This is a genomic window from Ruegeria sp. (assembly GCF_965243365.1).
Classification (GTDB): domain Bacteria; phylum Pseudomonadota; class Alphaproteobacteria; order Rhodobacterales; family Rhodobacteraceae; genus Ruegeria.
In genome coordinates this window covers 1011114-1068314 of the sequence record NZ_CBDEUW010000002.1, presented here as the reverse complement: position 1 = coordinate 1068314, position 57201 = coordinate 1011114, and the positions used below count along the sequence as shown (strand labels likewise).

Here is a 57201-nt window from a genome sequence, read left to right as displayed (position 1 = left end):
CCGGACCCACGGCGGCATTCACCAGAACCGGAGCGTTGGTGTAGCGGCTGAGGTAATCCAGATCGATCTTGCCCGCTTTCATCAGCACATGGATCAGCGACAGGATGAACAGACCGTCAGTGCCCGGCGTGATCCCGACCCAATCATCGGCAACAGCGTTGTAACCCGAGCGGATCGGGTTCACCCCGATCACTCGCGCACCGCGCGCCTTGATCTTGCCTATGCCCATCTTGATCGGGTTGCTGTCGTGATCTTCGGCCACGCCGAACAGCATGAACAGCTTGGTGTGGTCCCAGTCGGGCTGGCCGAACTCCCAAAACGCGCCGCCCATCGTATAGATACCGCCTGCGGCCATGTTGACCGAGCAGAACCCGCCATGGGCTGCATAGTTGGGCGTCCCAAAGTTCTGCGCCCAGAAGGAGGTGAAGCTCTGGCTCTGATCGCGCCCGGTGAAAAAGGCCAGTTTCTGCGGTGCGGTTTCGTGCAGCTCGTTCAGCCAGCCAACGGCAGTGCTGATCGCCTCATCCCATTCGATCTCACGGAACTCGCCAGAGCCGCGCGGCCCGACCCGGCGCAAAGGTTTGCGCAGCCGCGAGGGTGCGTTGACTTGCATGATCCCGGCGCTGCCCTTGGCGCATAGGACCCCCTTGTTGACCGGGTGGTCGCGGTTGCCTTCGATATAGGCAACCTTGCCGTCTTTCATGTGAACATTGATGCCGCAGCGACAGGCGCACATGTAGCAGGTGGTGCGCCGAACCTCGTCTGAAACCTTGGGCGACAGGTCGACCCTGGGCTGATGCGTCACGTTAGCTCTCTCCCTGTTGCCCCCTCGGGTCTTGGTAATCGAACGTTCTGATTATTCCTAGGTTTTTTTGCCGCGCGCTGGCGGACCCTGCAGTACGGACGCTGTATCGGGAGCCCGGTGCCACGCCCCCTTACAGGCCGGCCCGTGTTGGGCCGACCCGAAGTCTGGACCTACTGAGGCCGCATGTCGTCGGCGGAAATGCCGGCAACTTCGACTGGGTTCTTCATGGCGTCACGGCGGAAGGGTTCGCCCAATTCCTGATTGATCATGGCTTCGATCAGGGTGGTGATGCCGTTCTTCTGATCCTCAATGGCCTGGCCCAGCGCGGCTGTCAGCTCGTCCTGAGTGCGCGCGACAACGCCTTTCAGGCCGCATGCTTGTGCAATACCGGCATAAGAGACTTTGGTATCCAACTCGGTACCGACGAAGTTGTCGTCGTACCAAAGGGTCGAATTACGCTTTTCCGCCCCCCATTGGTAGTTGCGAAACACGATCTGAGTGATCGCGGGCCATTCCTCGCGCCCAATGGCCGTCAGTTCGTTCACCGCGATGCCAAAGGCGCCGTCACCGGCAAAACCGACAACCGGCACGTCCGGGTTGCCGATCTTGGCCCCCATGATCGATGGCAGGCCATAGCCGCAAGGACCGAACAGGCCGGGGGCAAGATATTTGCGACCTTCTTCGAAAGATGGGTAGGCGTTTCCAATGGCGCAGTTATTGCCGATATCGGAGGAGATGATCGCCTTTTTCGGCAAGGCAGCCTGAATGGCGCGCCACGCCATGCGCGGGCTCATCCAATCCGGCTTGGCGGCGCGGGCGCGCTGGTTCCAGGTGGTGCCGGGGTCGTCATCTTCGTGATCCATGCTGGACAGCTGCTGCGCCCAGGCCGATTTCTTCTGAGCGATTTTGGCCTTGCGCGCTTCGCGGCCTTCGTCCCCCGCGGTTCCTGACAATTGTGACAGAATACCTTTTGCCACTTTGGCAGCGTCCCCCACGATACCGACACTGACTGTCTTGGTCAGGCCGATACGATCGGGGTTGATGTCGACCTGTATGATTTTGGCGTCTGCAGGCCAGTAGTCCATGCCATAGCCCGGAAGGGTCGAGAACGGGTTCAAGCGGGTGCCGAGGCACAGCACAACATCGGCCTCCGAAATCAACTCCATACCCGCTTTCGAACCGTTATAGCCCAGCGGACCGGCAAACAGCGGGTGCGAGCCCGGGAAGGCGTCATTGTGCTGGTAGCCGACGCAGACCGGCGCATCCAGACGCTCGGCCAGGGCCTTGGAGGCGTCGATACCGCCTTCGGCCAGAACCACACCGGCACCGTTCAGGATGACCGGGTTTTTGGCATTCGACAGCAGTTCCGCAGCTTGTGATACAGCGGTTTCGCCACCCGAAGGGCGTTCGAATTCGACAACCGCGGGCAGTTCAACATCTATAACCTGGGTCCACATGTCACGCGGGATATTCAGCTGGGCCGGAGCGCTGGCGCGCTTGGCCTGCACAATGACGCGATTCAGGACTTCGCAGACACGGGTCGGGTCACGGACCTCTTCCTGATAGGCAACCATGTCTTCGAACAGTTTCATCTGTTCGACTTCCTGAAAACCGCCCTGACCGATGGTCTTGTTCGCCGCCTGAGGGGTCACCAGCAGCAGCGGAGTGTGGTTCCAATATGCGGTTTTGACGGCGGTGACAAAATTGGTGATGCCGGGGCCGTTCTGCGCGATCATCATCGACATTTTGCCGGTGGTGCGCGTGTAGCCATCTGCCATCATCCCGGCGCTGCCCTCATGGGCGCAATCCCAAAAAGTGATCCCCGCCTTGGGAAACAGGTCCGAGATCGGCATCATGGCTGAGCCGATGATCCCGAACGCGTGTTCGATCCCATGCATTTGCAGAACCTTAACAAAGGCTTCTTCAGTGGTCATTTTCATCGGCGTATCTCCGGGGCTGTATGGTCGTGACGGGCAACGCGCCACGGCAGTTCTTTGCGGTTTTGGCGCAACGGCGCAGGCGGCGTTAGGGCCAGAAGGCAACGCGGATTAAGTCCAGTCACCTAAAGCGCCCGGATCGCTTCGGCAATCTGTTCAATTCCCGGTGCAATTCGTTCGGGCTGGATCGAGGAATAGCCCAGACGGTAGTAGTTGCGGGGTCGATCTGGTCCGGAAAAGAACTGTTCCCCGGGTTCGATGTGAACGCTGCGATCCTGAAGATCACTCGCCAATCGGGTTGTATCCACACTTTGTGGCGCCTGCATCCACATGGATGAACCACCCAGCACACCACGCCCGGCGACAGTCAGGCCGTATGCATCAATCGCTGTCTCAATCGCTTCGCGGCGCAACTGCAGCGCCTTCGACATGCGCCTGATTTGCGCATCGTAATGTCCAAGGGACAGGAAATAGGCCGCCGTGCGCTGAATATGTCCGGGTGGGTGGCGCAGAACCAAAGCGCGCAAGGCGCGTGCCTCGCGAATGAAGGGTTCCGATCCGACCATGTATCCCAGACGAAGGCCGGGAAACAACGATTTTGAGAAGCTGCCGACATAGACAACCCGCCCATCCCGGTCGAGGGATTTTAACGCAGGCGAAGGCGCGCCCAGAAACGCCATCTCAAACTCGTAGTCATCTTCGACGATGACCGCATCCAGCTCGCGTGCGCGGTCCAAAAGGGCGTTGCGCCGTTCCAAAGGCATTGTGGCGGTTGTTGGGCTTTGATGGCTGGGCGTTGTGAAGATCACATCGGTTTGGTCCGGTATGCTTTCCGGGGGCAGACCATCCTGATCAACGGGCAGGGGCGCTACCGTGCATTCGGAATGCAGAAGAAGATTCCGAAGCGCATAGTAACAAGGATCTTCGATTGCCGCCGTCCGGTGACGGTTCAAAAGAACCCGGGACGCCAGCCAAAGTGCATTCTGCGCGCCCAAAGTGATCAGAATCTCTTCGGGCCGTGCCGAGATGCCTCGGCGGGGCAGTGTGTGACGGGCGATGAACTCAACCAGCAGCGAGTCGTCCTGATCCACATAGTCACCGGTCAGAGAATCGAAATCCTTGTGGCCTAAAGCCCGGACTGCGCAAAGTCGCCAGTTGGCATGATCAAACAACGACCTGTCTGCCTGCCCGTAGATGAAAGGGTAGCGATAGTCGCGCCAATCGCTGGGCTTTTGCAGGAAATCCCCATCAGAATAGAAACGCGCGAGGGCGGCATCCCAATCGACCGATTCATCGCCCTTTTGCAACGGTGTATACTTCGGTGGCACCGGTGCGTTTTGGGACACGAAATACCCCGATCGCCCTTTGGCTGTCAGATAGTCGCTGGCCAACAACTCGGTATAGGCCAGTGTGACCGTGATCCGACTGACCCCAAGATGGGCGGCCAGTTTTCGGGACGAGGGCAGTTTTTCTCCGACATGAAATCGGCCAGACAGGATACCCTCGGCGATCATTTGTTGAATGCGCGCCTGCAAGGTGCCTTGCCCGTTTGGGTCCATAAAGAACGTGTCCACCGAAATCGCCATATCCGCTTATAGGCTGGACCTAAGGGTCAGGCAATCTGGACTTAAAGAGGTTTCGTAATTACCGATCACAATTCGGTTGACGTGCACTCCTCATTAAACTAAATAACTAGAAATCTAGTTTAATGGAGAAAGCAAATGTGGGAAACCGCAGCAGCAGGATTTTCAGCCATGGGATCCGAAGCCCGGCTTCAAGTCCTCAAGACGCTGGTCCGTGCGGGCGAGGCAGGGTTGACCGTTGGGGAAATCCAGAACCGGACCGGAATCGCCCCGTCCACGTTGGCGCATCACCTGCGGTTTCTGGCCGCTGGCGGTGTTGTCGAGCAAGAGAAGGTCGGCCGCACGACGATCAACCGGGCCTGTTTCGACGAATTGCAAAATCTGGCGCAGTTCATTCTCAGCGAATGTTGTGCCGATGAAATAGGAAAGGCCGCAAATGATGGCTGAGTTGACACAAAGCCCAAAGGTTGCTGGCAAAACCTTGCTGGAGTTGATCAAGACCCCGTGGGCTTTGATCATAGTAATCCTTGCGCTGGTTGCTGTGCTCGATCCGGGCAACTGGACAGAAATTGTCATATTCGCAGGAAAGGCACTTGCCCATACCGGGCAGTACATCCTGTTCGCGGTCCTTTTGCTGTCCTACCTCAAGGCAACCGGGGCCGAAGTCATGGTCGCGCGGGCCTTTGAAGGGCGCGAGACCCGGATGATCTTTCTGGCGGCCCTGTTTGGAGGGCTTGCCCCGTTTTGTTCCTGCGAAGTCATTCCGTTTATCGCCGGTCTGCTGGCATTGGGCGCGCCGCTTTCGGCGGTCATGGCGTTCTGGCTCAGCTCTCCTCTGATTGACCCGCCGACCCTGTTGATTACCGCTGGTGCGCTGGGGTGGCCGTTTGCCATCGGCAAAGCAGTTGCCGCCGTAGCCTTGGGTCTGTTTGGCGGCTTTGCTGTGCGGGCGTTGACGCGTGGTGGTGCCTTTGCTGAACCTCTGCGCGAATACAAACCTGCGGGATGCTGCGGTTGTGGCCCCAAACAGGACGATAAACCGGTCTGGACCTTCTGGCAGGAACCAGAGCGTCGCGTGCGGTTCCGGGCAGAGTTCGTCCAGAACGGGTTGTTCCTGCTGAAATGGCTTGCACTGGCCTATGTGCTTGAGGCGCTGTTGGTCAGCTATGTGCCTGCCGACCTGATTGCGCGGGCCGTTGGTGGGGAAGGCGTGCTGCCCATCATTGTTGCAGCCCTCGTCGGAATGCCAGCCTACCTGAACTCCTATGTCGCGCCACCGCTGCTGGCTGGTCTAATGGAGCAGGGCATGACCGCAGGTGCCGCAATGGCCTTCATGGTGGCCGGTGCAGTCAGCTCGATCCCGGCGATGGCGGCGGTTTGGTCCCTGGTCAAACCGCGCGTTTTCGCCACTTATCTGGGGCTGGGCGTTGGCGGAGCTATCGTCACCGGTATCCTGTTTCAGATGGTCTGAAAAAGGCGCCGCCCGGCACACAGGCTGGGCGGCATTTCCGGCCTAACTTGCTTCGCAAAACCGGGGCAGCTTGAACCTGTAGCGGGCTTCGCCGCTGTCGACATAAACCCGTTTTTCGACGCACGCACTGGTGCCAACTGTCTGTGAGACGGGCGCTTCGGTAGAAGTGATGGACTCCGCCGACCCATCCGGCAACCGGACAGACGCAATGACTCCGTTTTTCAGATCACCGTTGATCGGTGTTGCCGACAGTACAGGGACAGTCATGAACGAGTGGTGTTCGTGTTCGCCTTCATCGCCCAATAGGAACAGCGTGGTCACAATCACGATCATAACCAACCCGCCAGCAAGACCCAGACCCCAGGTCTTGAGAAAGGCGTAGATGCTAACCGCTCGGTGCGGGCCAAATATGGCAGACAATACGTTCAGCATGGTTTTCCTGTAAAAAAGCTCCGGTCCGGACAGACCGGAGCTATTGACAGATCAGGGACGCAGATCGTCCTCGTCTTCGTCCGCGCCGCCTTTGGGCAGGTTGAAGAAGCTGTCTGCGTCGATGACTTCTTCCTCATCTTTCTCTTCGACCGGCTCATCCGACAGCGAGAAGGTCTCCAGACCTTCGATTGCGGTCGGAATCTTCGGTGCGGCGTCCATCTCAAGCGATTGCTCGGTCGAAACCAGCTTGCGGCGTTCATCGTCACTCATGACACCACCTTCAGCTACTTTCTTCGCTGCGGCTTTCTGAACCACAGCGTCCAGCTCGGACTGTTTGCACAGGCCCAGCGCAACCGGATCAATGGGCTGCATGTTGGCAATGTTCCAGTGCGTGCGCTCGCGGATCGACTGGATGGTCGGCTTGGTGGTGCCAACCAGCTTGGCAATCTGACCGTCGCTGAGTTCCGGGTGGAACTTGACCAGCCACAGGATTGAGTTCGGACGGTCCTGACGCTTGGACAGCGGGGTATACCGGGGGCCACGGCGCTTTTCTTCGCCGGCAGCGGACGGGTTGAACTTCAGCTTCAGCTTGTGCAGCGGATTGTTCTGCGCCGCGTCGATTTCTTCCTGCGTCAGCTGGTTGTTGGCAATCGGGTCGAACCCTTTGACGCCGGCAGCCACGTCACCATCGGCAATGCCCTGCACCTCAAGCTCGTGCATGCCTACGAAATCCGCGATCTGCTTGAAGCTGATCGTGGTATTGTCCACCAGCCATACGGCGGTTGCCTTGGCCATAAGCGGTTTTGCCATCAGCCCGTCTCCTATAAATACATCTGTCCCGTCGCCGGAATTCGGCGGCCCCGTGGTCTTGGGGCAGGTTTCCGTTGTCGGGGAACTTGGGGCCTATATAGTCGCGCAAAGGCAAGAAGGGAAGAGGCGAATGCGGCAGCGAATTTTAGGTTTGGTTCTGTGGTTGGCAGGCGCAATTCCGGCGGTGGCAGACGGCGAACAGGCGGGTGAGTTCGACTATTACGTCCTGTCGCTCAGCTGGTCGCCAAACTGGTGCACGCGTGAGGGCGATGCGCGTGGATCGGACCAGTGTGACGCGCGGCATGACCACGGATGGATCCTGCACGGGCTCTGGCCACAATACCATCAGGGTTGGCCAGCCTTCTGCCGCACGCCCGAGGCCCCGCCATCACGCCGCATGACCCGGGAAATGGAAGACATTCAGGGCAGTTCAGGGCTGGCCTGGCATCAGTGGAAAAAGCACGGCACTTGCACGGGCCTGTCGGCGCCCGACTATTTTGCCCTTTCCCGGCAAGCCTACGAAAGCGTTCAGCGTCCGGCGGTGTTCCGCAAGCTTGACACGACCGTCAAACTGCCTGCTTCGGTGGTTGAGGAGGCGTTTCTGAAAGCCAATCCGGGTTTCGAACGCGACATGATCACTGTGACCTGCAAGCAGGGTTACATCGAAGAGGTTCGCTTGTGCCTGTCTGGGGATCTGAACCCCGTACCCTGCGGTCGGGACGTGATCAGGGATTGCACCGCCAAGGATGCCTTGTTCGATCCGATTCGTTAAAGCTCACCGCTCTGACATTCCCGCGCGTATTCCAGCGCTTTGGCTGTGCCGGTCAGATCGATGGCCATGACGGTTTCACCTGCCGGGTTGAAGACGGTCATTGTCTTGTTCTGCGCAATCGCGGTGACGAAATTCCGGTCGGTGAAGAACACCGTCGCACCGGGCACGTCGCGTTCATTGAAGCCAATGGCGGTGGCGTCATAGCTCTTGCCGTCCAGATCAAAGCGGATCGGGTAGCTTTCACCCTGTTTGATGTCGCCCCAGGCCTTGTTGTAGACGGCGAAATACCCCCGATTGTCCAGCGCGTCATAGCCGATGCGCACGACCGAGAGGTCCTGATACACCGTCTGAATCAGGCATCCGTTGCCAAGCGCGGGGTCCATCATGATGTTCCAGCCCTCGACGAAGCCTTTGTCGACGAGTTCTTGCGATAGGGCAGCGGTTGCGGTGAAGGCGGCTAGGGTGAGGGCGAGAAGGTGGGTTTTCAGCATATTACAACCATATAAATCAATGTTTGCCTATCTTTGCAGAGAATGGTCTCAGGTCAAGATCGTCTCGGTTTCGTTCGACAGGTGAAACACACATCCTTGGGTTCGTGAAAGCTTCAGCAAATCATTTAAATCCAACCCTAGCCAGAGTCCGCGCAGGACCATGGATGTCACTCCATGGGTCACTACAAGCGTGGGCGTTTTCAAGTTGGCCAAGAAGGATTGGGCCCTTTGGGCAATCATCTCAAAGCTCTCGCCGCCAGGGCTTTGGAAGAACCATTGATAGCTGTCATATGGGCAGGTAATCTGCGACCGGATATAGTCTTTTGTCGCCCCCTCCCACTGCCCAAATGCGATTTCCATGAGCCGGTCATCGGTCTGCTTGGATACATGTTGTGGCAGTGCGATCTGCGCCGTGTGCATGGCGCGTTCTTGCGGACTGACAAAGGCATCGGGCGGGCAATTGGGGAGGCGGTCGAGAATTTTATTCTGCATACGTGCTTGCGCCTTGCCAGTTTCGGTCAGCGGAGAATTCTTGTGCCCCTGGAACTTGCCCAAAGTGTTCCATTTGGTTTCCCCATGCCTGAGGATGTAGAGATCGGGATATTGGCCCAAAGTAACTTCCTGTTTCGAAATGCCTGCAACTACAAATTCTTGGATAGATCAAAGCTCCTTCCGCGCCCGCAGCGCTGCCGTAATCGTCCCGTCATCAAGGTAGTCCAGTTCGCCCCCAATCGGCACGCCCTGGGCCAGTGAGGTCAGGCGGACCTGCCCCTCCAACTGATCGGCAATGTAGTGAGCGGTGGTCTGGCCGTCGACGGTGGCGTTCAGGGCCAGAATGACCTCGGTGACCTCCTCGGCCATAACCCGATCTTTCAACCTTGGAATGCGCAGCTCGTCCGGGCCGATGCCGTCCAACGCCGACAAAGTGCCCCCCAGAACATGATAACGGCCTTTGAATACGCCTGCGCGCTCCATTGCCCAGAGGTCGGCGACGTCTTCGACCACGCACAGCTCTCCGGTCGCACGGGCCTCATTGTCACAGATGTCGCAGATATCAGAGGTGCCAACATTGCCGCAGTTCAGGCATTCACGGGCGGTGACCGCCACTTGCTGCATGACGTCCGACAGGGGCGTCAGCAGCAAGGCGCGTTTGCGGATCAGGTGCAGCACCGCGCGGCGGGCCGAGCGGGGGCCGAGGCCCGGCAGCTTGGCCATCAGGTCGATCAGATTGTCGATATCGCTGTTCGAGCTCACGGCCTGTCCTGTGACGCGCCGGAGGACGCCTCCGGCGGGAGTATTTGGGAAAAGATGAAGATCAGAACGGCAGCTTAATGTCTGCGGGCAGACCCATGCTTTCGGTCAGCTTTGCCATCTCGGCCTGCGAACGTTCCTGCGCCTTGGTCTGGGCGTCTTTGATGGCGGCCAGAATCAGGTCCTCGACCACTTCCTTGTCGTCGCCATTGAAGATCGACGGGTCGATGTCCAAGCCTTTCAGTTCGCCCTTGGCGGTGGCGGTCGCCTTGACCAGCCCTGCGCCGGATTCGCCGACAACCATCAGGTTGTTCAGCTCTTCCTGCATGTCTGTCATCTTGGTCTGCAAATCCTGCGCGGATTTCATCATCTTGGCCATATCGCCCAGACCGCCTAGTCCTTTGAGCATCCGGTATCTCCTGTTATCTGGTTTGCCGCCTAAATACGGACGGCGTTCGCGTGACACAAGAGGGCCCCGCGTAATGGGTTGAAGATCAGTCTTCCTCGAACGGGTCCCATTCATCGTCGACCTCTGGAAGGGCTTCGGTTTCGACTTGCGCGGCGCGCTGTTCGGGGGTTTCGATCCTTGTGATGCGGGCCTTGGGGAACTGGGCCAACACGGCCTGGACCAGCGGGTGTTCGGAGGCCTCGGCTTTCAGGGCCTCCTCTGCAGCGTTTTCAACCTCGTAGATTGTCTTGCCGCCGCCTTCGTTGACGACCGTTACGGCCCATCGGTTGCCTGTCCAGCGTTGCAGGGCGCTGCCAAGGCGTTGTGCCAGATGTGGCGAGGCGCGTTCGGTCGGTTGGAATTCGATCCTTCCCGGTTGATAGGCCGCGAGCCGAAGATAGCTTTTGACCTCTTCCAGCAGGACACCGTCGCGGTTTGCGCGGATCAGTTCGACCACATGGTCGAAGGTCGGATATCGGGCCAGCGCGGTCTGTGCGTCCTGCGCCAGAGCCGCTGTTGGGCCGCCGGAAGCTCCTGCCGGTGCGGCAGAATATACTGGGGATGCTGATGCCTGTGGTGCAGTCGCCGCGTGTTCCGGGATAGAGATACCACCGCCAGGACCACCGTTCGGCGGCGGCGGAGGTGTATCCTGTAGTCGCTTGATCAGCTCTTCCGGGCTGGGCAGATCAGCCACATGGGTCAGGCGGATCACGGCCATTTCGGCGGCCATCATGGCGTTCGGGGCTGCCGCGACCTCGTCCAGCGCTTTCAGCAGCATCTGCCACATCCGGGTGAGGACCCGCATGGGCAGGGCCTCGGCCATCTGCTGACCCCGTGCCCGCTCGTCCGGTGAGACGGTTGGGTCTTCGGCTGCATCCGGAGTGATTTTGACGACCGAAACCCAGTGTGTAATTTCCGCCAGATCGCGCAGCACGGCCAGCGGGTCGGCCCCTTCGGCATATTGCGCGCTAAGCTCGGTCAGCGCGCCAGCGGCGTCACCGCGCAGGATCATGTCCATCAGGTCCAGAACCCGGCCACGGTCGGCAAGCCCCAGCATGGCGCGGACCTGATCTGCGCTGGTTTCGCCCGCGCCATGGGATATGGCCTGATCCAGCAACGAGGTCGCATCGCGGGCGGACCCTTCGGCAGCGCGGGTGATCAGGGCCAGCGCATCATCGGCGATCTCGGCCCCTTCGGCACCAGCGATCTTGCGCAGCAGGCCGATCATGTCTTCCGGTTCGATCCGGCGCAGGTCAAAACGCTGGCAGCGCGACAGGACTGTGACAGGGACCTTACGTATCTCGGTGGTGGCGAAGATGAACTTCACATGCTCGGGCGGTTCTTCCAGTGTCTTGAGCAGCGCGTTGAAGGCGCTGGTCGACAGCATGTGAACCTCGTCAATGATATAGATTTTGTAACGGGCCGAAGCGGCGCGATAACGAACGCTGTCGATAATCTCGCGGATGTCATTCACGCCGGTCCGGCTGGCGGCGTCCATTTCCATCACGTCGACATGACGACCCTCCATGATAGCCACGCAGTGTTCGCATTGGCCGCAAGGTTCGGTTGTCGGGCCACCATTTCCGTCCGGGCCGATACAGTTCATGCCTTTGGCGATGATGCGTGCGGTGGTGGTTTTACCCGTTCCGCGAATGCCGGTCATGATGAACGCCTGCGCGATCCGGTCCGCCTCGAACGCGTTCTTCAGGGTGCGCACCATGGCATCCTGGCCAACCAGATCGGCGAAGGTTTCCGGGCGATATTTTCGGGCGAGAACCTGATAGGCGGGGCTGGGCGTGTCGGTCATGTCTGCTTTCGCGGATTCGAGTTCCGACGCAGCCTAGAGCGCGCTGTCCGCCACGTCCACCGCAGGCTGAGACGATTTTTGTTTTGACCAACATTGGGGCCGGATAGAACCGTCGGGCACAAGCAGGAGAAAAGCGGATGCCGCATTTGGAGATCTTTGCCCTTGCTGCAGGCGGTGGCACGCTGGCGTTGTCCCCTTTGCCCGGTCGGGGCGGGGGCTACGCCGCTGATCTAAAGATGGTCAGGAACTGGAAGCCGGATATCGTCCTGTCAATGACCACCGAAGCGGAGTTTGCGCAAGAAGGCGCGGGGAGTTTCGGGAAAGACCTTGCTGCGCTAGGTGTCGATTGGGTCCATCTGCCGATCCAGGATTTTGGCACACCACCGGCTGACATCAGAAGGCGTTGGTCCGAGGTTAGTGAAACTGTTCGGAAAACCCTGTCCCGGGGAGGTCGCGCGTTGGTGCATTGCCGGGGCGGGTGCGGCCGGTCAGGGATGATTGTTCTGCGGCTGATGATCGAGTGCGGTGAAGATTCTGAGGCCGCCTTGGCCCGATTGCGCGCAATACGTCCCTGTGCCGTCGAGACTGACGGACAAATGCGATGGGCCAATGAAGTTGGTCAACTGCGTTGGGATAACTAGATCAAGCTGTTACGGCGGCCTCGGCGAGGGCTGGCTGCTGCTGCGCAAGCCGCTCAGCCTGAAGCATTGCGCAAGGCGGGTTTTCCATTGTGTCCGCAGGCAGGGTTGAAAACGCAGCGCCGAACATAAGCTCAGCGTAGTTATCCAGCCTGCCCGATTGGGTGTCCGGATCAGTGCCGCAATAAATCCGCACACGGTCTGGCCGGGCATGAAAGCGTGCGGTGCAGCCTTGCGGGCAATGGGTCAGCTCGGCGTTTCCTTCAACTTCGAATGCCTCGGTCGTAACCGGGCTTGCCGTTGCCACGGCCTGTACCATCGCCCGAGCGGCTTGCGCGAGCGCCGGGCAGGTTTTGCCAGTGCGCTGGCACACGGTGGCGGTGAATTGATGAGTATTGGTCTTCCAGATCATGATGCGCCCTCCGCGCGCTAGGCGATGGGGCGATCAGGATAGGCCTTGCATGGCCAAACCCTGCCCGGACACCCCGCCCGAGTTTGGTTACAGTCTTCGATGGCAGGTCTCCTGACTTGCGGGTCATCGCTCTGCCGACCTTCCCAGCCCTGTGGCCAGTGGTGTTTCGGCGTCGCTCTCCGCTTACAGTTGCGGGGGCAGTCGCGGCATTGGTCCGTTCCGGATCAACCGGGTTGGACCGCACCGTGTTCCCTTTTCATCCCGGCCTTCCGACGAAGGCGCGAGAACCATCACCCAATCGCTAGCCGGTGCCACGCGTTCGAGTCAAGCCAATAGCAAGAGGCAGGGCACTGATGCTTTGGCAAGTGGACGTTTGGTCATGCACGCGGAGGCTTGACGCGGAGCGGTGGTTGAGGCGATTGATAATCTGAACCAATTAGTTCAGTTTTGTTTTGGGGCATAGGATGCTGGATACTCAAAGCCCGGTTCTGGTCGAGGAAATACGGTTTCCGTCCGGACCGACGTCACTGTCGGGAAGATTGTATTTGCCCGCGTCCGCGCCGGATACGGTTGTTGTCCTTAACAGCGCCACTGGCGTGCCACAGACCTACTACCAACATTTCGCACGGTGGCTGGCGGCAGAACATGGCATGCCTTGCCTGACTTATGATTATCGCGACTTTGGTGAATCCCTGACCGGCCGCCTGAAGAATTCGACGGTCACAATGGCCGATTGGGCATTGATCGACATTCCTGCGGCGCGGGCCGAGATGCGGCGCCGGTTTCCCAGGGCGCGCCTGTGGACGATTGGGCATTCCCTTGGCGGAATGTTTGGTCCGTTGCAGGGGGATGTAGAGCTGATCGACCGGACGATCTGCGTGTGTTCGGGACTGGTGACGCTGTCTGATCATCCATGGCCCTATCGCGGGCTGGCCGGGGTGTTCTGGTACGGGCACGCGCCTTTGGCTGTTCGGATGCTGGGGTATCTGCCGGGTAAGGCAATTGGTTTTGGTTCGGATTTACCGCCACAGGTCTACTGGCAGTGGCGCAAGTGGTGCACTTCTCCGCGCAGCTATCTGCCCGAGATCGGGACTAGTTTGCCAAAGGCGGATTGGTCGCGTGCGAATGGGTCAGTAGACCTGTTCGCCTTTTCCGATGATCAGATGGTCCCACCGGCGGCTGTCTGGCGGCTGGCCGATCTATATGGCTCCGAGGCACGACGGCATCTGATCGACCCGCAGGAACTTGGCCTGAAATCCATCGGTCACATCGGGGCTTTTGCCCGCAGAAACGCGGCTGTCTGGCCTCGATTGATCGAAGGATAGACGCAGGTTTTGATCACCCGGTTTCGGATCGGATGACAGTGTGGTTCAATACATTTGTAGAGAAGTGAGAGGTTGGACATCGACCCAAGCGGGGCTCGTTGTGGCTGCTTCCTTCCGGACCTGACCAGGTTGGCGAGGCGCTCGCCCGCGCCAACCTCTCGCTGATTCATATAGGTGTCTCGGCGGGAAATGACAACCCGTCAGAGTGTCAGTTCAATCCGCAAAAAACCGGCGGCATCCCGGCCCAGAATGCGTGGCGCATAGCTTGTCAACTCATCCAGAAAGGCCTCGGCCCCGGCGCCGGTTTCAAGCACGGCACGTGCGCCATTCATTGGCGCAAGGTTGAATGGGGGCGCAGAATCCTCCAGTGGATCGCGCGCCAGTTTTCCGGTCAGATAATCCCGCAACACGTCCTGAATGCGCAGGGGTGGTAAACTGATTTTCCGGGCCTGTTCAAGCCCGGGGAAATTCCCCCCTCCATTCGCACGGTAATTGTTCACGGCCACCACGAAAACCTGATCATCTGGAACAGAGCGGCCATTATGGGTCAGTTTTCGGATGCGCGTGCCTGCGTCTTCGGCCACAGCGCCATTGGCGTCAAAGCGCTGCGGCTGTGACAGGTCGATCTGATAGCTGAGGCCGTGCAGGACATCGAAATTATACCCGGCGACGCGCGGATTGGTCAGAGGTTTGTCATGTTCCGGCGTGATTTGATTATAAAGGCCAGCCGCCATTTCAAGCCAATCCCGAACCTGTGCGCCAGTCACCAGAATGGCGCGCAGTTCATTTGGAAAAAGATGGATATCGGCCACATGCCGCATCGATATTTCTCCAGCCGCAACATGGGTGTAAAAGGCTGGCCCCGCCCGGCCACCTGACTTGGGCGGGGCGGCGGCGGACAGGATTGGCAGCGTTGCCCACTCGGTTCCCGCCAGGAACGGCCGAATTCCGGCGGCCTGTGCAGCAGCCAGTAACGCGAGCCCGCGATCAGGCGCGCAAAAGCTGAAATAGCTGTGAATGGAGCGAGACAACCAGCCAACGGGCCGGGCAGCGCAGGTGCGAGTCGCAGCATGTCCTTGGGAAAACAGCTTTAGCAACTCAGGGTCTTCGGCCACAGGGCCGGGCCGGTCACTGGGGAAAACGGGGCGCAGTCCTGTGCGTGACCGCGCGACGGACCACTGGCCGATCTCGTCGCGCTCTAACATCAGATCGATGACGGCAAGATGAGAACCTGCGAAACCGGGCATGGCGGTTGGCGTGTCATGGACCAGCCCAAGGGTGCTGTCGACGTGATCGATATCCGTATGTACTTTGCCGGGCAGGGTCAAATGTGTGTGGCCCGCTATGATTGCGTCAATTTCGTTTATGGCGGCCAACGGAATCACCGCGTTTTCCAGCCCCGGCTGCGCCTGTGGCTCAGCCAGCCCGGAATGCGCCAGCGCAACCACGATGTCGCAACCATATTGCCGCAATCGGGCGGCTGTGTCCTGCGCAGTTTCAAGTATGTCATGGAAATCCGCCATACCGTTCAGGCAATGCGCTTCCCATTTTGCGGTCTGCGGCGGCAACACCGACAGCACACCCACTTGTATCGGGACGGATGTACCGTTCCACTGAATGTCGCGTTGCAGAATGGCGAAAGGCTTTGGGTTTCTCTTACCATCCTTGCGACTCAGGTTGCTGGATAGAAGAGGGCATGTGAGCTGTTCGGCAAAGTGGTCAATCAGATCCAGACCAAAGTTGAAATCATGGTTACCCAGTCCAACCGCGTCATATTCCAACGCGTTGAACGCCCTTGCCAAAGGGTGATCCTGTACAGAGTTTTCCGCAGCCCAATCGCCAAACGGGGTCCCCTGCAGGGAATCTCCATTGTCGAATAACAGGCTTAACGCACCGGATTGCCGAGCCTCGCGGCGGGCCGTTCGGATGAGGGTGGCTATGCGTGCAAGTCCGACATGCGGGTCAGGCTGATCCGAGTAGTAGTCATAGCCGGTCAGGTTCATATGCAAATCGCTGGTGGCCAAAATCTGGATCTGTGCGAATGATGGTTGCGGGCGGTCCGGCGGGGGAATTGTGGTCAAACTTCTGCTTCTGAGTGTTGTGGGCTAAGTTATTTCAACAAATAGCAGAATAAGTGCAAATTCCGCGACATTCCTGCGATCTTTCAGCGGCAGCGCTGTTTTGCCGCGCGCGCAAAACCCGTTGCACTGAGCGCAAAGACATGTCAGCCCTTGCCTCGAACGGCGGGGAAAGCAGACATGAAACGCGCAGAGCAAGTGACATTTGGCGGATCCGGTCTGGATCGCGCCGGTCTGCGTCGGGGTGACGAAGCCCACCTGTTGCAGGCTCGGCAAGACCCTTCGGCCCGCTGCCTGCTATTGTGGCGTGGCAAGTTACTGGTCGAAGGTGATCAGTTGGATCGGCTGGCATTTCTGCCAATGGCTCATAAGATTTTATGCGATGGTCCCGGCGGGGTGATTGCTTCGCCGATTTTTCTGGGCCTTTCTGATGACCGCGCTCCCCTGTTTGCCATGGATGTTTCTGGGTGGGAGGCGGAAGGCCTCGATCTGTCCGGTGTTGGCGCGTTCGTTGACAAGACAGAACAGCAACATCCGGATTTGCAGCCCGGCCAGGTGTTTGCCGAACTGCGCCGCATCATGACCCGCCTGTCCGCGCGCGATGCCGAATTGGCGGCAACCGCCAAAGCTGTAATCGGATGGCACGAAACTCATAAATTCTGTGCCCGTTGCGGTGCGCCCAGCGATATCGCGCAAGGCGGATGGCAGCGCAGTTGCCCGGCTTGCGGCGGGCAGCACTTTCCGCGCACCGATCCGGTGGTGATCATGTTGATCACACATGGAAACTCTGTCCTGTTGGGGCGATCTCCGGGCTGGCCCCAGGGGATGTTCTCGCTTTTGGCGGGGTTTGTCGAACCCGGTGAGACTCTGGAAGCCGCCGTCAGGCGCGAGGTGATGGAAGAGGCGGGCGTGCCGGTTGGCGAAGTTCGCTATCTGTCCAGCCAGCCCTGGCCCTTTCCGGCATCCCTGATGTTCGGCTGTTGGGGGCAGGCGCTGTCGCGGGATATCCAGATCGACCCGGTTGAGATCGAAGAGGCGATGTGGGTCAGCAAGGCCGAGGTGATGCAGGCTTTTGCCGGTGATCACCCGACGCTGTTGCCCGCGCGTAAAGGTGCCATTGCGCATTTTCTTCTGCAACATTGGCTTGCGGATACTTTGGACTAACGAAACACTGAAAAAACGGCCCAAACCCAAGATGCAGTTTTCAGCACAGGAAGATATTACAGCACCCATCGACACGGTGTTCGACATGGTCGCCGATTTCGAACGGTTCGAGCGTATGGCGATGCGGCGTGGCGTGGACGTGCGCCGTGTAGACGGCCCCGTGCCGCCTGCGGCAGGCACAACGTGGGAGACCGTGCTTAAAATCCGAGGCAAGCCCCGGCAGATCACGGTTGAGATGACGGATTGCCGCCGACCCTCGATCCTACGGTTTCATTCCGCCAGCAAAGGCATGAACGGCGCGACGGTAGTCGAGCTTTTGGCCCTTTCCCAACGTCGGACACGTCTGAGCATCGACATGTCTCTGGCCGCAAAATCCCTGCCGGCCCGGCTGCTGCTGCAGTCTCTTAAACTGGGGCAGTCCCGCTTCCGCCGTCAGTTCCAGACCCGCCTGAGCGATTTTGCACGTGAACTGGAAGAACGTTACATGCACGGTGCTTAGGTCGGTCCGATGGCCACACCAGTCGCTACGGGAAGGAACGGATGGCCCAGATAATATTTTTACATGGCGCTTCGAGCAGCGGCAAAACGACACTAGCAAAGGCGTTGCAGCAGCGGGCTGATTTTCCATTTTGGCATGTCAGTATAGATAACCTGAGAGATTCTGGTGTCCTGCCAATGGAGCGATTTCGGGTTGGCGAATTTGACTGGGTTGCATCTAGGGATGAAATCTTTGACGGATTCCACCAATCAATCAAAGCATATGCTGATGCGGGCAATAATCTAATTCTGGAACATATTCTGGATACAAACGGTTGGTTAGAAACTCTGAGGAACCTACTGAGTGACCACGATGTTTTGTTTGTTGGTCTATATTGCCAAATACCCGAACTGAATAATCGTGAGTTCCGCCGTGGAGACCGTAGATTTGGCAGCGCCGAACAAGATCAACTCCAAATCCACGATGGGTTGATTTACGATCTGGAAATCCAGTCCGAAGACGGAGTCGACGCGAACGTTGCAGCGATCCTGGAGGCTTTTAGAAACCGACGGCGGGTGTCCGACTTCCAAAAAGCCTGACGTTAGATTCTGCTACCCACGCGAACGCGCTGCCGGGTAGACGCCCAGAATTTCCACATTGGTCGTGAAATGCTCTAACTCTTCCATCGCCAATTGGACATTGCGATCCTCCGGGTGCCCAACAATGTCTGCATAAAACTGCGTGGCGGTGAAGGACCCGTCCACCATATAGCTTTCCAGCTTGACCATGTTGATCCCGTTGGTCGCAAAACCACCCATCGCTTTATAAAGTGCGGCAGGAATGTTGCGCACCTGAAAGACAAAGCTGGTGATCATCTCGTGTTCGCCCCGACGCGATTCGTCAGCATCCCGCGACATCACAAGAAAGCGCGTGGTGTTGTCGCCCTGATCCTCGATATGACGTGCCAGAACGTTCAAGCCATAAATTTCACCGGCCAGTTCGCTGGCCAGTGCGGCTGAACCTGGGTCGCCGGCCTCGGCCACCTCGCGCGCCGCGCGGGCGTTGTCGGGGCTCACGCGCCCACGAATGTTGTGCTCTTTCAGAAACTGCGCGCATTGCGGCAGCAAAACCAGATGCGAATGTGCCTCGGTAATATCGTCCAAGGTTGCTCCGGGTACGGCCAGCAGGTTGATGTGCACACGGACAAAGGCTTCGTCGATGATATGCAACCCGCTATGGGGCAGCAGGCGGTGGATATCGGCCACACGCCCATAGGTCGTATTCTCGACCGGCAGCATCGCCAGATCCGCTTCGCCCGAGCGGACCGATTCGATCACATCTTCGAAAGTGCGGCAGGGCAGAGCGTCCATATCCGGGCGCGCATTGCGGCAAGCCTCGTGGCTGTAGGCGCCGGGTTCTCCCTGAAATGCGATACGTTTGGTCATTTGGTCGATTCCGTGCAACAAGTTGTTGAATTGGGCGTTTAGTCGCGGTGTCTATACCTTGCCTCTTCTCAGGGGAAGCCTTAGACACCCCAAAGACAGCTGAAATGGACACGCGATCAAAATGTTCGACACGATGACAGTAACCAAGGCCGCAGCCGGCCTGTTTGGCACCTTCCTGGTGCTGCTTTTGGCGAAATGGGGGGCGGATGTCCTCTATAGCTCTGATAGCCATCATGCCGAGGCTTCTTACATTATCGAAACCGAAAGCGCGGGTGAGAGCGCGGACGGCGAAGAGGTCGTCTTTGAAGAGTTGCTGGCCGCTGCCGACCCGGAGAAGGGTGCGCGCGTGTTCCGCAAATGCACAGCCTGCCACAAGCTGGAAGATGGCGCCAACGGCACCGGCCCCTATCTTTATGCCATCGTGGACCGTCCGGTCGCGACGGCTAAAGGGTTCACCGGGTATTCGGCTGCCATGCAGGCCCATGGCGGCAACTGGACACCCGAAGCGTTGGATGCATTCCTTGAGCGCCCAAGCGCTTATATTTCAGGGACTTCCATGAGTTTCGCTGGCCTGAGAAAGCCGGAAGAACGGGCCGATCTGATTGCTTATTTGCAAACCATTGGCAACTGATCCTCAGATCAGATTCGACAAGTTTCAAGGCCGCTGCCCTTCGCAGCGGCTTTATTTTTGCCTAAGAAAAACTTCACAAAGCGTTCACGCATTCTAAACTTGCACCTGAGAGTGCTGGTCTTTTAGTCGGCACGCGCAAGATATAGATTAAGGCAAACCGCAGGAGAGGCAGCAATGGCGCAGAAAGATGGTTCCACCTTCAGGCTGGAAATCGACCGCAGAACCACGTTGCAATTGCTGGGTGCCAGCGCCCTGACGTCACTATCCCCCATTGCAGGGCTGGCCGCCGGTGTGGAAGAAGGAGAAATCATCCGCTCTCATGGTTATTCCTTTTTCGGCGATCTGAAATACCCCGCAGATTACCAGCATTTCGACTACGTGAACCCCAACGCACCAGTTGGTGGTCAGGTCTCGGTCAGCACTCGGGGCACGTTCGACGGAATGAACCGGTGGAATTGGCAGGGAAAGGCCGGTCTTTACTCGGGCCTGGTGGCAGAGGGCATGTTTGGCGACGGCCCGTTCGGGACACAAACACCGGCGGATTCGATTACAGAGCAATACGGCCTGATTGCCGAAGCTGTGGAATACCCGGCGTCCAAGCGTTGGTGTGTTTTTCACATGCGTCCAGAAGCCAAGTTCTCAGACGGTACGCCACTGACAGCCCATGATGCGGCCTTCACCCATGATCTGTTCCTTGATCAAGCGATTCGCAGCTACGCCCGAGCGGTAAAACAGCGCATCGAAGGCTATGAAATCATTGATGACCACACGATTAAGTACAACTTCGTAGACGGGATATCTCGTCGATCACTGATTTCGCAGGTTGGCAGTACCCCGGTGTTTTCCAAAGACTGGTACGAAAGAACCGGTGAAAGATTGGACAAGCAAAGCTGGAACATTCCACTCGGCAGCGGACCTTATGTTTTGGACAGCTACGAGGCCAACCGATTTATCGTTTACAAACGGAACCCGGACTACTGGGGTTGGCACCTTCCGATCAACAAGGGGCGGCACAATTTCGATAGTGTAAAGGTCGAATATTTCGCCGATGATGCCGCCGAGTTTGAAGCGTTCAAGGCGGGGCTCTATACGTTCCGGGCCGAGGGCAGCACCAAGAAGTGGGCGACTGGCTACAACTTCCCCGCAGTCGAAAAAGGCTATGTAAAACTTGAAGCATTGCCCGACAGAACGCCTCCGACACCGTCGGGATTTGTGTTCAACTTCCTACGAGAGCCCTTTACCGATGTGAAAGTCCGCGAGGCGCTTGCACTTGCATTTAATTTCGAATGGACCTCAGCCTCGCTGCAATACGGTTTGACAACACAGCGTCATTCCTTCTCGGAAAACTCTGAAGTGCAGGCAACCGGCGTGCCGGAAGGCGCTGAAAAGGCATTTCTGGAAAGCCTGGGCGACGTAGTTCCGGCTGAATTGTTCACCGAGGAAGCCGTGATGGCGCACACGTCCAACCCGGACCGCGCGGCTGATCGGCGTAACAAACGCCGCGCGCTAAAGTTGTTGGAAGAGGCAGGCTGGACCGTCGGCAGTGACGGTAAGCTGCGGGATGCCAACGGCGAGCTGATGCAGTTCAAGATCATGCTGTCCGGTGCTTCATCCGACACGACCGAGGCCATTATCACGACCTATGTTGAAACGCTTAAGAACTTTGGCGTGACGGTCGAAGCGGAAAAGGTTGACACTGCGCAGTACGCCCAGCGGTACTACGACAAAGACTGGGATATGATGTTCTTCCGCAATCAACCCTTCGAGGTTGCCAGCACTGGGTTGAAGCAGTCTTATGGTTCCGAAACGGCGGTTGTTTCATCCTATAACCCGCAGTCCATACAAGATCCTCTGATTGATGCGATCATCGAGCAATCGCTGTTGACGAATTCGCGGGACGAGGAAATTGCGGCCCTTCAGGCGCTGGATCGTGCATTGCGGTTCCGGCGTATCCAGATTCCGGCAGGGTATGTGGCCGAATACTGGGTGGCCTATTACGACATGTACGAGCATCCCGAAGAACTGCCGCCGAGGGGGCTTGGCTATCTGGACTTTTGGTGGTTCAACCAGGAAAAATACGAAGCTTTGAAAGCTGCCGGTGCGTTGAGGTCTTAATCCCTTGGGAGCCTATATTTTAAGACGCCTGCTGTTGGTTATACCAACACTGCTGGGCATCATGATTGTCAACTTCACGCTGGTGCAGTTTGTGCCGGGTGGACCAATCGAACAAATCCTTGCGCAGATGCAGGGCGAAGGCGATGTCTTCGCCGGGTTTGCCGGCGGTGAAGGCGCAACAAACGAAGAGACGTTTGGGTCCGACAGCGACTATGTCGGTGCACGCGGCTTGCCAAAGGAATTCATCGAAGATCTGGAAAAAGAATTCGGCTTTGACAAACCGCCGGTTGAGCGGTTCCTGACCATGATGGGCAACTATCTGACGTTGGACTTTGGTGAAAGCTACTTCCGGTCGGTCGGTGTGATCGATCTGGTGCTGGAAAAGATGCCGGTTTCGATCTCTTTGGGTCTGTGGTCCACTCTGATTGCCTATCTGGTGTCGATCCCTCTGGGCATCCGCAAAGCCATCAAAGATGGGTCGAGGTTCGACACCTGGACCAGCGGCGCCATCATCGTGGCTTATGCCATTCCGGGTTTTTTGTTCGCGATCCTGTTGTTGGTGCTGTTTGCCGGTGGCTCGTACTGGCAGATTTTTCCGTTGCGGGGGCTGACGTCCGACAATTGGGACAGCCTGAGCCTGATGGGAAAGATCACTGACTACGCCTGGCATCTGGTGCTGCCGGTGACGGCTTACACCATCAGTGCGTTTGCGACGTTGACACTGCTGACCAAGAACTCGTTCATGGATGAAATCAAGAAACAGTACGTTGTAACTGCGCGAGCGAAAGGGCTGAGCGAAAAGCGCGTTCTCTATGGTCATGTGTTCCGCAACGCGATGCTGATTGTCATCGCCGGGTTTCCCGCAGCGTTTCTGGGGGTTTTCTTGGGGCAATCCCTGATCATCGAAACGATCTTCTCGCTGGATGGGCTGGGGCGCCTGGGCTTTGAGGCCGCTGTTGCCCGGGACTATCCGATCATCTTTGGAACCCTGTTCTTCTTTGGGCTGATCAGCCTTGTGGTCGGTATCCTGAGCGACCTGATGTATGTGTTCGTCGACCCACGCATCGACTTTGAAAAGCGGGAGGGGTAAATGGCGCTTTCCCCTCTGAACCAGCGCCGCTGGCGCAATTTCCGCCGCAACGGGCGCGCGTTCTGGTCGCTGATCATCTTTTCAGTGCTGTTCGGCCTGTCCCTGTTTGCCGAGTTCATCGCCAACGACAAACCGATCCTCGTGAAGTATCGCGGCGAATTCTATACGCCCATTTTCAATTTTTACGCTGAGACCCAGTTTGGCGGCGACTTTCAGACCGAGGCCATCTATCGCGATCCCGAGGTCCGGTGTCTGATCGATAGTGGCGGGCTTGAGGCGTGTTTTGACGATCCTGAGGGGATCATCGAAGAGATTCAGGCCGGCACCTTTCAGGCAGATGGATTCGAACGGGGTTGGGCCATCTGGCCGCTGATCCCTTATTCCTACAACACCAGCGTTGACCGGCCGGGGGCGGCCCCCTTGCCGCCCAATTCCCAGAACCTTCTGGGGACGGATGACACGAAACGAGACGTGCTTGCGCGCGTAATCTACGGCTTCCGTCTGTCGATTGTGTTCACCCTTGTGGTAACTGGCGCGGCCAGCCTGATCGGTGTGTTTGCAGGGGCAATTCAAGGGTTTTTTGGCGGTTGGCTGGATCTCATTTTTCAGCGGATTATCGAAATCTGGTCAGCTACGCCTTCGCTTTATGTGATCATCATCATGTTCGCGATTTTGGGGCGAAGTTTCTGGCTGTTGGTGGCGCTTATGATCCTGTTCAGTTGGACCGGGCTTGTCGGCGTTGTCCGTGCGGAATTCCTGCGGGCCAGGAATCTGGAATATGTCCGCGCGGCCCGTGCGCTGGGTGTTGGTAACATGACCATCATGTTCCGCCATATGCTGCCCAACGCGATGATCGCCACGCTGACCTTCATGCCATTCATTGTAACCGGCACCATTGCCGGTCTGGCATCACTGGACTTTCTTGGATTTGGTCTGCCGTCCTCGGCGCCGTCCTTGGGTGAGCTGACCTTGCAGGCAAAACAGAACCTGCAGGCTCCGTGGCTGGCTTTCACCGCCTTCTTTACCTTTGCCATCATGCTGTCGCTTCTGGTCTTCATCTTTGAAGGCGTGCGCGACGCATTTGATCCCAGAAAGACATTCTCATGAGCCTGCTGGACGTGAACAACCTCAAGGTCTCGTTCCGTCAGGACGGGCAGGTCAGCGCGGCTGTCAAAGGCGTGTCCTTTACCGTGGATCGCGGGGAAACCGTTGCGTTGGTAGGTGAGTCCGGTTCGGGGAAATCCGTCACAGCCCTGTCGACCGTATCGCTTCTGGGTGACAGCGCGATTGTTGAAGGTTCGGTTTCCTATGACGGTCAGGAGATGATTGGCGCGTCCGATGATCTTTTGATGGATGTCCGCGGCAACGATATCAGCTTTATTTTTCAAGAGCCGATGACATCGCTCAACCCGCTGCACACCATCCAAAAGCAGATGGCGGAATCGTTGGCGCTGCATCAGGGCGTGACCGGCCCCGAAGCGCGGGGCCGGATTGTAGAACTGCTGACCAAGGTTGGAATCCGGGACCCGGAAGAGCGTTTGGACAGCTATCCGCACCAGCTTTCGGGCGGGCAGCGGCAACGCGTCATGATTGCAATGGCGCTGGCCAACAAGCCTGACATTCTGATCGCCGATGAACCGACGACGGCTTTGGACGTGACTATTCAGGCGCAGATACTGGAGCTGCTGGCCGAGTTGCAGAAGTCTGAAAACATGGGAATGCTGTTCATCACCCATGATCTGGGGATCGTGCGCCGGATCGCGGACCGTGTCTGTGTGATGAAAGACGGAGAGATCGTCGAAACAGGCGCAACCGCCGAGATATTTGACAATCCGCAACATCCGTACACCCGCAAACTACTGGCGGCCGAGCCCTCGGGCCATCCCGAACCAATCGCGGCAGATGCCGAAGAGGTCGCGCGCACAGATCATCTGAAGGTTTGGTTCCCTATTCAGCGCGGATTTCTGAAACGCACTGTTGGGTATGTGAAGGCCGTAAACGACGCGACCCTCAGCGTTCGTGCAGGTGAAACACTTGGGATTGTTGGCGAAAGCGGATCAGGCAAGACAACGCTGGCACTGGCAATCATGCGCCTGATTGCATCCGAGGGGGGAATTACTTTCCGCGATCAGGACGTCCGCCGCTGGTCCACGCGTGAGCTGCGGCGGCTACGCAAGGATATGCAGATCGTGTTTCAGGATCCGTTCGGCAGCCTCAGCCCGCGCATGACATGTCAGCAGATCATTGCCGAAGGGTTGGCCATCCACAATGTCGATCCGCATCGCGCCCCGCGCGAACTGGTGGCCGAAGTGATGACCGAGGTCGGTCTCGACCCGGCGGCGATGGATCGCTATCCGCACGAGTTTTCAGGCGGGCAGCGGCAGCGCATCGCCATTGCCCGGGCAATGGTGCTGCGGCCCAAGCTGTTGGTTCTGGATGAACCCACCAGCGCGCTGGACATGACGGTGCAGGTGCAGATCGTCGGCCTGCTGCGTGATCTGCAGAAGAAATACGGGCTGGCCTATCTGTTCATCAGCCATGACCTGAAGGTCGTCCGCGCCATGTCGCACAACGTGATCGTGATGCGAAACGGGGATGTGATTGAGATGGGACAGGCCGAGGATTTGTTCGAAAACGCCCGGACCGACTACACCCGTGAACTGATTGCGGCGGCGGGCTGACGATCAGCCCACCTTTGATTGTCAGGCCATTTCCTTGCGCTTTGAAGAAGATGGCACAGGCCCGCGCAACTCTTCGTAGTGATCGAACTGAAGCTTTACCCAACCGGTTCCACGCGTCGCACTGGCCAGGGTGCGGTGTAGTTCATCCTCGGCCACGGCGGGCAGTTGGGCGTTGAAGATTTCCCAGCCCGAGGCGTTTGGATTGCCTTCGAACCCCAGGACCTGCCCTTGCAAGGAACTGATCGTCGGGACGAGATCGCCCACAAAGGCCGAAGGCAGGTGGATTTCCGCGTTCAGGATGGGTTGCAGGACGACCGGTTTGGCCTCGGGCAAGGCTTCGCGCACAGCGTTTTTGCCAGCGGTACGGAAGGCGTAGTCCGAGCTGTCCACGTTATGATGTTTGCCATCGCTCAGAGTGACTTTGACATCCACCACGGGAAAACCCTCTGGGCCCTGCACCAAGGCATCTTTTGCGCCGTGTTCGACCGAAGGGATGTAGTTTTTGGGCACGGCACCGCCTTTGACTACTTCTTCGAACTGGAACCCCGACCCGCGTGGCAACGGCGCGACCGTGATGACCACATCGGCAAATTGGCCCGCGCCTCCGGATTGCTTGCGGTGACGGTGGCGGTGATCCACTTTGGACCGAATGGTCTCGCGATAGGCTGTTTCGGCGGCCTCAGCCTCAATTTCGATCCCGAAATCCTCGGCCAGTTTTGCCGTCACGCGGCGCATATGCTGCGGCCCCTGAGAGCCCAAAATCGCATGACCGCTCAGTTCGTCCTGCGTCAGATGCAATCCGGGATCAATCTCGACCAGACGGGTCAGGGCATTCGACAAGCGCACGTCGTCCCGTTCGTGTGTGGGGGAAACCACCTGACGATGCGCCACGGGATGCGAAGACGCCCATTCCGGCAGCGGCGTTGCCGACGTGCTGTCATAGATGAAGCCGGGGTTCAGGTGATCCGATTTCACCGCCAAACCAATTTGCCCGGCCTCCAACGCGCCGATCTGTGTTTTGGCGTCCAGCGTGGTCAGGTTGCCGACGGTTTCGCCTCCCAAAGCTTCGTGTGCTTTGACACCGTCGCCCAGCCCGCGCAGCACGATGATCTTGCCGACATGTTTTTTGACATCTGCAAATCCGGCAATTGCGCGTGCATTTTCGGCAGCTTCGTCCCGACCGGCGGCAATATCAAATTCGGGGGCTTCGTGGCGCAAGGCCTTCATCAGACGGGTCAGGCCATTTCCATGGCTCGCGGCGCCCAGACAGGCCGGGATCAGTTGATGGTTCTGCAATACCTGTGCCGCCAGATCGTAGACCTCGTCGCTTGGGGGCTGCTTGTCTTCGATCAGTTGTTCCAGCAGATGGTCATCGAAATCCGAGAGTGTTTCCAGCAACTCGGTGCGCGCTTCCTGTTCGCGGTCTTCGACCGATTGCGGCAATTCAATCAGGGCCGAGGGCTGCCCTTCCTGATACTTCCATGCGCGCTCTGAGATCAGATCCACAGCGCCGATGATTGTATCCCCTTCGCGGATCGGAACCTGGCGCAGGGTGATATGGTGGGTGCAGTAGGTCTGCAAGGCCGCGATGATATCGCGAATCCGGCCATTGGGGTTGTCCATCCGGTTGATGAACAGGAAACAGGGGATGCCGGCCTCTTCGACCAGCCGCAGATACGGCGCACACAGAACTGCGGCATCAGGATCGGGTGGCACAACCACGACAGCAGCATCTGAAATGGCCATCGCAGGTCCGACATAACCCAGCGCATCGCCGCCGCCATCCACGTCGATCGCGCACCAGGGCTCGCCCAGGTAAGAAAAACCGTGCAGATGCACGGTTGCGGATACGTCGAATGTGGTGGGCCGTCCGTCGAGGCGGCTTATAGCCTCGACGAGGGTTGATTTGCCCGATTGGCTGGGGCCGAGGACGGTAAAAACGCGCATGAGTGCTGTCCCTCTTTCAGGTTGCAGAATGGCTGCACGAAAAGGGCTGTCGAACGCGATTGCGTCGGCAAGAACTGTCTGCGAATTCGCCTGCCTCGGGCTGTGAAAGGCCGCAGCCTTTCATCCCTGAGTGTGGAGAAAACCAGAGGCTTGCGTCAAGCCCCCGTGCTGGTATGCGACGGACAGGCCGGAAAACCGCCTGCCGGAAAAGGATCAGATCGCTGAGCTGTGCCCGGCCTTGCTAAGGTCATAAGCGTCAAAGCTGCGGGCAATCATACGGGTTAGTGCGCGCGCTTCGGGCGGGATGAAAAGACCGGTTTCATTTACGGTCAGCAAACCTTCAAAGGCGGAATTGGCGTCGGAATACATCTTGTTCAGCTGAGATGCGGAAACGTCGTGATCTCGCAGAATCTCGGCCGTGTCGATCCGGAAATCGCACATCAGCGCCTCAATCAGGCGTGCCCGCAGAACGTCCTGCCCCTTGAACAGGTGCCCTCGTGCGGTCGAGAACCGCCCTTCTCGAATCGCTTTGGTATGTGCCGAAGTGGCCGATGCGTTCTGGGCATAACCCTGCGGGAAGCGCGAGATCGAGCTTGCGCCAAGCCCGATCAGAACATCGGCCTGATCGTCGGTATAGCCCTGGAAGTTCCGCTTCAGACGCCCCGCATGCAACGCTTTTGCAAGCCCGTCATCCTGGGTGGCAAAATGGTCGATACCGATTTCGGCGTAGTTGTCCCACTTGAACAGGCGGCGGGCCGTTTCAAACAGTTCTAGCCGTTGTTCCGGGGTGGGCAGGGCGTCCGAAGGAATCATCTGCTGACGCTTTGCCATCCAGGGAACATGGGCGTAGCCATAAAGCGCGACGCGATCCGGTGACAGCGACAACAGTTTCTGTACGCTTTCGGTCATGCGCGCCTTGGTCTGGTGCGGCAGGCCGTACAGGATATCGGCATTCAGGCTGGTGATACCGCGCGCGCGGATCATGTCGACCGCGTCTCGGGTGATATCGTATCCCTGAATGCGACCGATGGTTTGCTGAATTTCGTTGTCAAAATCCTGCACACCGATCGAGGCGCGATTCATACCGGCTTCGGCCAGGGCATCAAGACGGGCCTCGTCAATCTCGTTCGGGTCGATTTCAACGGAAAACTCGGCATCGGGGCCCATCGGAACCGTGGCCAGAATCCGTCCGGCCAGTTCCCGCATCAGGTCGGGATTAAGCAATGTCGGTGTGCCACCGCCCCAGTGCAGCCGCGACAGTGTCACACCGTCGGGTAGCCGGGCTGCCAGCAAATCCAGTTCAGCCTTAAGCACATCCACATAGGCGATAACCGGATTGTCCGTCTGTGTGCCTTGCGTTCTGCAAGCGCAGAACCAGCACAGCCGACGGCAAAATGGCACATGAACATAAAGCGAAATCGAGCTGCCCGGAGTGATGCCCGAAATCCAGTCGCCAAACGAATCCGGCCCCACGTCATTGCTGAAATGGGGGGCGGTGGGATAGCTTGTGTAACGCGGTACTTTCGCGTCAAAAAGTCCAAGCCGTGCCAATTGCGGTTTCATTGTCATAAGGTTACGGCTATACCTAAGAACGCTCAGATACTTTGACCGAGATCAAGTGGAAACGCGAATGACGCTTAAGGCCTTGTATGAGCACACCAACTGTGATGAATGCCCGATCCGCCATCGGGCCGTGTGCGCGCATTGCGAAAAAGACGAGCTCGAAGAGCTTGAAAGCATTAAGTATTATCGAAGTTTCGAGGCTGGTCAGACCATAATCTGGTCTGGTGATCCAATGCATTTCGTGGGCTCTGTCGTGTCGGGAATCGCGTCCCTGACGCAAACGATGGAGGATGGGCGGACCCAGATGGTGGGCCTGTTGCTGCCCAGCGACTTTGTCGGCCGCCCGGGCCGCGAAACCGCTGCTTATGACGTGATTGCGACAACGGATCTGGTGATGTGCTGCTTTCGCAAAAAGCCCTTCGAAGATCTTATGGCCAACACGCCGCACATCGCGCATCGCCTGTTGCAGATGACGCTGGATGAACTGGATGCTGCGCGCGAGTGGATGCTGGTTCTTGGACGTAAAACGGCGCGTGAGAAGATCGCCAGCCTTTTATCGATCATTGCCCGCCGGGATGCGTCTATTCACCGGAAAGGCATGTCGGGCCAGATTGTGTTCGATTTGCCGCTGACGCGTGAGGCAATGGCAGATTATCTTGGGCTGACACTGGAGACTGTAAGTCGGCAGATTTCGGCCTTGAAGAAGGATCAGGTCATCCTGCTGGAAGGCAAGCGCCACGTAACTATCCCCGATATGGGGCGGCTGATGGAAGAAGCAGGCGACGATACAGATGGCGGTTTTCTTGTCTGACGACTGACCAAATATCCCAGTCAGAAAATATCAGGAGCAGAGCATGGAATTCAGCAGCGTTTTGGCAATGATCTTTATCGGCGCGATTGCCGGGTGGCTGTCAGGCAAGATCATGGAAGGGCGTGGTTTTGGTCTGATCGGTAACATCATCATCGGCATCGTCGGAGCGTTTCTGGCCGGAATGATTTTTCCCGCATTGGGTTTTGCCATCGGTGGGGGTTTGTTGTCCTCGATCCTGTTTGCAACGATCGGCGCAGTGATCCTGCTGTTCCTGATTGGCTTGGTTCGCAAAGGGTAGGCACGAAGAATCGTCTCGGCCAAGGGTCGCAGCGTTCGAATGGCCTGTCGCTCAGTGCGCCAGAAAAACCGGCACCGAGGCCTGCTCAAGCATATTGCGTGTGGCACCGCCCAAGATGGCCTCGCGGAATCGCGAATGGCCGTAGGCCCCCATGACGATCATGTCAGCTTCGGTATCGGTTGCATGACGGTTCAGGATGTCCGACACGCGTGACATGGTCTTGCTGAGCACGTCGATCTCACATTTGACACCGTGGCGGGCCAGCATCTGCGACAGCATCCCGCCGGGATCTGATCGATCCGGGCCGTGCCGTGGTGGGTCAATGACGACGATGCGGGCCAACTCGGCCTGTTTCAGGAAGGGTAAGGCGCGACGGATCGCACGCATTGCTTCAGGACTCTCGTTCCAGCCAATCAGAACGGTTTCGGGTTTCGTCAGGGGCTGTGCGTCATCTGGCACCAGCAGAACCGGAGCATGGCCTTCGAACATCGCGGCCTCGACAATGGGCTCTGCCTCGGCATCCCGATCCTGCCCGTAGGGGCGCGGCAGTATCACCAAGTCGGAAAACATCGCGCGGCGCGCCACGTGGCGTCCGATATCTGCAATCTGCGCCACTCCGCTTTCTGAAGACCACCGGACCCCAGATTTCCGCAGAACATCCTGGGCAAATTCGTGAACACCGGCGGCTTCCGCATTGGCGCGGCTCAGTGTTTCCTGAAGGATCAGAGCATTCGCACCAGCGTAGTAATAACCGGTTTGGCTGCGGTCGACGCCAAGGCATAGCGCTTCGGCGTGGGCATCCTGAACCTCGGCCAATGCAATAATCTGGTTCAATGCGGCCCGGGACAGTCTGGTTTCCGTCATGACCGTTAGAAGAGATTTGTATGCCATGTCGCCCTCATGGTTTGAGGTGCCGCGCACCTGCCAGTCTGAAAGATACCTGTCACAGAAAACAGCAGTTTGTCTTGATGCAGATCAAAGCATCGAACTCCGCTTCGCTGCATTACCGCAGGCAGTCAAACAGGTTTCGCGCGGCATTAAGAATCGCGCGGGGCATGGCAAAGGGACGCAATATGTCAAATTACATCAAGCTGATCGTGCTTGGTCTGGTCGTGGTGTTTGCCGCGATCGGGTCCAATTATGCACGCGATTTGGCGTATCAGGTGCATGCAATTCTGGTGATGCTGATCGCCGGTGGACTGTTCATCTGGACGCTTCGAAATACCGATGAGCCAGATATTCTTGTCGACCGCTCAGGGGAATATATGGATGGCGTGATCCGCTATGGCGTGATCGCAACCGCCTTTTGGGGTGTGGTCGGGTTCCTGGCAGGGACCTTTATCGCGTTCCAATTGGCCTTTCCGATGCTGAACTTCGAATGGGCACAAGGCTATCTGAACTTTGGCCGTTTGCGTCCGCTACACACGTCAGCCGTGATCTTTGCCTTTGGCGGCAACGCGCTGATCGCAACATCGTTCTACGTGGTTCAGCGTACAAGCGCCGCGCGTCTTTGGGGCGGCAACCTCGCGTGGTTCGTATTCTGGGGTTATCAGCTGTTCATCGTGCTGGCTGCGACCGGTTACATTCTGGGTGGGACGCAGTCCAAGGAATATGCCGAGCCTGAATGGTATGTGGACCTGTGGCTGACCGTCGTCTGGGTTGCCTATCTGGCCGTTTATCTCGGTACGATCATCAAGCGGAAAGAGCCCCACATCTACGTGGCAAACTGGTTCTATCTGGCGTTCATCGTAACCGTCGCCATGCTGCATCTGGTCAACAACATGACCATTCCAGTCAGCATCTGGGGTTCGAAATCGGTCATCGTCTGGTCGGGTGTACAAGACGCCATGATCCAGTGGTGGTACGGCCACAACGCCGTGGGCTTCTTCCTGACCGCCGGTTTCCTGGGCATGATGTATTACTTCATCCCGAAACAGGCCGAGCGTCCGGTGTTCAGCTACAAGCTGTCGATCATCCACTTCTGGGCGCTGATCTTCCTGTATATCTGGGCCGGTCCGCACCACCTGCACTACACCGCGTTGCCCGACTGGGCCTCGACGCTGGGAATGGTGTTCTCGGTGATCCTGTGGATGCCGTCCTGGGGTGGCATGATCAACGGTCTGATGACCCTGTCGGGTGCATGGGACAAGCTGCGCACCGACCCTGTGATCCGTATGATGGTGATCTCGGTTGGCTTCTACGGCATGTCCACCTTCGAAGGTCCGATGATGTCGATCCGTGCTGTGAACTCGCTGAGCCACTACACCGACTGGACCATTGGCCACGTACACTCGGGCGCGCTGGGCTGGAACGGTATGATCACTTTTGGTGCTTTGTACTTCCTGGTGCCGGTGCTGTGGAAGCGTGAGCGTCTGTACTCGCTGCAGATGGTCAGCTGGCACTTCTGGCTCGCCACCATCGGTATCGTGCTCTACGCCGCGTCGATGTGGGTCACCGGTATCATGGAAGGCCTGATGTGGCGTGAAGTGGATGCCAACGGCTTCCTGGTGAACTCGTTCGCCGACACCGTGGCTGCCAAGTTCCCGATGTATGTGGTGCGTGCTCTGGGTGGCGTCATGTTCGTCGCTGGATCGCTGATCATGTGCTACAACCTGTGGATGACTGTGCGGAAAGCGCCGGCTAAAGAGGCCAGCCTGACCGTCGCGGTCCCGGCTGAATAAGGAGGGCCGGAGCAATGGCAATTCTCGACAAACATAAGATCCTCGAGACCAACGCGACCCTCCTGCTGGTGTTCAGCTTTCTGGTCGTGACCATCGGTGGCATCGTTCAGATCACCCCGCTGTTCTATCTTGAGAACACCATCGAAAAGGTCGAGGGGATGCGTCCCTACACCCCCTTGGAAATGGCGGGCCGTGAGATCTATCTGCGCGAAGGCTGCTATGTCTGCCACAGCCAGATGATCCGTCCGATGCGGGATGAGGTCGAACGCTATGGCCACTACTCGCTGGCGGCGGAGTCGATGTATGACCATCCGTTCCAGTGGGGGTCCAAGCGCACCGGGCCTGATCTGGCACGTGTGGGTGGCCGTTACTCGGATGACTGGCATGTGCGCCACCTGCGCGATGCCCAGTCGGTGGTGCCGGAGTCGGTGATGCCGAAATATGGTTTCCTCGAAAACCGCAAGCTCGACGGCAAGTATATCGGTGACATCATGGCAGCGAATGCTGTGGTCGGCACCCCGTATACCGAAGAGATGCTGGAAAACGCGCTGGCGGATTTCCGGGCTCAGGCCGATCCGGACAGCGACTATGACGGCTTGTTGGAGCGCTATGGTGATAAGGTCAATGTGCGCAACTTCGATGGTCAGCCCGATCTGACCGAAGCAGACGCGCTGATCGCCTATTTGCAGATGCTGGGTACATTGGTTGATTTCTCGACCTTCACCCCGGTCGCGAACCGCTAAGGAGGGTGTGATGGAAGAATACACGATCCTTAGGCAATTCGCGGACAGCTGGATGCTGCTACTGCTCTTTGCCTTCTTCGTTGGCATCGTCATCTGGGTTTTTCGCCCCGGTGCCAGCAAGGAATACAAGGACACGGCCAACATCCCTTTCCGGCATCAAGACAAACCCGCCGAAGCTGAATCCAAGGAGGCGCGGCAATGAGCAAGACACCTGAAAAACTGCCGGGTGATCCGCAGACAACCGGACATTCCTGGGATGGCCTGGAAGAGTTTGATAACCCAATGCCGCGTTGGTGGTTGTGGACCTTTTACGCCACGATCCTGTGGGGCGTGATTTACACGATTATGTATCCCGCATGGCCACTGGTGCAGTCGGCAACGGCCGGTGTGCTGGGCTGGTCCTCGCGCGAAATCGTGCAAGAGGAGCTGGTCGCCTTTGAAGAGGCCAACGCGCCGTGGAACGCCAAACTGGTGGAAACTCCGTTGGAGGACATCTCGAAGGATCCCGAATTGCAGCAATACGCGGTGAATGCTGGCAGCGCCGTGTTCCGGACTTGGTGCGCGCAGTGCCATGGCTCGGGTGCGCAGGGGGCAGTGGGTTTCCCGAACCTGCTGGATGACGCCTGGCTGTGGGGCGGTACGCTTGAGGATATCGAGTATTCGGTGGCTCATGGCATCCGGAACGAAGAAAGTGACGATGCGCGCTATTCCGAAATGCCGGCCTTTGGCGAAATCCTTGAACCAGAAGAGATCGCTCAGGTGGTTCAGTACGTGATGTCGCTGACCAATGCACAGACCGACGACGCGGCAGCGCAAGCTGGAAAAACTGTCTACGACGACAATTGCTCTGTTTGCCATGGCGATGACGGCAAAGGTGATGTCACCCAAGGCGCGCCGAACCTGACCGATGCCATCTGGCTGTTTGGCGGCAGCGAGGAAGCTCTGACTGAAACGGTGACCTATAGCCGCTTTGGCGTCATGCCCGCCTGGGAGAACCGCCTGACCGAGGCGCAAATTCGCGCCGTATCCGCCTATGTCCATCAATTGGGTGGCGGTCAGTAAAGTTAAAAGAACACCTCCGGGCGGATTACCGCCCGAAGGCTGTGGCACCGGCTGTTCAATCTGTTCGCGCGTTTCCTGAACAGCCGGTGTCGTCTATCTGAACATTTGGCGACAAATCCGTCCAGATCTTCCTGACAAAAGCCCCTCTGGCTCAAAGATCGTTCTGGTCTATGTTGTGCGGATTTTTAATCCACCAATGACCCTCTGGTAGCCAACGGCGTTTTTCGCTTTTCGCTTTGCGGGCGTCGCGGACCTTTGGCTCGTGCAGGCGGGTTGCGGTCATGAAAGAATTTGCAAATATAGTCAGCATGGCGCATCTCCTATGAAGTGCTTTTCTGCGATAAATATTGATATTCTGGCGCGAAGATGCGACTCAGTAATAGTTTTAGTCTGTAAGTATGGCTTACATATGGATTGGTTGTCGTTCCCACCCTTGTCATCGCTTAGGGCCTTTGCTGCCTTTTCGGAAACACGCAACGTCGTTCAGGCGGGCGTAGCGCTGAACGTCAGCCACGCCGCGATCAGCCAGCAGTTGAGGCAGCTTGAAAAATATATGGGCGTGGCCCTGTTGGATCGCGACGGTAAGTCTTTGAAATTGACAACGGATGGCGAACATTTGGCCCGGGCCCTTGAACTGGGATTTGGCGCGATGGAAGCAGCGGTCCGGGACTTGACGCAGTCCGGCGTGGATCGTCCCGTGCATGTGTCGCTGACATCGTCTTTTGCAGCCTCCTGGTTAATGCCGAGGCTGCCTGAATTCCGTGCGACCCATCCCGAAGTCGACCTTGTTCTCGACCCGCAGCCAAAGGTTGTTGAGCTAAAGCCCGGCGGTGTTGATGTCGCTATTCGATACGGGGCGGGTAGTTGGGCCGGGGTCGATGCGGAAATGTTACTGCAAACACCGATGGTTATCGTTGCGGCGCCGCAGCTGTTGGGGGGAAAGCTGAATTGGACACCCGCCGAATTGGCACATTTGCCGTGGCTGGAAGAAATTGGCACGACCGAGGCGACAAGCTGGTTGGAAGAACAAGGGACAGTGCTCCAACGTGGGGCAGGGCGAACGCATTTGCCCGGAAACCTGGTGCTGGATGGATTGCGCGCGGGACAGGGCGTTACTGTCACCGTGCGACATTTCGTCGAACCAGACATTCAGGCCGGGCGGATCGTGGAGCTCTATGTCGAACCTGACACGCGCGGATACTATATTGTAACGGGAAAAACAGCCTTGAGACCGCCGGTGAAAACGTTTGTCGGTTGCTGAGACGACAGGCGCGTGCTGCCTGAGATAAGATGCCTGTACGATGCGCGTTTTGACCCATGTCAAAGTTATGTGACCTGTGATCTGGAAAAACACGCAAGCAAAAAAGCTATAGTTGGAGCCAGCCTGTGAGCGATTCCGATCCTGCCCCCAGTCTTTATGCCGCCAGGGAGCCGATCTTTCCAAGACGGGTCTCGGGACCGTTCCGCAATCTCAAGTGGATCATCATGGCGATCACGCTGGGTATTTACTACGTCACCCCCTGGATCAGGTGGGACCGTGGGCCCAGCCTGCCGGATCAGGCGGTTCTTCTGGATCTGGCGAACCGGCGCTTTTACTTCTTTTGGATCGAGATCTGGCCGCATGAATTCTACTTTGTCGCGGGTCTATTGATTATGGCGGGCCTGGGGTTGTTCCTGTTCACCTCGGCCCTTGGGCGTGTGTGGTGTGGGTATGCCTGCCCACAAACCGTTTGGACCGACCTCTATATCCTTGTCGAGCGGTGGATCGAAGGTGACCGGAACGCGCGCCTGCGCCTGCACAGGCAAAAGAAACTGGATTTCCGCAAGGCGCGGTTGCGGATCACCAAGTGGGCTGTGTGGCTATTGATTGGTCTGGCGACCGGTGGCGCATGGGTTTTCTATTTCGCGGACGCGCCAACACTTGCGCGAGATCTGGTCACCGGCAACGCGCACCCGGTGGCCTACACCACGATGTTGATCCTGACCGGAACCACCTTCCTGTTCGGTGGCTTCGCACGAGAGCAGATCTGCATATATGCCTGTCCGTGGCCCCGTATCCAGGCCGCCATGATGGACGAGGACACGCTGGTCGTTGGCTACCGCGAATGGCGGGGTGAGCCGCGCGGCAAAGGGAAGAGGACCGCGGATTCCGAGCTGGGCGACTGCATTGACTGCATGGCCTGTGTAAATGTCTGCCCGGTGGGGATCGATATCCGCGATGGTCAGCAGCTGGAATGCATCACCTGTGCGCTGTGCATTGATGCCTGCGACGACATGATGGCCAAGATCGGCAAGCCGCGCGGTTTGGTCGATTACATGGCGCTCAGCGATGAAACGCGTGAACGCGCCGGAGAACCGCCCAAAAACGTTTGGAAACATATCCTGCGCCCGCGCACGATCATGTATACCGCTTTGTGGTCGCTGGTCGGTTTCGCACTTCTTTTCGCGCTGTTCATCCGTTCGGACATTGACCTGACGGTGGCTCCGGTACGGAACCCGACTTTTGTAACCATGTCTGACGGCTCGATCCGCAACACCTACGATGTCCGGCTCAGGAACAAGCACGGTGAGGAACGACCGTTCAAACTGTCTCTGACCGGCGATCCGTCGATGCAGATCGAAATCGAAGGGATTGAAGGCAGCACTGTCAATGTGACCGCAGATACGGCACAATTGACCCGAGTTTACATTGTTGCTGCGCAAGACACCGGGCCAGCGGGTGCGGATACAACGCCGGTGCGTATCTGGGTTGAAGACCTGGAAAGTGGTGAGCGCGCCTACAAGGACACCAGCTTCAACGGGCGGGGGAACTGATCATGGCCGGACGTCAATTCACCGGAAAGCACGCTCTGGCGGTGTTTGTTGGGGCCTTTGGTGTGATCATCGCCGTGAACATGGTGCTGGCCTACAACGCGGTAAAGACATTCCCGGGGCTTGAGGTCAAGAATTCGTATGTCGCCAGCCAGGAATTCAACGAGCGGCTTCAAGAGCAGCAGGCTTTGGGCTGGGATATCCGGGCAGAAATAACGGGTGGTCTACTGGTGCTTCATATCACGGACCCGACCGGCGCCCCCGTTGAAGTGGCCGAGTTGCGGGCGGTTGTGGGGCGCGCCACCCATGTCAAAGACGATTTTTCACCCAGCTTCACGTTTGATGGCATCGCCTATTCGACCCCGGCGGCGCTGGGCAAGGGCAATTGGAACATCCGCCTGGTTGCCAAGGACCATGACGGGACAGAATTCGCGCAACGTGTGCCGCTGTACGTAAAAGGGTGATGGCATGACGGCGCAGATATCCTCGGGCACGGCGGCTTGCCCCGGGTGCATCGCGGCCCCGGCGGAGCCTGCGCACGCGATACCCGAGGACGCGCAGATCGCGCTGTCATTGCCCGGCATCCACTGCTCGGCCTGTATCGCCACAGTTGAACGAGAACTGAACGCTTATCCGGGGGTCGAGGATGCACGCGTCAACCTGACCCTCAAGCGCGCGATGATCAAAGCCGCACCGAATATCCGTGCTGTCGATCTGATCCCTGTACTTGAGCAAGCAGGCTATGAGGCGCACGAGTTGGACCCCGGCGCCTTGTCTGCCACGCAGACAGACAAGGCCGGACGCGATCTGCTGATGCGGTTGGCTGTGGCCGGGTTCGCCTCGATGAATGTGATGCTGCTGTCAGTGTCTGTTTGGTCAGGGGCCACGGACGCAACGAGGGACATGTTTCACTGGATATCCGCGGCGATAGCGCTGCCCGCGATTGCCTTTTCGGCGCAGCCCTTCTTTGCCAATGCCTGGAGTGCCTTGCGTGTACGTCGCCTGAATATGGACGTGCCGATTGTTCTGGCGATCCTTCTGGCGTTGGTCACTTCGCTTTGGGAGACTGCGCTTAGCGGCAAGCATGCTTATTTCGATGCGGCCCTGACGTTGACATTCTTCCTGCTGGCCGGACGGTATCTGGATTACCGCACACGCGCCGTGGCGCGATCGGCCGCCGAAGAACTGACCGCGCTTGAGGTGCCACGCACCATCCGTCTGGTGGACGGTCGTGAACACGAGGTCGCGGTTTCAGCCTTGACGGTCGGCGACCTGATCCTTGTCAGGCCCGGTGGCCGCATGCCGGTGGATGGAGAGATCGTTTCAGGCCAGTCCGAGCTGGATCGTTCCTTACTAACCGGAGAGACTTTGCCAGTTTTTGCGCAAGAAGGTCAGGTGGTTAGTGCGGGTGAGGTCAATCTGACAGGTCCGCTTACCATCCGAGCGACGGCAGTGGGTGAGGATACCTCGCTGCATCGTATGGCCGATCTGGTGGCTATCGCTGAATCCGGTCGGTCCCGGTACACGTCGCTGGCAGACAAGGCGGCAAAGCTTTACGCGCCGGGGGTGCATATCCTGTCCGCGCTCAGTTTTCTGGGCTGGTATATCTATTCCGGCGATATCCGTACGGCGCTGAATATCGCGGCGGCGGTGCTGATCATCACATGCCCATGTGCGCTGGGCCTTGCGGTGCCAGCGGTGACAACCGCTGCGTCGGGGCGATTGTTCCGCAGCGGGATGTTGATCAAACACGCCACCGCATTGGAGCGCCTGGCCGAGGTTGATACGGTTGTCTTTGATAAAACCGGAACTCTGACCTCTGGTGCGCCTGAACTGACCAATCTGGGCGACCATTCCCGTGCCGATCTGGAAGTGGCTTTGGCATTGGCCGAAGCGTCTTCTCATCCTTTGTCACTGGCCTTGGCCAAGGCAGCACGCGATGCCGGGATCAGACCTGCCTCCCTGCGCGATGTGGTCGAAGTGCCAGGCTATGGGACAGAGGGCCTTTACCGCGATCAGCGCATCCGGCTGGGCCGGGCGGCTTGGGTTGGCGGAGAGGACGGGGCGCAGACCTCGGCATGGTTGGCCATCGGTTCGCAAACACCCTTGCGCTTTATATTTACGGACAGTCTCCGCGCCGGTGCGGCTGAGGCCGTCGCAGCCTTTCGCACGGCAGGTAAGCAGGTCATCCTAATTTCGGGCGACACGGAAGGGGCTGTTCGGGCATTGGCAGACAAGCTGGGCATAGAAAACTGGGTGGCTGAAGCCTTGCCAGCGGACAAAGCCTCCAAAGTTCAGGCCCTGACTGATCAGGGCCACCGCGTTCTGATGGTGGGTGATGGTCTGAACGATACCGCAGCGCTTGCGGCGGCGCATGTGTCGATTTCTCCGGCCTCGGCGCTGGATGCGGCGCGGGTGGCATCGGATATTGTTCTGCTGGGCAATGACCTGTCCCCGATCGCGGACGCCTGTGATACTGCGGTGAAAGCAACGAAGCGGATTCGCGAGAACTTCCGTATCGCCACTGTCTATAACGTGATCGCGGTACCGCTGGCTGTTGCGGGCCTTGCCACGCCGCTGATCGCGGCCTTGGCGATGTCGACGTCATCGATCACCGTGTCCTTGAACGCCCTGCGCCTGAGGTAACCTAATGGAAGTTCTGGCCTATCTGATCCCGATTTCCCTGCTTTTGGGCGGTGTCGGGCTGGTCGCGTTCATTTATACGGTCCGGTCCAACCAGTATGACGACCCCGAGGGCGACTCGCGCCGCATCCTGAGCGATGAATGGGACGACAAGCCCAAGCCCTGACCGCCCTTGAAATTGCCGCAATGCCCGGTTATGTCCGGCCCATCCGCTAGCAGAGAGAACAAAGCCAAATGGCAACTATGAATCCGATCCAGTTCATTCAGCAGGTCCGTGCCGAAGTCGCAAAGGTCGTCTGGCCCACCCGGCGCGAGGTTCTGTTGACCACCGTCATGGTGTTTATCATGGCGGCATTGACTGCGGTGTTCTTTGCGCTGGTCGATCTGGGCATTCGCGGTGGTCTGCAACTGATACTCGGTGCGTTCAGCTAAGGCGGTTCGGGCAGGTGTAATCGCCACTGCCCCCTTGCACAGCACGCGATGTCAGAGTAGGTGACGTGACTATTCGGAATGGGCGTGCGGCGAATCAGGCTGCGCGCCGCTTTTTATTCCGGGTGACGCAATTGGATTTCAACGCGGGGCGCGCGCTCAGCCGCTCCAACGGTAAACAAGGACGACAGGTTCATGGCGAAACGGTGGTACTCGGTCAGCGTTCTTTCGAATTTCGAAAAGAAGATCGCAGAACAGATCCGCACGTCGGTGGCTGAACAGGGCCTTGAGGACGATATCGACGAAGTTCTGGTGCCCACCGAAGAGGTGATCGAAGTGCGCCGGGGCAAGAAGGTCACCACCGAGCGCCGCTTTATGCCCGGTTACGTGTTGGTGCATATGGAAATGTCGGATCAGGGCTATCATCTGATCAACTCGATCAACCGCGTCACCGGTTTCCTGGGTCCGCAGGGACGCCCGATGCCGATGCGCGACGCCGAAGTGAACCAGATCCTCAACCGCGTTCAGGAAGGTGAAGAAGCGCCCAAGCTGATGATCACCTTCGAGGTTGGCGAGAAGGTCAAGGTCAACGACGGCCCGTTCGAGGATTTCGACGGCATGGTCGAAGGCGTGGACGACGAAGCGCAGAAGCTGAAGGTTTCGGTCTCGATCTTTGGTCGTGAAACCCCGGTCGAGCTGGACTTTACGCAGGTGACCAAGCAGAGCTGAACGGTTTTTCAGAAACGTTTCAAAAAAGGTGCCTCCGGGCACCTTTTTACGTTTGGGGGCTTAGCAACTGCCAGATGGTTTGATCCGCGCCAAATCCTTTGAGCGAAACGGTTCCAGCCTCTCCGCAATGTTCGGGTAGAATCGCTGCAGCTGCCTCTGACATGACATTGTCGCAATCTAACTCGGTTGCGGCTGTCAGCAATCGGGCCGTAAGATTTACATCCGGACCAATCGCGGTGAAATCCAGACGATCTCCGCCACCGATATTCCCATAGTGAAAACGACCATGATGCAGGGCGGTCCGAATACCAATCTTATGCTCGAACTCTGCAGCGGCCAATGCGTCTTGCCCCTCAAGCACCGCAGACACCGCGGCTCTGAGCTGGGTTTCGGTGTCCAGTTTTTCTTTAACAGGAAAGATCGCAAAGAAACCGTCTCCCATGAATTTCAGTATTTCACCACCATGCGCCATCACGGCGGGGACCAGACAGTCAAAGGTGTCATTCAGAAGGTTCACCAACGCATCACCCGAAACTGAATTCGAAAGACGGGTAAAACCTTTCAGGTCGGCAAAGAGAATTACGGCCTCGATCTCTCCTCCATCGCCGCGATGCACTTTGCCGTCCAGAATATGTGCGCCGCTATTTCGCCCGACATAGGTTGACAGAAGATAGGTCGCATCGAGCCGCAGCATATACGTTTCCGTCAGACGGGCGAGCGGTTTGCGGACCCGATCCAAAATCGCGACATCCTGATCCGAGAAGCCGCCCGGTGTTGCGCTGGACCACGTGCAGACATGAGTGTCGCCATTGATGTAGATCAGCGGTTGCGCAACGTAATCGGTGAACCCTTGTTCGCGCAATTCCCCGACGATGATGTAATCTTCAGGGCAGTTTGGATCCTCCAGATGGCGGCGGATGGTCTGCTTGCGTTCAATTACGTGAGGCAGAGGGTTATCCGTGTAGATCGCCGTCGAAAACAGCTGAGACGGAGCATCGACCCGGTCCACGTCTTCACCCATCTTCCAGATAAAGCGACGGCCCGTCAGGTTAGGGTGCATCGTCCAGATGAACAGGCCAAACCGGTCAATGGGCACCCCTGCATCCAGAAGGCGCGTGCAAATGCCCTCGATGATATCAACCGCGTTTGCGGCCGGGCGCGCACCGTCGATCATCCAGTCGATCAGGGCATCGATCTTGGCCTGCTGCTCGGTCGGATTGAGGGGCGGCTGCATCTCAGAGTTTTCTCGGGTTAGTGTTTGCGATGTTGTCTGCACTTCGCAATACCGTGCCTGTGTTCCGCTTTTGTCGCAAGCATGGCGCGAGGTGCGATGAGTTTAAATGCGAAAACACTTGCCATTCGCTGTTTGGCCTAGTAAGGCGCAGCTCTGTCGCTGAAAGCGGCATTCCCTGTGGGAGGCGAGGTGCGCGCGCGTATCGGATCGAACCACATCACACATATCTCGAAGATCGCGATCTTTCGAGAGTTGAGAAAGGAAAACCAAATGGCCAAGAAGCTTGCTGGTACAATGAAGCTGCAGGTTCCTGCAGGTCAGGCGAACCCGTCGCCGCCAGTTGGTCCGGCGCTGGGTCAGCGCGGCATCAACATCATGGAATTCTGCAAGGCGTTCAACGCCAAGACCGCAGACATGGAGCCCGGTGCTCCGTGCCCGACCGTGATCACCTACTATCAGGACAAGTCCTTCACCATGGACATCAAGACGCCGCCCGCGTCTTATTACCTGAAAAAAGCGGCTGGTCTGAAGCCGGTTGGCAAGCGTAACCGTCCCCGTGGCGCGGAGAACCCAGGTCGTGAGACCGTGGCAACCGTGACCTCGAAGCAGGTTCGTGAAATCGCCGAAGCCAAAATGAAAGATCTGAACGCCAACGACGTCGAAGGCGCAATGCAGATCATCCTGGGCTCGGCCCGCTCTATGGGCATCGAGGTTAAGTAAGATGGCAAAACTCGGTAAACGTACCCGCGCTGCGCGCGAAGCTGTCGCCGGCAAGGAAAACCTGTCGGTTGAAGAAGCTGTTGCCCTGGTCAAAGCCAACGCAACTTCGAAATTTGACGAGACCATCGAACTGGCGCTGAACCTGGGCGTTGACACCCGTCACGCGGACCAGATGGTTCGCGGTGTTGTCGGCCTGCCGAACGGCACCGGCAAAGCGATGCGCGTTGCTGTTTTTGCTCGTGGCCCCAAGGCTGACGAAGCAAAAGAAGCAGGCGCAGATATCGTTGGTGCAGAGGACCTGATGGAAACCGTTCAGGGCGGCACCATCGAGTTCGATCGCTGCATTGCCACCCCGGACATGATGCCGATCGTCGGTCGTCTGGGTAAGGTTCTGGGCCCCCGCAACCTGATGCCGAACCCCAAGGTTGGCACCGTAACCATGGACGTGAAAGCGGCCGTGGAAGCAGCCAAAGGTGGTGAAGTTCAGTTCAAGGCGGAAAAAGGCGGCGTTGTGCACGCCGGTGTTGGCAAAGCGTCGTTCGACGAAGCCAAGCTGGTCGAAAACGTCCGTGCCTTTATCTCGGCTGTTGCGAAAGCCAAGCCGTCGGGCGCCAAAGGCACCTACATGAAGAAAATCGCTCTGAGCTCGACCATGGGCCCGGGTGTGACTCTGGATGTGGCGGCTGCTGCGGGCGAGTAAGCCTTAGCGCATAGCTGCTAAGAATTGGTCCCGGGTGGTGCGAACTGCCCGGGATTTTTTTGACTGTTGGGTCAATTGTCGGCTTCGAGCTCTCTTTGACTAATGCTGCGCTTTGCAGGAATGGCGGCTTTATTCCTTTCTTGTCTCGTGGGGTTCCTACGCAACGTCTCCGAGGACGTCGCTAGCAGTCGACATTCTGTCCACCTCCACCGTTTCCACCGCTGCGAAGCCTGACTTCAGCGGCGTACAACAGAGGATTGGAGTTTATCTGTCCAACGCCAGAATTCACGGGTCCACATTTTGGTCTCCCGTACGATACGTTGACGCTTTCGACCAAGTCACCGGGAGTGTCGAAAATCTGAATGTCGACCCAGGTCAGATAGAAAGGGTTTTCAAACCCGGGCGCTCCCGTGTGGCCTTCTAGGCGCACCACATAGCGTCCATTATTTGCAATCATGAATACGGCCAACGACAGATCGCCAATGGAATGAATCACGTTTTTTCCGCCGGCAGGTTGGAACCACTCAAGTGTTTGACTTAGTGGGATTGAACCGAGTCGATAGGCAGATACATTGTTCGGCAGGCTCACGAAATTGTTCTCGTCACTGAAGACTTCCTGCGGATCAAAACCAGGAGTATCAACTGGCTCTGGAACAAACTCCGAGCTTCCTCCAAAGACACCTCCGAATGTGACGGGCTGGTTTATCTCCGCGAATGCGGATTGGGCTCCCAAAGCGAAACACAAAACTATTGGTGCTAAAAATCGTCCTTGCTTCAACCTCATAAACACTCTCCTCCAACAGTGACAATCGTTAGCCTGCAACACAAAGGATTGTCAGTCAAACTATGGGTACGCTCTCTGGCATAGTTTGCCTTCGCATCTTAGGTGACGTCTCAAAGTCAGCTCTGGTAGGATGTAGAACGGGATTTTCATCCGCGAACCGGACATTTGGCTTGCACTGAGCAACGACAGCTTTGTCCGCAAAACTGTCATTCGGTCATAAGTTGGCGAGGCTTGGGAATCACGCAATCGAAATACCGCGGATCAACTCTACCATTTACCCCAATTTACCCCTTGGAAACCCCGCCTATCTGTCCTAAGTAGACCCACGGAATAAAGCGTGCGATTCGTCGTGCGCTTTATTTTGTTTCGTCCAAGACGGTGGGTGGTGTCATTCGATCCCTTAATTCCCTGCCTGAGACGGGTAAGACCAAAGAATTCTGAGGGTCCAGCCCTCGGGCGCATTTTGGCCAATCCCGTAACAACGGACCTGAACGCCGGGGTTTCGACCGCGGCAAATATGAGCCGGGGTGAGGTATCGCCCCTAACTTGGAGAGAACTGTGGATAGAGCCCAGAAAGAGAAAGTGGTCGAGGAACTCGGCCAAATCTTCGAAAGCTCTGGCGTCGTAGTGGTTGCTCACTACGCCGGTCTGACAGTTGCCGAGATGCAGGACCTTCGCGCACGTGCTCGTGACGCGGGTGGTTCCGTGCGTGTTGCCAAGAACAGGCTCGCCAAAATCGCCCTTGAGGGTAAGCCGTGTGAAAGCATGGCCGACCTGCTGACAGGGATGACCGTTCTGACCTATTCCGAGGACCCTGTGGCAGCCGCCAAAGTGGCCGAGGACTTCGCCAAAGAGAACCAAAAGTTCGAAATTCTTGGCGGTGCAATGGGTGAGAACGCTCTGGACCGCAAAGGCGTTGAAGCCGTTTCGAAAATGCCGTCGCGTGAGGAGCTTATTGCTTCGATCGTTGGCTGCATTGGCGCACCTGCTTCGAACATCGCCGGCGCGATTGGCGCACCTGCAAGCAACATCGCAAGCATCCTTTCCACCATCGAAGAGAAGGCGGAAGCTGCGTAAGCGGTTGGCACTGAATGATCTGCGTAGGGGAATGCCCCTGACGTTGGAACACACACTGTAAAACGGAAAGAGCTGATACAATGGCTGATCTGAAGAAACTGGCAGAAGAGATCGTTGGTCTGACCCTGCTGGAAGCACAAGAACTGAAAACCATCCTCAAAGACGAGTACGGCATCGAGCCCGCAGCCGGTGGCGCCGTCATGGTTGCAGCTGGTGGCGACGCCGGTGGCGCAGCTGAGGAAGAGAAAACCGAATTCGACGTCGTTCTGAAGAACGCCGGCGCTTCGAAAATCAACGTGATCAAAGAAGTTCGCGGCATCACCGGTCTTGGCCTGAAAGAAGCCAAGGAGCTGGTCGAAGCTGGCGGCAAGATCAAAGAAGGCGTGGACAAAGCCGAAGCCGAAGAGATCAAAGGCAAGCTGGAAGCAGCTGGCGCCGAGGTCGAACTGGCCTAAGCCCGTTGTCTGGTGCGTCGTTGATGCACCGCAGAATTTGGCTGGGCCCGGAGAAATCCGGGTCCAGCCGAACCTGTCTTAGAAAGGGCCTCAACTGTTGGGGTGTTTTCTAAGACACGGTTTTCGGATCGGGAGGCTGCCTTCGGGACGGTGGCCATGAATTGATCCGGACGTGTTGTCTCGATTGTGCAAGATGCCGGGGCCCGACGGTGTCTTTGCCCGCTGAGAACATCGAAAGGTGACATCTGACATGGCTCAAACGTTCCTTGGCCAGAAACGTCTTCGTAAATACTACGGCAAAATCCGCGAAGTGCTGGAAATGCCGAACCTTATTGAGGTACAGAAATCTTCTTATGATCTTTTCCTGCGCTCCGGCGATGCAGAGCAGCCCACCGATGGCGAAGGCATCAAAGGCGTGTTCCAGTCGGTTTTCCCGATCAAGGATTTCAACGAAACCTCCGTGCTGGAGTTCGTGAAATACGATCTGGAAAAACCCAAATATGACGTCGAAGAGTGCATGCAGCGCGACATGACCTACAGCGCACCGCTGAAGGTCACTCTGCGTTTGATCGTGTTTGATGTCGATGAGGACACCGGCGCGAAATCGGTCAAAGACATCAAAGAACAGGACGTGTTCATGGGCGACATGCCCCTGATGACACCGAACGGGACGTTCATCGTGAACGGCACCGAGCGTGTGATCGTGTCCCAGATGCACCGCTCGCCCGGTGTGTTTTTTGATCATGACAAGGGCAAGACCCATTCCTCGGGCAAGCTGCTGTTTGCCTGCCGCATCATCCCGTATCGCGGCAGCTGGTTGGACTTTGAGTTCGACGCCAAGGACATCGTCTTCGCCCGGATCGACCGTCGCCGTAAGCTGCCTGTGACAACCCTGCTGTATGCGCTGGGTCTGGATCAGGAAGCGATCATGGACGCGTACTACAACACCGTGTCCTACAAGCTGGACAAGAAGAAGGGCTGGGTCACGCCGTTCTTCCCCGAGCGTGCGCGCGGTACCCGTCCGACCTATGATCTGATCGACGCCAAATCCGGTGAAGTGATTGCCGAAGCGGGCAAGAAAGTCACCCCGCGCGCGGTCAAGAAGCTGATCGACGAAGGCAATGTCACTAACCTGCTGGTACCGTTCGACAACATCGTCGGCAAGTTCGTTGCCAAAGACATCATCAACGAAGAAAACGGCGCGATCTATGTCGAAGCCGGTGATGAGCTGACCCTGGAATACGACAAGGACGGCGACCTGATCGGTGGCACTGTCAAGGACCTGATGGATGCGGGCATCACCGACATCCCGGTTCTGGACATCGACAACGTCAATGTTGGCCCCTACATGCGCAACACCATGGCTCAGGACAAGAACCTGAACCGTGAAAGCGCGTTGATGGACATCTACCGCGTTATGCGTCCGGGTGAGCCGCCCACCGTCGAGGCTGCGTCGGCCCTGTTCGACACCCTGTTCTTCGACAGCGAGCGCTATGACCTGTCCGCTGTTGGCCGCGTGAAGATGAACATGCGTCTGGCTCTGGACGCGCCTGACACCCTGCGCACGCTGCGCCGCGAAGACATCGTGGCCTGCATCAAGGCGCTGGTGGAACTGCGTGACGGCAAAGGTGACGTGGACGATATCGACCACCTCGGCAACCGTCGTGTGCGTTCGGTCGGCGAACTGATGGAAAACCAGTACCGCGTTGGCCTGCTGCGCATGGAACGCGCGATCAAAGAGCGTATGTCGTCGGTCGAGATCGACACCGTCATGCCTCAGGACCTGATCAACGCGAAACCGGCTGCGGCTGCTGTGCGTGAATTCTTCGGCTCATCGCAGCTGTCGCAGTTCATGGACCAGACCAACCCGCTGTCGGAAGTTACCCACAAACGCCGTCTCTCGGCGCTTGGCCCCGGTGGTCTGACACGTGAGCGTGCGGGCTTTGAGGTGCGCGACGTACACCCGACCCATTATGGCCGGATGTGCCCGATTGAAACGCCCGAAGGTCCGAACATTGGTCTGATCAACTCGCTGGCCACCTTTGCCCGCGTAAACAAGTATGGCTTCATCGAAACACCGTACCGCGTTGTCAAAGACGCTGAGGTGACCGATGAGGTTCACTACATGTCCGCGACCGAGGAAATGCGTCACACCGTTGCGCAGGCGAACGCAACGCTGGATGCGGATGGCAAGTTCATCAACGATCTGGTGTCGACCCGTCAGGCTGGTGACTACACGCTTGCTCCGCGCGAGAATGTTGACCTGATCGACGTGTCGCCGAAACAGCTGGTTTCGGTTGCTGCTTCGCTGATCCCGTTCCTTGAAAATGACGACGCCAACCGTGCTCTGATGGGCTCGAACATGCAACGTCAGGCGGTTCCGCTACTGCGGGCCGAGGCACCGCTGGTCGGCACCGGGATCGAGGAAAAGGTTGCGATCGACTCGGGTGCTGCGATCCAGGCGAAACGCGCCGGTATTATCGACCAGGTCGATGCTCAGCGTATCGTTATCCGCGCCACCGAGGATCTGGAACTGGGCGACGCTGGCGTTGACATCTATCGTCTGCGCAAATTCCAGCGGTCGAACCAGAACACCTGCATCAACCAGCGTCCGCTGATCAAGGTGGGTGACACCGTCCAGAAGGGCGAGGTCATTGCCGATGGTCCGTCGACCGATATGGGTGAACTGGCTCTGGGTAAGAACGTGGTCGTCGCGTTCATGCCGTGGAACGGTTACAACTACGAAGACTCGATCCTGATCTCGGAACGTATCGCGCGTGACGACGTCTTTACCTCGGTCCATATCGAGGAATTCGAAGTCGCCGCCCGTGACACCAAGCTGGGCCCGGAAGAGATCACCCGCGACATCCCGAACGTCGGTGAAGAAGCGCTGCGCAACCTCGACGAGGCGGGCATCGTTTACATCGGTGCGGATGTTGAACCGGGCGATATTCTGGTCGGCAAGATCACTCCGAAGGGCGAAAGCCCGATGACCCCGGAAGAAAAGCTGCTGCGCGCCATCTTTGGTGAAAAAGCATCTGACGTGCGCGACACCTCGCTACGCGTGAAGCCGGGCGATTACGGTACGGTCGTCGAGGTCCGCGTCTTCAACCGTCACGGCGTCGAGAAAGACGAGCGTGCGCTGCAGATCGAGCGTGAGGAAGTCGAACGTCTGGCCCGTGACCGGGACGACGAGCTGGCGATCCTTGACCGCAACATCTATGCGCGTCTGCAAGGCCTGATCCTTGGTAAAACCGCTGTCAAAGGCCCGAAAGGCGTCAAGGCAGGGTCGGTGATCACCGAGGAGCTGCTGGAGACCCTGACCCGTGGTCAGTGGTGGCAGCTGGCGCTGGAAGGCGAGCAGGACGCACAGATCGTTGAGGCTCTGAACGAGCAATACGAAGTGCAAAAGCGTGCTCTGGATGCCCGTTTCGAAGACAAGGTCGAGAAAGTCCGCCGTGGCGACGACCTGCCGCCGGGTGTGATGAAGATGGTCAAAGTCTTTATCGCCGTGAAGCGTAAGCTGCAGCCGGGCGACAAGATGGCCGGTCGTCACGGGAACAAAGGTGTGATCTCCAAGGTTGTTCCGATGGAAGACATGCCGTTCCTGGCCGATGGTACGCCGGTTGACTTCTGTCTGAACCCGCTGGGTGTGCCGTCGCGTATGAACGTCGGTCAGATCCTTGAAACCCACATGGGTTGGGCCGCGCGCGGTCTGGGTCTGAACATCGATGAGGCTCTGGGTGAATACCGCCGCTCCGGCGATCTGACCCCGGTGCGCGAAGCGATGAAGCTGGCTTATGGCGAGAATGTCTACGAAGAAGGCATCACCGGTCTGGACGAGGATGGCCTGATCGAGGCTGCGGGCAATGTGACCCGCGGTGTTCCGATCGCAACCCCGGTCTTCGACGGCGCCAAAGAGGCTGACGTCAACGACGCGCTGGTGCGCGCGGGCTTCTCGGAAAGCGGTCAGTCGGTTCTGTTCGACGGTCGCACCGGTGAGCAATTCGCGCGTCCGGTGACCGTGGGCATCAAGTACCTGCTGAAACTGCACCACCTGGTGGATGACAAGATCCACGCGCGTTCGACCGGGCCGTACAGCCTGGTCACCCAGCAGCCGCTGGGTGGTAAGGCGCAGTTCGGTGGTCAGCGCTTTGGTGAGATGGAGGTCTGGGCTCTGGAAGCTTACGGCGCCGCCTACACCCTGCAAGAGATGCTCACCGTGAAATCGGATGACGTCGCCGGCCGGACCAAGGTCTATGAGTCGATCGTCAAGGGCGAGGATAACTTTGAAGCGGGCGTGCCGGAATCGTTCAACGTTCTGGTGAAAGAAGTCCGTGGCCTCGGCCTGAATATGGAACTCCTGGATGCGGAGGTTGAGGAGTAAGGGCGCTGCCCTTTCTCCCGTCCCCCCTTCCGCAAGATTTGAGGTAACAAATGAACCAGGAAATCACCAACAACCCGTTCAACCCGCTGACGCCCCCGAAGGTCTTTGACGAGATCAAGGTTTCGCTGGCGTCGCCCGAGCGGATTCTGTCTTGGTCCTATGGCGAGATCAAGAAACCCGAAACCATCAACTACCGGACGTTCAAGCCTGAACGTGACGGTCTGTTCTGCGCGCGTATCTTTGGCCCGATCAAAGATTACGAATGTCTGTGCGGCAAATATAAGCGGATGAAGTATCGCGGCGTTGTGTGCGAGAAATGCGGTGTGGAAGTCACACTGCAGAAAGTCCGCCGCGAGCGTATGGGCCACATCGAACTGGCCGCGCCCGTCGCACATATCTGGTTCCTGAAATCGCTGCCCTCCCGCATCGGTCTGATGCTGGACATGACGCTGCGTGATCTGGAACGCGTTCTTTACTTTGAAAACTACGTCGTCATCGAGCCCGGTCTGACTGACCTGACCTACGGCCAGATGCTGACCGAAGAAGAGTACATGGATGCTCAGGATGCCTATGGCATGGACGCGTTTACCGCGAATATCGGTGCCGAAGCCATCCGTGAGATGCTGGCCCAGATCGATCTGGAAGCCGAAGCCGAGCAGCTGCGCGCTGATCTGGCCGAAGCAACCGGCGAACTGAAGCCCAAGAAGATCATCAAGCGTCTGAAGGTTGTCGAAAGCTTCCTCGAGTCGGGTAATCGGCCCGAGTGGATGGTGATGACCGTGATCCCGGTCATTCCGCCGGAACTGCGTCCGCTGGTTCCGCTGGATGGTGGCCGTTTCGCGACCTCGGATCTGAACGATCTGTATCGCCGCGTCATCAACCGGAACAACCGTCTGAAGCGTCTGATCGAGCTGCGCGCGCCTGACATCATCGTCCGCAACGAAAAGCGGATGTTGCAGGAATCCGTAGATGCTCTGTTCGACAACGGCCGTCGTGGCCGCGTGATCACCGGCGCAAACAAGCGTCCGCTGAAATCGCTGTCGGACATGCTGAAAGGGAAACAGGGTCGTTTCCGCCAGAACCTTTTGGGGAAACGCGTCGACTTTTCGGGCCGCTCGGTCATCGTGACCGGCCCCGAACTGAAGCTGCACCAGTGTGGTCTGCCCAAGAAGATGGCGCTGGAGCTGTTCAAGCCGTTCATCTACTCGCGCCTTGAAGCCAAAGGTCTGTCTTCGACCGTGAAACAGGCGAAGAAACTGGTCGAGAAAGAGCGTCCCGAAGTTTGGGATATCCTCGACGAGGTGATCCGCGAACACCCTGTCATGCTGAACCGTGCGCCGACGCTGCACCGTCTTGGCATTCAGGCGTTCGAGCCGGTCCTGATCGAAGGTAAAGCCATCCAGCTGCACCCGCTGGTCTGCTCGGCCTTTAACGCCGACTTCGACGGTGACCAGATGGCTGTTCACGTCCCGCTGAGCCTTGAGGCGCAGTTGGAAGCGCGTGTTCTGATGATGTCGACGAACAACGTTCTGTCGCCTGCAAACGGCGCGCCGATCATCGTTCCTTCGCAGGATATGATCCTGGGTCTCTACTATGTGACCCTGGAACGCGAAGGCATGCCGGGTGAAGGCAAAGTCTTTGGTTCGATCGAAGAAGTTCAACACGCGCTGGACGCCGGTGAGGTGCATTTGCACTCGAAAATCACCGCGCGGATCACGCAGATCGACGACGAAGGCAACGAAGTTCAGAAGCGTTATGAAACCACTCCGGGCCGTCTGCGTCTGGGTGCCTTGCTGCCGATGAACAACAAAGCCCCGTTCGAGCTGGTCAACCGCCTGCTGCGGAAGAAAGAAGTGCAGCAGGTGATCGATACCGTCTACCGCTATTGCGGTCAGAAAGAGTCGGTTATCTTCTGTGACCAGATCATGTCGATGGGCTTCAAAGAAGCGTTCAAGGCGGGCATCTCGTTCGGTAAGGACGACATGGTTATCCCGAACGACAAGTGGGGTATCGTTGATGACACCCGTGGTCAGGTGAAGGACTTTGAACAGCAGTACATGGACGGCCTGATCACTCAGGGCGAAAAGTACAACAAAGTTGTCGATGCCTGGTCGAAGTGTAACGACCGCGTCACCGAGGCGATGATGAGCACCATCTCGGACGTTGCCAAGGCTGAAGACGGGTCTGATCAAGAGCCGAACTCGGTCTACATGATGGCCCACTCGGGTGCGCGTGGCTCGGTCACTCAGATGAAACAGCTGGGCGGTATGCGCGGCCTGATGGCCAAGCCGAACGGTGACATCATCGAAACGCCGATCATCTCGAACTTTAAAGAAGGTCTGACTGTTCTCGAGTACTTCAACTCGACCCACGGTGCCCGTAAGGGTCTGTCGGATACCGCTCTGAAGACGGCGAACTCGGGTTACCTGACCCGTCGTCTGGTGGACGTGGCGCAAGACTGTATCGTTCGTGAGATCGACTGTGGCACCGAGCGTGCGATCACAGCCGAAGCCGCTGTGAACGACGGTGAGGTTGTCGCCTCGCTGGCCGAACGTGTGCTGGGCCGTGTCGCGGCTGACGATGTTCTGCGTCCGGGCACTGATGAGGTGATCGTCGCAGCTGGTCAGCTGATCGACGAACGTATGGCTGACACCATCGATGAAGCTGGTGTTCAGTCGATGCGCATTCGCTCGCCTCTGACCTGTGAGTCCGAGGAAGGCGTCTGTGCAACCTGCTACGGTCGTGACCTTGCACGCGGCACCATGGTGAACACAGGTGAGGCTGTCGGCATCATCGCCGCCCAGTCGATCGGTGAACCCGGTACACAGTTGACCATGCGGACCTTCCACATCGGCGGTGTTGCGCAAGGTGGTCAGCAGTCGTTCCAGGAAGCCAACCAGGAAGGCGTTGTCGCGTTCGAGAACCCGCAGATCCTGGTCAATGCCGCAGGCGAAAGCCTGGTCATGGGCCGGAACATGAAGCTGGTGATCAACGACGAACACGGCGAAGAGCGGGCCAGCTTCAAGCTGGGCTACGGTTCCAAGCTGTTCGTCAAGGACGGCACCAAAGTGGCCCGTGGCGACAAGCTGTTCGAGTGGGACCCGTACACCCTGCCGATCATCGCCGAGAAAGCCGGTACTGCGAAATACGTTGACCTTGTTTCGGGCCTTGCTGTCCGCGACGAGACCGACGAAGCAACCGGTATGACCCAGAAGATCGTGATCGACTGGCGCGCCGCCCCCAAAGGCAGCGACCTGAAGCCCGAGATCATTCTGGTCGGTGAAGATGGCGAGCCGGTCCGCAACGACGCGGGCAACCCGGTTCACTATCCGATGTCGGTGGATGCGATTCTGTCGGTCGAAGACGGTCAGAAAGTCGAAGCCGGTGACGTTGTTGCGCGTATCCCGCGTGAAGGCGCCAAGACCAAGGACATCACCGGTGGTCTGCCGCGTGTGGCCGAACTGTTCGAAGCACGTCGTCCGAAAGATCACGCGATCATCGCGGAAGCCGATGGTTACGTGCGCTTCGGTCGCGACTACAAGAACAAGCGCCGCATCAGCATCGAACCGGCTGACGAGTCCATGGAGACCATCGAATACATGGTACCCAAGGGCAAGCACATCCCGGTTGCCGAAGGGGACTTCATCCAGAAGGGTGAATACTTGATGGACGGGAACCCGGCTCCGCATGACATCCTGTCCATCATGGGTGTCGAAGCGCTGGCGGATTACATGATCGACGAGGTGCAGGACGTCTATCGACTGCAGGGTGTGAAGATCAACGACAAGCACATCGAGGTCATTGTGCGTCAGATGCTGCAGAAGTGGGAGATCCTGGATTCAGGCGACACCACCCTGCTCAAAGGCGAACATGTCGACAAGCAGGAGTTCGACGCGGCCAACGAGAAGACCATCGCCCGCGGTGGTCGTCCGGCACAGGGCGAGCCGATCCTTCTGGGGATCACCAAAGCCTCGTTGCAAACGCGTTCGTTCATCTCGGCAGCGTCGTTCCAGGAAACCACGCGCGTGCTGACCGAAGCTTCGGTTCAGGGAAAGAAAGACAAGCTGGTTGGCCTGAAAGAGAACGTCATCGTTGGCCGTCTGATCCCCGCCGGTACCGGTGGTGCAACTCAGGCCGTCCGCCACATCGCGCAGTCGCGTGACAACGTGGTCATCGAAGCCCGCCGCGAAGAGGCCGAAGCCGCCGCTGCTCTGGCTGCGCCGATGTTCGACGACGATATGGTCGGAGATGAACTGGACGAATTGGTGGATACACCGGAAAGCCGCGAGTAATCTTCGCAGCTTAGAAAAAGAAGAGGCCCTGCAAGCTTGCAGGGCCTTTTTCCTTTAAGGTGTTTCGAGTTGCAGCATCTGCAATCGTCATAAGCCTTGCATTCCCGCATTGCTTGGGTGTTTCTTCCGGTATGGTTGAAAAATCGATCCCGACAACGGTTTATTTCTACGCCCAGACAGATGACTTTGCAGAGTTTTCGAACTTCGCACCTTTTGGCGTGGCCATGGAAGGCCAATGGTGGCGGACGGTCGAGCATTTCTTTCAAGCTCAGAAGTTCCTCGATATCAGTTACAGAGAGCGTATCAGGGCCGCCATTAAGCCAAAGGACGCCAAGGCGCTGGGGATGACCCGGCGTGTTCCGCTGCGTGAAGATTGGGAAGAGATCAAAGACCAGATCATGTTGGATGCGGTCCGGGTGAAGTTTCAAACTCATGAACAACCCAGACAATTGCTGCTTTCAACCAGAACTGCGCGGATCGTGGAAAACGCGCCGATGGATGCCTATTGGGGGTGCGGCCCGGATGGGCAGGGATTGAACCGACTGGGCCAGATATTGATGCAGGTTCGGCAGGAACTGGCTTTGGATTGAGGGTGCGGTGATGAAGAGAATAACGGGTGATTTGATCCAACTTGCCTTGAACGGTGAATTCGACGTCATTGTTCACGGATGCAACTGTTTTCATCAGATGGGCGCCGGAATTGCCAAGACCATCGCGGCAGATTTCCCGGAAGCTTTCGAAGCGGACAAAGCAACGGAATATGGTGTCGAGACTAAGCTGGGCACCATTTCGTTTGCTCAGATAACCAGAGGCACCGCCCAATTTGTTATCGTCAACGCTTATACGCAGTTTCATTGGAGGGGCCCGAAACCCAGGGCGGTTTACCCGGCAATTTCCAGGTGCTTTGAGCGTATAGCGGAACAGTTTCCCGAAGCGCGTATCGGATACCCATTGATAGGCGCAGGGCTTGCTGGCGGTGATTGGTCAATCATCGCTCCGAGAATTGATGACGCGCTTTCGGGTCTGGATCACACTTTGGTTGAATATTCCGGTTGAAGCCAGGCTATGTAGTCAGTTGACAACACTACCTGTTTTCCGGCCAATGGGCCGGAGTTTCGGCTGCTGGATTTCACCCAAATGACCCCCAATATAAAAGGTGCGCTGCTGATGATGAGCAGCATGATGGCCTTTACCATGAACGATGCCGTGGTGAAGTTCGTTTTGCAGGACCTGCCCCTGTTCCAACTGATCGCCATGCGTGGGGTGCTGGCGACGCTGCTTGTTTATCTTCTGGCACGTCACCTTGGGACGTTGCACCTGAACTTCTCGCGCCATGACAAATGGCTGGTGGCATTTCGCAGCTTGGCTGAATTGACGGCGACGTTCTTTTTTCTGGCTGCACTGAAACACATGCTGCTGGCGAATGTGACTGCAGTGCTGCAGGCTTTGCCTCTGACGGTGACGTTGGGTGCGGTGCTGTTATTTAAAGAACGCATTGGTTGGCGACGAATGGTGGCAATTGCGATGGGGTTTGCCGGTATGTTGCTGATCGTCCGACCCGGCCCCGAAGGGTTCAGCATCTATTCGATATTTGCACTGATAGCGGTGCTGTCATATACTGCACGCGATATGGCGACACGGCGTATGTCAGCTGATGTGCCCTCAATGGTTGTCACGCTGGCAACGTCTTTGTCGGTAACGGTAGCCGCTGCAATTGTTTCAGTCTTTGAAGGGTGGGTTCCAGTCTCTCCGGAGACCGGTGGCCTTGTGGCCGGGGCGGCGGTGTTCGTCATGATGGGCTATGTTTTCAGCGTCATGGTCATGCGGGTGGGCGAGGTCGGGTTCGTGGCACCGTTCCGATATTCCAGCCTGCTATGGGCGTTGGGGCTGGGTTGGCTTGTCTTCGGCGACTGGCCCGACGATGTGACGATGCTTGGCGCGGCTCTGGTTGTCGGAGGGGGATTGTTCACC

General features: G+C 57.8%; 52 protein-coding genes, 1 other RNA gene, 1 pseudogene and 1 riboswitch (2 of these 55 running past the window's edge). Of the genes and pseudogenes, 35 read left to right on the top strand and 19 right to left on the bottom strand.

Annotated features, from left to right (window positions below):
- From ACP0GE_RS09000 to ACP0GE_RS08990, 3 genes are all read right to left on the bottom strand, one after another.
- Positions 1–805, bottom strand: the 5' end (the start) of a protein-coding gene (locus ACP0GE_RS09000) for a molybdopterin oxidoreductase family protein (protein ID WP_424831614.1). The gene continues 2012 nt to the left of window position 1, outside the view; the window shows 805 of its 2817 coding nt (coding positions 1–805); it begins with the start codon at positions 803–805; the stop codon falls past the left edge of the window.
- Positions 806–975: 170 nt separating this feature from the next.
- Complete coding sequence (gene xsc, locus ACP0GE_RS08995; RefSeq protein WP_424831613.1) at positions 976–2745, bottom strand: sulfoacetaldehyde acetyltransferase; 1770 nt, start codon at positions 2743–2745, stop codon at positions 976–978.
- Positions 2746–2867: 122 nt separating this feature from the next.
- Positions 2868–4328 carry a PLP-dependent aminotransferase family protein gene (locus ACP0GE_RS08990; protein WP_424831612.1) on the bottom strand — a complete coding sequence of 487 codons (1461 nt, stop codon included), beginning with the start codon at positions 4326–4328 and terminating at the stop codon, positions 2868–2870.
- Positions 4329–4463: 135 nt separating this feature from the next.
- Here ACP0GE_RS08990 and ACP0GE_RS08985 point away from each other — a divergent pair, with 135 nt between their 5' ends.
- Together ACP0GE_RS08985 and ACP0GE_RS08980 are read left to right on the top strand one after the other, a co-directional pair.
- Positions 4464–4772 carry an ArsR/SmtB family transcription factor gene (locus tag ACP0GE_RS08985; RefSeq protein WP_424831611.1) on the top strand — a complete coding sequence of 103 codons (309 nt, stop codon included), beginning with the start codon at positions 4464–4466 and terminating at the stop codon, positions 4770–4772.
- Positions 4765–5796, top strand: a complete 1032-nt coding sequence (locus tag ACP0GE_RS08980; RefSeq protein ID WP_424831610.1) for a permease — start codon at positions 4765–4767, stop codon at positions 5794–5796. The genes ACP0GE_RS08985 and ACP0GE_RS08980 overlap by 8 nt, the downstream gene beginning before the upstream one ends.
- A gap of 42 nt (positions 5797–5838) precedes the next feature.
- Here the strand turns inward: ACP0GE_RS08980 and ACP0GE_RS08975 are convergent, their stop codons facing one another.
- Together ACP0GE_RS08975 and ACP0GE_RS08970 are read right to left on the bottom strand one after the other, a co-directional pair.
- Entirely contained in the window at positions 5839–6228 is a 390-nt protein-coding gene (locus ACP0GE_RS08975) for a hypothetical protein (RefSeq protein WP_424831609.1), read from the bottom strand.
- A gap of 51 nt (positions 6229–6279) precedes the next feature.
- Positions 6280–7038, bottom strand: coding sequence for a DUF1013 domain-containing protein (locus tag ACP0GE_RS08970; RefSeq protein ID WP_424831608.1), 759 nt, complete (start codon positions 7036–7038; stop codon positions 6280–6282).
- 130 nt (positions 7039–7168) lie between these two features.
- On the opposite strand from ACP0GE_RS08970, the gene ACP0GE_RS08965 reads away from it, so the two are divergent.
- Positions 7169–7810: a ribonuclease T2 family protein gene (locus tag ACP0GE_RS08965; protein WP_424831607.1), complete on the top strand. Its 642-nt coding sequence runs from the start codon at positions 7169–7171 to the stop codon at positions 7808–7810.
- Here ACP0GE_RS08965 and ACP0GE_RS08960 read toward each other — a convergent pair.
- The 5 genes and pseudogenes from ACP0GE_RS08960 to ACP0GE_RS08940 all read right to left on the bottom strand — a co-directional run.
- Entirely contained in the window at positions 7807–8301 is a 495-nt protein-coding gene (locus tag ACP0GE_RS08960; protein ID WP_424831606.1) for a hypothetical protein, read from the bottom strand. The genes ACP0GE_RS08965 and ACP0GE_RS08960 overlap by 4 nt on opposite strands.
- Positions 8302–8349: 48 nt before the next feature.
- Positions 8350–8913 carry a histidine phosphatase family protein gene (locus ACP0GE_RS08955; RefSeq protein ID WP_424831605.1) on the bottom strand — a complete coding sequence of 188 codons (564 nt, stop codon included), beginning with the start codon at positions 8911–8913 and terminating at the stop codon, positions 8350–8352.
- A 48-nt stretch (positions 8914–8961) separates the two neighbouring features.
- On the bottom strand, positions 8962–9555 hold the full coding sequence (recR, locus tag ACP0GE_RS08950) for a recombination mediator RecR (RefSeq protein WP_424831604.1): 594 nt from the start codon (positions 9553–9555) through the stop codon (positions 8962–8964).
- Positions 9556–9616: 61 nt separating this feature from the next.
- Positions 9617–9961 carry a YbaB/EbfC family nucleoid-associated protein gene (locus ACP0GE_RS08945; protein ID WP_424831603.1) on the bottom strand — a complete coding sequence of 115 codons (345 nt, stop codon included), beginning with the start codon at positions 9959–9961 and terminating at the stop codon, positions 9617–9619.
- A gap of 85 nt (positions 9962–10046) precedes the next feature.
- Positions 10047–11813, bottom strand: a pseudogene (locus tag ACP0GE_RS08940) (DNA polymerase III subunit gamma/tau); the annotation flags it as partial.
- A gap of 131 nt (positions 11814–11944) precedes the next feature.
- On the opposite strand from ACP0GE_RS08940, the gene ACP0GE_RS08935 reads away from it, so the two are divergent.
- Positions 11945–12448 carry a protein-tyrosine phosphatase family protein gene (locus ACP0GE_RS08935; RefSeq protein WP_424831602.1) on the top strand — a complete coding sequence of 168 codons (504 nt, stop codon included), beginning with the start codon at positions 11945–11947 and terminating at the stop codon, positions 12446–12448.
- Position 12449: 1 nt separating this feature from the next.
- Here the strand turns inward: ACP0GE_RS08935 and ACP0GE_RS08930 are convergent, their stop codons facing one another.
- Entirely contained in the window at positions 12450–12857 is a 408-nt protein-coding gene (locus ACP0GE_RS08930; RefSeq protein ID WP_424831601.1) for a hypothetical protein, read from the bottom strand.
- Between the two features lie 84 nt (positions 12858–12941).
- A riboswitch (cobalamin riboswitch) is annotated at positions 12942–13164 on the bottom strand.
- A gap of 157 nt (positions 13165–13321) precedes the next feature.
- Between ACP0GE_RS08930 and ACP0GE_RS08925 the strand changes: the two genes are divergently transcribed.
- Positions 13322–14182 (top strand): hypothetical protein, encoded by an 861-nt coding sequence (locus tag ACP0GE_RS08925; RefSeq protein WP_424831600.1) that lies wholly within the window; start codon positions 13322–13324, stop codon positions 14180–14182.
- A 62-nt stretch (positions 14183–14244) separates the two neighbouring features.
- On the opposite strand, the gene ffs is transcribed toward ACP0GE_RS08925, so the two are convergent.
- An RNA gene (gene ffs, locus ACP0GE_RS08920) (signal recognition particle sRNA small type) lies at positions 14245–14343 on the bottom strand.
- Between the two features lie 39 nt (positions 14344–14382).
- Positions 14383–16263, bottom strand: coding sequence for a bifunctional 2',3'-cyclic-nucleotide 2'-phosphodiesterase/3'-nucleotidase (locus ACP0GE_RS08915; RefSeq protein WP_424831599.1), 1881 nt, complete (start codon positions 16261–16263; stop codon positions 14383–14385).
- A 177-nt stretch (positions 16264–16440) separates the two neighbouring features.
- On the opposite strand from ACP0GE_RS08915, the gene nudC reads away from it, so the two are divergent.
- Genes nudC through ACP0GE_RS08900 form a run of 3 tightly spaced genes read left to right on the top strand, consistent with a single transcriptional unit; the run spans position 16441 to position 18501 of the window.
- Positions 16441–17424, top strand: a complete 984-nt coding sequence (gene nudC, locus ACP0GE_RS08910) for an NAD(+) diphosphatase (RefSeq protein WP_424831598.1) — start codon at positions 16441–16443, stop codon at positions 17422–17424.
- 31 nt (positions 17425–17455) lie between these two features.
- Positions 17456–17923, top strand: a complete 468-nt coding sequence (locus ACP0GE_RS08905; RefSeq protein WP_424831597.1) for an SRPBCC family protein — start codon at positions 17456–17458, stop codon at positions 17921–17923.
- Between the two features lie 41 nt (positions 17924–17964).
- Positions 17965–18501: a chloramphenicol phosphotransferase CPT family protein gene (locus ACP0GE_RS08900; protein WP_424831596.1), complete on the top strand. Its 537-nt coding sequence runs from the start codon at positions 17965–17967 to the stop codon at positions 18499–18501.
- Between the two features lie 12 nt (positions 18502–18513).
- Here the strand turns inward: ACP0GE_RS08900 and ACP0GE_RS08895 are convergent, their stop codons facing one another.
- On the bottom strand, positions 18514–19347 hold the full coding sequence (locus ACP0GE_RS08895) for a prephenate dehydratase (RefSeq protein ID WP_424831595.1): 834 nt from the start codon (positions 19345–19347) through the stop codon (positions 18514–18516).
- 121 nt (positions 19348–19468) lie between these two features.
- Here ACP0GE_RS08895 and ACP0GE_RS08890 point away from each other — a divergent pair, with 121 nt between their 5' ends.
- From ACP0GE_RS08890 to ACP0GE_RS08870, 5 genes are all read left to right on the top strand, one after another.
- A complete protein-coding gene (locus ACP0GE_RS08890; RefSeq protein ID WP_424831594.1) occupies positions 19469–19978 on the top strand; it encodes a c-type cytochrome in 510 nt (169 codons plus the stop codon).
- 174 nt (positions 19979–20152) lie between these two features.
- A complete protein-coding gene (locus ACP0GE_RS08885; RefSeq protein ID WP_424831593.1) occupies positions 20153–22093 on the top strand; it encodes an extracellular solute-binding protein in 1941 nt (646 codons plus the stop codon).
- A 4-nt stretch (positions 22094–22097) separates the two neighbouring features.
- Positions 22098–23183, top strand: a complete 1086-nt coding sequence (locus ACP0GE_RS08880) for a microcin C ABC transporter permease YejB (protein ID WP_424831592.1) — start codon at positions 22098–22100, stop codon at positions 23181–23183.
- Positions 23184–24290 carry an ABC transporter permease gene (locus ACP0GE_RS08875; RefSeq protein ID WP_424831591.1) on the top strand — a complete coding sequence of 369 codons (1107 nt, stop codon included), beginning with the start codon at positions 23184–23186 and terminating at the stop codon, positions 24288–24290.
- Positions 24287–25864, top strand: coding sequence for an ABC transporter ATP-binding protein (locus ACP0GE_RS08870; RefSeq protein ID WP_424831590.1), 1578 nt, complete (start codon positions 24287–24289; stop codon positions 25862–25864). Before ACP0GE_RS08875 ends, ACP0GE_RS08870 begins: the two co-directional genes overlap by 4 nt.
- Positions 25865–25885: 21 nt before the next feature.
- Here the strand turns inward: ACP0GE_RS08870 and ACP0GE_RS08865 are convergent, their stop codons facing one another.
- Both ACP0GE_RS08865 and hemN read right to left on the bottom strand, forming a co-directional pair.
- Positions 25886–27811, bottom strand: coding sequence for an elongation factor G (locus ACP0GE_RS08865; RefSeq protein WP_424831589.1), 1926 nt, complete (start codon positions 27809–27811; stop codon positions 25886–25888).
- A gap of 213 nt (positions 27812–28024) precedes the next feature.
- Positions 28025–29380 (bottom strand): oxygen-independent coproporphyrinogen III oxidase, encoded by a 1356-nt coding sequence (gene hemN / locus ACP0GE_RS08860; RefSeq protein ID WP_424831588.1) that lies wholly within the window; start codon positions 29378–29380, stop codon positions 28025–28027.
- A 61-nt stretch (positions 29381–29441) separates the two neighbouring features.
- On the opposite strand from hemN, the gene fnrL reads away from it, so the two are divergent.
- A complete protein-coding gene (gene fnrL / locus ACP0GE_RS08855) occupies positions 29442–30185 on the top strand; it encodes a transcriptional regulator FnrL (protein WP_424831587.1) in 744 nt (247 codons plus the stop codon).
- Between the two features lie 43 nt (positions 30186–30228).
- The gene (locus ACP0GE_RS08850; protein WP_424831586.1) at positions 30229–30483 is read left to right on the top strand and encodes a GlsB/YeaQ/YmgE family stress response membrane protein; all 255 of its coding nucleotides are present in this window, start codon (positions 30229–30231) and stop codon (positions 30481–30483) included.
- A gap of 51 nt (positions 30484–30534) precedes the next feature.
- Here ACP0GE_RS08850 and ACP0GE_RS08845 read toward each other — a convergent pair whose 3' ends face one another.
- Entirely contained in the window at positions 30535–31374 is an 840-nt protein-coding gene (locus ACP0GE_RS08845; RefSeq protein WP_424831585.1) for a universal stress protein, read from the bottom strand.
- A 182-nt stretch (positions 31375–31556) separates the two neighbouring features.
- Here ACP0GE_RS08845 and ccoN point away from each other — a divergent pair, with 182 nt between their 5' ends.
- The 11 genes from ccoN (at position 31557) to nusG (ending at position 41581) form a co-directional block, all read left to right on the top strand.
- Positions 31557–33164: a cytochrome-c oxidase, cbb3-type subunit I gene (ccoN, locus tag ACP0GE_RS08840; RefSeq protein ID WP_424831584.1), complete on the top strand. Its 1608-nt coding sequence runs from the start codon at positions 31557–31559 to the stop codon at positions 33162–33164.
- A gap of 14 nt (positions 33165–33178) precedes the next feature.
- Positions 33179–33907 carry a cytochrome-c oxidase, cbb3-type subunit II gene (gene ccoO / locus ACP0GE_RS08835; RefSeq protein ID WP_424831583.1) on the top strand — a complete coding sequence of 243 codons (729 nt, stop codon included), beginning with the start codon at positions 33179–33181 and terminating at the stop codon, positions 33905–33907.
- 10 nt (positions 33908–33917) lie between these two features.
- The gene (locus ACP0GE_RS08830; RefSeq protein ID WP_424831582.1) at positions 33918–34109 is read left to right on the top strand and encodes a cbb3-type cytochrome c oxidase subunit 3; all 192 of its coding nucleotides are present in this window, start codon (positions 33918–33920) and stop codon (positions 34107–34109) included.
- A complete protein-coding gene (gene ccoP, locus ACP0GE_RS08825; protein WP_424831581.1) occupies positions 34106–34969 on the top strand; it encodes a cytochrome-c oxidase, cbb3-type subunit III in 864 nt (287 codons plus the stop codon). The genes ACP0GE_RS08830 and ccoP overlap by 4 nt, the downstream gene beginning before the upstream one ends.
- Positions 34970–35378: 409 nt before the next feature.
- On the top strand, positions 35379–36230 hold the full coding sequence (locus ACP0GE_RS08820) for a LysR family transcriptional regulator (protein WP_424831580.1): 852 nt from the start codon (positions 35379–35381) through the stop codon (positions 36228–36230).
- Between the two features lie 125 nt (positions 36231–36355).
- Positions 36356–37783, top strand: a complete 1428-nt coding sequence (ccoG, locus tag ACP0GE_RS08815) for a cytochrome c oxidase accessory protein CcoG (RefSeq protein ID WP_424831579.1) — start codon at positions 36356–36358, stop codon at positions 37781–37783.
- Between the two features lie 2 nt (positions 37784–37785).
- Positions 37786–38244, top strand: a complete 459-nt coding sequence (locus ACP0GE_RS08810; protein ID WP_424831578.1) for a FixH family protein — start codon at positions 37786–37788, stop codon at positions 38242–38244.
- Between the two features lie 4 nt (positions 38245–38248).
- Positions 38249–40426 (top strand): heavy metal translocating P-type ATPase, encoded by a 2178-nt coding sequence (locus ACP0GE_RS08805; protein WP_424831577.1) that lies wholly within the window; start codon positions 38249–38251, stop codon positions 40424–40426.
- Positions 40427–40430: 4 nt separating this feature from the next.
- The gene (gene ccoS, locus ACP0GE_RS08800; protein WP_424831576.1) at positions 40431–40589 is read left to right on the top strand and encodes a cbb3-type cytochrome oxidase assembly protein CcoS; all 159 of its coding nucleotides are present in this window, start codon (positions 40431–40433) and stop codon (positions 40587–40589) included.
- Positions 40590–40657: 68 nt separating this feature from the next.
- Complete coding sequence (gene secE / locus ACP0GE_RS08795; RefSeq protein ID WP_170350969.1) at positions 40658–40855, top strand: preprotein translocase subunit SecE; 198 nt, start codon at positions 40658–40660, stop codon at positions 40853–40855.
- A 192-nt stretch (positions 40856–41047) separates the two neighbouring features.
- A complete protein-coding gene (gene nusG / locus ACP0GE_RS08790) occupies positions 41048–41581 on the top strand; it encodes a transcription termination/antitermination protein NusG (RefSeq protein WP_170533167.1) in 534 nt (177 codons plus the stop codon).
- Between the two features lie 46 nt (positions 41582–41627).
- Here the strand turns inward: nusG and ACP0GE_RS08785 are convergent, their stop codons facing one another.
- Positions 41628–42815: an adenylate/guanylate cyclase domain-containing protein gene (locus ACP0GE_RS08785; RefSeq protein ID WP_424831575.1), complete on the bottom strand. Its 1188-nt coding sequence runs from the start codon at positions 42813–42815 to the stop codon at positions 41628–41630.
- Between the two features lie 270 nt (positions 42816–43085).
- Between ACP0GE_RS08785 and rplK the strand changes: the two genes are divergently transcribed.
- Both rplK and rplA read left to right on the top strand, forming a co-directional pair.
- The gene (rplK, locus tag ACP0GE_RS08780; protein WP_010440985.1) at positions 43086–43535 is read left to right on the top strand and encodes a 50S ribosomal protein L11; all 450 of its coding nucleotides are present in this window, start codon (positions 43086–43088) and stop codon (positions 43533–43535) included.
- Between the two features lies 1 nt (position 43536).
- On the top strand, positions 43537–44235 hold the full coding sequence (rplA, locus tag ACP0GE_RS08775) for a 50S ribosomal protein L1 (protein WP_424831574.1): 699 nt from the start codon (positions 43537–43539) through the stop codon (positions 44233–44235).
- A 181-nt stretch (positions 44236–44416) separates the two neighbouring features.
- Here rplA and ACP0GE_RS08770 read toward each other — a convergent pair whose 3' ends face one another.
- Positions 44417–45019: a hypothetical protein gene (locus ACP0GE_RS08770; RefSeq protein WP_424831573.1), complete on the bottom strand. Its 603-nt coding sequence runs from the start codon at positions 45017–45019 to the stop codon at positions 44417–44419.
- Positions 45020–45577: 558 nt separating this feature from the next.
- Between ACP0GE_RS08770 and rplJ the strand changes: the two genes are divergently transcribed.
- From rplJ to ACP0GE_RS08735, 7 genes are all read left to right on the top strand, one after another.
- Positions 45578–46096 carry a 50S ribosomal protein L10 gene (gene rplJ / locus ACP0GE_RS08765; protein ID WP_170427359.1) on the top strand — a complete coding sequence of 173 codons (519 nt, stop codon included), beginning with the start codon at positions 45578–45580 and terminating at the stop codon, positions 46094–46096.
- Between the two features lie 80 nt (positions 46097–46176).
- Positions 46177–46551, top strand: coding sequence for a 50S ribosomal protein L7/L12 (gene rplL, locus ACP0GE_RS08760; RefSeq protein WP_424831572.1), 375 nt, complete (start codon positions 46177–46179; stop codon positions 46549–46551).
- Positions 46552–46801: 250 nt separating this feature from the next.
- Positions 46802–50938 (top strand): DNA-directed RNA polymerase subunit beta, encoded by a 4137-nt coding sequence (gene rpoB / locus ACP0GE_RS08755; RefSeq protein ID WP_424831571.1) that lies wholly within the window; start codon positions 46802–46804, stop codon positions 50936–50938.
- 50 nt (positions 50939–50988) lie between these two features.
- Positions 50989–55230: a DNA-directed RNA polymerase subunit beta' gene (gene rpoC, locus ACP0GE_RS08750; RefSeq protein WP_424831570.1), complete on the top strand. Its 4242-nt coding sequence runs from the start codon at positions 50989–50991 to the stop codon at positions 55228–55230.
- Positions 55231–55361: 131 nt separating this feature from the next.
- Positions 55362–55820 carry an NADAR family protein gene (locus ACP0GE_RS08745; protein WP_424831569.1) on the top strand — a complete coding sequence of 153 codons (459 nt, stop codon included), beginning with the start codon at positions 55362–55364 and terminating at the stop codon, positions 55818–55820.
- Between the two features lie 10 nt (positions 55821–55830).
- Positions 55831–56286 (top strand): macro domain-containing protein, encoded by a 456-nt coding sequence (locus ACP0GE_RS08740; protein WP_424831568.1) that lies wholly within the window; start codon positions 55831–55833, stop codon positions 56284–56286.
- Positions 56287–56367: 81 nt separating this feature from the next.
- Positions 56368–57201, top strand: the 5' portion of a protein-coding gene (locus ACP0GE_RS08735) for a DMT family transporter (RefSeq protein WP_424831567.1). Its footprint extends 36 nt past the window's final position; 834 of the gene's 870 nt are visible here — the first part of the coding sequence; its start codon is at positions 56368–56370; its stop codon lies beyond the right edge, outside the window.

Bases quoted from the DNA above. Each gene is read 5' to 3' on its own strand.
- xsc (WP_424831613.1), bottom strand. From the start codon at position 2,745: ATGAAAATGACCACTGAAGAAGCCTTTGTTAAGGTTCTGCAAATGCAT.
- ACP0GE_RS08990 (WP_424831612.1), bottom strand. From the start codon at position 4,328: ATGGCGATTTCGGTGGACACGTTCTTTATGGACCCAAACGGGCAAGGC.
- ACP0GE_RS08985 (WP_424831611.1), top strand. From the start codon at position 4,464: ATGTGGGAAACCGCAGCAGCAGGATTTTCAGCCATGGGATCCGAAGCC.
- ACP0GE_RS08980 (WP_424831610.1), top strand. From the start codon at position 4,765: ATGGCTGAGTTGACACAAAGCCCAAAGGTTGCTGGCAAAACCTTGCTG.
- ACP0GE_RS08975 (WP_424831609.1), bottom strand. From the start codon at position 6,228: ATGCTGAACGTATTGTCTGCCATATTTGGCCCGCACCGAGCGGTTAGC.
- ACP0GE_RS08970 (WP_424831608.1), bottom strand. From the start codon at position 7,038: ATGGCAAAACCGCTTATGGCCAAGGCAACCGCCGTATGGCTGGTGGAC.
- ACP0GE_RS08965 (WP_424831607.1), top strand. From the start codon at position 7,169: ATGCGGCAGCGAATTTTAGGTTTGGTTCTGTGGTTGGCAGGCGCAATT.
- ACP0GE_RS08960 (WP_424831606.1), bottom strand. From the start codon at position 8,301: ATGCTGAAAACCCACCTTCTCGCCCTCACCCTAGCCGCCTTCACCGCA.
- ACP0GE_RS08945 (WP_424831603.1), bottom strand. From the start codon at position 9,961: ATGCTCAAAGGACTAGGCGGTCTGGGCGATATGGCCAAGATGATGAAA.
- ACP0GE_RS08935 (WP_424831602.1), top strand. From the start codon at position 11,945: ATGCCGCATTTGGAGATCTTTGCCCTTGCTGCAGGCGGTGGCACGCTG.
- ACP0GE_RS08930 (WP_424831601.1), bottom strand. From the start codon at position 12,857: ATGATCTGGAAGACCAATACTCATCAATTCACCGCCACCGTGTGCCAG.
- ACP0GE_RS08925 (WP_424831600.1), top strand. From the start codon at position 13,322: ATGCTGGATACTCAAAGCCCGGTTCTGGTCGAGGAAATACGGTTTCCG.
- nudC (WP_424831598.1), top strand. From the start codon at position 16,441: ATGAAACGCGCAGAGCAAGTGACATTTGGCGGATCCGGTCTGGATCGC.
- ACP0GE_RS08905 (WP_424831597.1), top strand. From the start codon at position 17,456: ATGCAGTTTTCAGCACAGGAAGATATTACAGCACCCATCGACACGGTG.
- ACP0GE_RS08900 (WP_424831596.1), top strand. From the start codon at position 17,965: ATGGCCCAGATAATATTTTTACATGGCGCTTCGAGCAGCGGCAAAACG.
- ACP0GE_RS08895 (WP_424831595.1), bottom strand. From the start codon at position 19,347: ATGACCAAACGTATCGCATTTCAGGGAGAACCCGGCGCCTACAGCCAC.
- ACP0GE_RS08890 (WP_424831594.1), top strand. From the start codon at position 19,469: ATGTTCGACACGATGACAGTAACCAAGGCCGCAGCCGGCCTGTTTGGC.
- ACP0GE_RS08885 (WP_424831593.1), top strand. From the start codon at position 20,153: ATGGCGCAGAAAGATGGTTCCACCTTCAGGCTGGAAATCGACCGCAGA.
- ACP0GE_RS08875 (WP_424831591.1), top strand. From the start codon at position 23,184: ATGGCGCTTTCCCCTCTGAACCAGCGCCGCTGGCGCAATTTCCGCCGC.
- ACP0GE_RS08870 (WP_424831590.1), top strand. From the start codon at position 24,287: ATGAGCCTGCTGGACGTGAACAACCTCAAGGTCTCGTTCCGTCAGGAC.
- ACP0GE_RS08865 (WP_424831589.1), bottom strand. From the start codon at position 27,811: ATGCGCGTTTTTACCGTCCTCGGCCCCAGCCAATCGGGCAAATCAACC.
- hemN (WP_424831588.1), bottom strand. From the start codon at position 29,380: ATGACAATGAAACCGCAATTGGCACGGCTTGGACTTTTTGACGCGAAA.
- fnrL (WP_424831587.1), top strand. From the start codon at position 29,442: ATGACGCTTAAGGCCTTGTATGAGCACACCAACTGTGATGAATGCCCG.
- ACP0GE_RS08850 (WP_424831586.1), top strand. From the start codon at position 30,229: ATGGAATTCAGCAGCGTTTTGGCAATGATCTTTATCGGCGCGATTGCC.
- ACP0GE_RS08845 (WP_424831585.1), bottom strand. From the start codon at position 31,374: ATGGCATACAAATCTCTTCTAACGGTCATGACGGAAACCAGACTGTCC.
- ccoN (WP_424831584.1), top strand. From the start codon at position 31,557: ATGTCAAATTACATCAAGCTGATCGTGCTTGGTCTGGTCGTGGTGTTT.
- ccoO (WP_424831583.1), top strand. From the start codon at position 33,179: ATGGCAATTCTCGACAAACATAAGATCCTCGAGACCAACGCGACCCTC.
- ACP0GE_RS08830 (WP_424831582.1), top strand. From the start codon at position 33,918: ATGGAAGAATACACGATCCTTAGGCAATTCGCGGACAGCTGGATGCTG.
- ccoP (WP_424831581.1), top strand. From the start codon at position 34,106: ATGAGCAAGACACCTGAAAAACTGCCGGGTGATCCGCAGACAACCGGA.
- ACP0GE_RS08820 (WP_424831580.1), top strand. From the start codon at position 35,379: ATGGATTGGTTGTCGTTCCCACCCTTGTCATCGCTTAGGGCCTTTGCT.
- ACP0GE_RS08810 (WP_424831578.1), top strand. From the start codon at position 37,786: ATGGCCGGACGTCAATTCACCGGAAAGCACGCTCTGGCGGTGTTTGTT.
- ACP0GE_RS08805 (WP_424831577.1), top strand. From the start codon at position 38,249: ATGACGGCGCAGATATCCTCGGGCACGGCGGCTTGCCCCGGGTGCATC.
- ccoS (WP_424831576.1), top strand. From the start codon at position 40,431: ATGGAAGTTCTGGCCTATCTGATCCCGATTTCCCTGCTTTTGGGCGGT.
- secE (WP_170350969.1), top strand. From the start codon at position 40,658: ATGGCAACTATGAATCCGATCCAGTTCATTCAGCAGGTCCGTGCCGAA.
- nusG (WP_170533167.1), top strand. From the start codon at position 41,048: ATGGCGAAACGGTGGTACTCGGTCAGCGTTCTTTCGAATTTCGAAAAG.
- ACP0GE_RS08785 (WP_424831575.1), bottom strand. From the start codon at position 42,815: ATGCAGCCGCCCCTCAATCCGACCGAGCAGCAGGCCAAGATCGATGCC.
- rplK (WP_010440985.1), top strand. From the start codon at position 43,086: ATGGCCAAGAAGCTTGCTGGTACAATGAAGCTGCAGGTTCCTGCAGGT.
- rplA (WP_424831574.1), top strand. From the start codon at position 43,537: ATGGCAAAACTCGGTAAACGTACCCGCGCTGCGCGCGAAGCTGTCGCC.
- ACP0GE_RS08770 (WP_424831573.1), bottom strand. From the start codon at position 45,019: ATGAGGTTGAAGCAAGGACGATTTTTAGCACCAATAGTTTTGTGTTTC.
- rplL (WP_424831572.1), top strand. From the start codon at position 46,177: ATGGCTGATCTGAAGAAACTGGCAGAAGAGATCGTTGGTCTGACCCTG.
- rpoB (WP_424831571.1), top strand. From the start codon at position 46,802: ATGGCTCAAACGTTCCTTGGCCAGAAACGTCTTCGTAAATACTACGGC.
- rpoC (WP_424831570.1), top strand. From the start codon at position 50,989: ATGAACCAGGAAATCACCAACAACCCGTTCAACCCGCTGACGCCCCCG.
- ACP0GE_RS08745 (WP_424831569.1), top strand. From the start codon at position 55,362: ATGGTTGAAAAATCGATCCCGACAACGGTTTATTTCTACGCCCAGACA.
- ACP0GE_RS08740 (WP_424831568.1), top strand. From the start codon at position 55,831: ATGAAGAGAATAACGGGTGATTTGATCCAACTTGCCTTGAACGGTGAA.